At 66.8% G+C, this 57126-nt stretch carries 48 protein-coding genes (2 of these 48 only partly in view); 29 read left to right on the forward strand and 19 right to left on the reverse strand.

The features are described 5' to 3' along the window. The 3 genes in view from pgaB to QTI24_RS02760 are tightly spaced (at most 29 nt apart) and all read left to right on the forward strand, a layout consistent with a single transcriptional unit that may run on beyond the window. Positions 1 to 445: the end of a poly-beta-1,6-N-acetyl-D-glucosamine N-deacetylase PgaB gene (pgaB, locus tag QTI24_RS02750; protein ID WP_286598169.1), read on the forward strand. 1361 nt of this gene lie to the left of the window's left edge; only the last 445 of its 1806 coding nucleotides appear in the window; its start codon lies off the left edge, out of view; its stop codon occupies positions 443 to 445. Positions 446 to 474: 29 nt separating this feature from the next. Continuing rightward, the gene (gene pgaC / locus QTI24_RS02755) at positions 475 to 1728 is read left to right on the forward strand and encodes a poly-beta-1,6-N-acetyl-D-glucosamine synthase (protein ID WP_286598170.1); all 1254 of its coding nucleotides are present in this window, start codon (positions 475 to 477) and stop codon (positions 1726 to 1728) included. 16 nt (positions 1729 to 1744) lie between these two features. Next, entirely contained in the window at positions 1745 to 2257 is a 513-nt protein-coding gene (locus QTI24_RS02760) for a PgaD family protein (protein ID WP_286598171.1), read from the forward strand. Positions 2258 to 2272: 15 nt separating this feature from the next. On the opposite strand, the gene fabI is transcribed toward QTI24_RS02760, so the two are convergent. From fabI to QTI24_RS02785, 5 genes are read right to left on the reverse strand one after another with little or no spacing between them, the layout of a single operon-like run. After that, positions 2273 to 3061 (reverse strand): enoyl-ACP reductase FabI, encoded by a 789-nt coding sequence (fabI, locus tag QTI24_RS02765; protein ID WP_286598172.1) that lies wholly within the window; start codon positions 3059 to 3061, stop codon positions 2273 to 2275. After that, the gene (locus QTI24_RS02770; RefSeq protein WP_286598173.1) at positions 3058 to 4245 is read right to left on the reverse strand and encodes an acetate/propionate family kinase; all 1188 of its coding nucleotides are present in this window, start codon (positions 4243 to 4245) and stop codon (positions 3058 to 3060) included. The genes fabI and QTI24_RS02770 overlap by 4 nt, the downstream gene beginning before the upstream one ends. Before the next feature lie 58 nt (positions 4246 to 4303). After that, a complete protein-coding gene (locus QTI24_RS02775) occupies positions 4304 to 5314 on the reverse strand; it encodes a phosphate acetyltransferase (protein ID WP_286598174.1) in 1011 nt (336 codons plus the stop codon). Beyond that, the gene (locus tag QTI24_RS02780) at positions 5283 to 7502 is read right to left on the reverse strand and encodes a TerB family tellurite resistance protein (protein WP_286598175.1); all 2220 of its coding nucleotides are present in this window, start codon (positions 7500 to 7502) and stop codon (positions 5283 to 5285) included. The genes QTI24_RS02775 and QTI24_RS02780 overlap by 32 nt, the downstream gene beginning before the upstream one ends. Then, a complete protein-coding gene (locus tag QTI24_RS02785; protein ID WP_286598176.1) occupies positions 7502 to 8074 on the reverse strand; it encodes a GNAT family N-acetyltransferase in 573 nt (190 codons plus the stop codon). The genes QTI24_RS02780 and QTI24_RS02785 overlap by 1 nt, the downstream gene beginning before the upstream one ends. A 120-nt stretch (positions 8075 to 8194) precedes the next feature. Here QTI24_RS02785 and QTI24_RS02790 point away from each other — a divergent pair, with 120 nt between their 5' ends. The 11 genes from QTI24_RS02790 (at position 8195) to QTI24_RS02840 (ending at position 20388) form a co-directional block, all read left to right on the forward strand. Then, positions 8195 to 8440, forward strand: a complete 246-nt coding sequence (locus QTI24_RS02790; RefSeq protein WP_286598177.1) for an RNA-binding protein — start codon at positions 8195 to 8197, stop codon at positions 8438 to 8440. Positions 8441 to 8449: 9 nt separating this feature from the next. Further along, positions 8450 to 9496 (forward strand): hypothetical protein, encoded by a 1047-nt coding sequence (locus QTI24_RS02795; protein WP_286598178.1) that lies wholly within the window; start codon positions 8450 to 8452, stop codon positions 9494 to 9496. A gap of 25 nt (positions 9497 to 9521) precedes the next feature. After that, on the forward strand, positions 9522 to 9920 hold the full coding sequence (locus QTI24_RS02800) for a response regulator (RefSeq protein WP_286598179.1): 399 nt from the start codon (positions 9522 to 9524) through the stop codon (positions 9918 to 9920). 217 nt (positions 9921 to 10137) lie between these two features. Continuing rightward, a complete protein-coding gene (locus QTI24_RS02805; protein ID WP_286598180.1) occupies positions 10138 to 12180 on the forward strand; it encodes an ATP-binding protein in 2043 nt (680 codons plus the stop codon). A gap of 42 nt (positions 12181 to 12222) precedes the next feature. Next, the gene (pflB, locus tag QTI24_RS02810; protein ID WP_286598182.1) at positions 12223 to 14484 is read left to right on the forward strand and encodes a formate C-acetyltransferase; all 2262 of its coding nucleotides are present in this window, start codon (positions 12223 to 12225) and stop codon (positions 14482 to 14484) included. An 18-nt stretch (positions 14485 to 14502) separates the two neighbouring features. Then, the gene (gene pflA / locus QTI24_RS02815; protein WP_286598183.1) at positions 14503 to 15360 is read left to right on the forward strand and encodes a pyruvate formate-lyase-activating protein; all 858 of its coding nucleotides are present in this window, start codon (positions 14503 to 14505) and stop codon (positions 15358 to 15360) included. A 30-nt stretch (positions 15361 to 15390) separates the two neighbouring features. Next, on the forward strand, positions 15391 to 16986 hold the full coding sequence (locus QTI24_RS02820; RefSeq protein ID WP_286598185.1) for an aspartate:alanine exchanger family transporter: 1596 nt from the start codon (positions 15391 to 15393) through the stop codon (positions 16984 to 16986). 27 nt (positions 16987 to 17013) lie between these two features. Further along, complete coding sequence (locus QTI24_RS02825) at positions 17014 to 18009, forward strand: SLAC1 anion channel family protein (RefSeq protein ID WP_286598187.1); 996 nt, start codon at positions 17014 to 17016, stop codon at positions 18007 to 18009. A gap of 143 nt (positions 18010 to 18152) precedes the next feature. After that, positions 18153 to 19103, forward strand: coding sequence for an electron transfer flavoprotein subunit alpha/FixB family protein (locus QTI24_RS02830; protein ID WP_286598188.1), 951 nt, complete (start codon positions 18153 to 18155; stop codon positions 19101 to 19103). Further along, complete coding sequence (locus QTI24_RS02835; protein ID WP_286598189.1) at positions 19100 to 19771, forward strand: hypothetical protein; 672 nt, start codon at positions 19100 to 19102, stop codon at positions 19769 to 19771. Before QTI24_RS02830 ends, QTI24_RS02835 begins: the two co-directional genes overlap by 4 nt. Further along, positions 19768 to 20388 (forward strand): hypothetical protein, encoded by a 621-nt coding sequence (locus QTI24_RS02840; protein ID WP_286598190.1) that lies wholly within the window; start codon positions 19768 to 19770, stop codon positions 20386 to 20388. The genes QTI24_RS02835 and QTI24_RS02840 overlap by 4 nt, the downstream gene beginning before the upstream one ends. A gap of 17 nt (positions 20389 to 20405) precedes the next feature. On the opposite strand, the gene QTI24_RS02845 is transcribed toward QTI24_RS02840, so the two are convergent. After that, positions 20406 to 22109, reverse strand: a complete 1704-nt coding sequence (locus QTI24_RS02845; RefSeq protein WP_286598191.1) for a SulP family inorganic anion transporter — start codon at positions 22107 to 22109, stop codon at positions 20406 to 20408. A gap of 186 nt (positions 22110 to 22295) precedes the next feature. On the opposite strand from QTI24_RS02845, the gene ppk2 reads away from it, so the two are divergent. Continuing rightward, complete coding sequence (gene ppk2 / locus QTI24_RS02850) at positions 22296 to 23162, forward strand: polyphosphate kinase 2 (RefSeq protein WP_286598193.1); 867 nt, start codon at positions 22296 to 22298, stop codon at positions 23160 to 23162. Positions 23163 to 23176: 14 nt separating this feature from the next. On the opposite strand, the gene QTI24_RS02855 is transcribed toward ppk2, so the two are convergent. Both QTI24_RS02855 and QTI24_RS02860 read right to left on the reverse strand, forming a co-directional pair. Then, positions 23177 to 23638 carry a universal stress protein gene (locus tag QTI24_RS02855; RefSeq protein WP_286598194.1) on the reverse strand — a complete coding sequence of 154 codons (462 nt, stop codon included), beginning with the start codon at positions 23636 to 23638 and terminating at the stop codon, positions 23177 to 23179. Between the two features lie 143 nt (positions 23639 to 23781). Continuing rightward, positions 23782 to 24369, reverse strand: coding sequence for a BRCT domain-containing protein (locus QTI24_RS02860; RefSeq protein WP_286598195.1), 588 nt, complete (start codon positions 24367 to 24369; stop codon positions 23782 to 23784). A 248-nt stretch (positions 24370 to 24617) separates the two neighbouring features. Between QTI24_RS02860 and QTI24_RS02865 the strand changes: the two genes are divergently transcribed. Continuing rightward, positions 24618 to 25181 carry a BPSL1445 family SYLF domain-containing lipoprotein gene (locus tag QTI24_RS02865; protein WP_286598197.1) on the forward strand — a complete coding sequence of 188 codons (564 nt, stop codon included), beginning with the start codon at positions 24618 to 24620 and terminating at the stop codon, positions 25179 to 25181. Between the two features lie 69 nt (positions 25182 to 25250). Here QTI24_RS02865 and QTI24_RS02870 read toward each other — a convergent pair whose 3' ends face one another. After that, entirely contained in the window at positions 25251 to 26234 is a 984-nt protein-coding gene (locus QTI24_RS02870; RefSeq protein WP_286598198.1) for a tripartite tricarboxylate transporter substrate binding protein, read from the reverse strand. Positions 26235 to 26311: 77 nt separating this feature from the next. On the opposite strand from QTI24_RS02870, the gene QTI24_RS02875 reads away from it, so the two are divergent. Beyond that, on the forward strand, positions 26312 to 27196 hold the full coding sequence (locus QTI24_RS02875; protein WP_286598199.1) for a LysR family transcriptional regulator: 885 nt from the start codon (positions 26312 to 26314) through the stop codon (positions 27194 to 27196). Here the strand turns inward: QTI24_RS02875 and QTI24_RS02880 are convergent. From QTI24_RS02880 to QTI24_RS02900, 5 genes are read right to left on the reverse strand one after another with little or no spacing between them, the layout of a single operon-like run. Beyond that, positions 27184 to 28047 carry an amidohydrolase family protein gene (locus QTI24_RS02880; protein ID WP_286598200.1) on the reverse strand — a complete coding sequence of 288 codons (864 nt, stop codon included), beginning with the start codon at positions 28045 to 28047 and terminating at the stop codon, positions 27184 to 27186. The two genes, QTI24_RS02875 and QTI24_RS02880, sit on opposite strands and share 13 nt — an antisense overlap. Then, entirely contained in the window at positions 28044 to 29177 is a 1134-nt protein-coding gene (locus tag QTI24_RS02885) for an NAD(P)/FAD-dependent oxidoreductase (protein ID WP_286598201.1), read from the reverse strand. Before QTI24_RS02885 ends, QTI24_RS02880 begins: the two co-directional genes overlap by 4 nt. Further along, positions 29177 to 30358 carry a CoA transferase gene (locus QTI24_RS02890; RefSeq protein ID WP_286598202.1) on the reverse strand — a complete coding sequence of 394 codons (1182 nt, stop codon included), beginning with the start codon at positions 30356 to 30358 and terminating at the stop codon, positions 29177 to 29179. The genes QTI24_RS02885 and QTI24_RS02890 overlap by 1 nt, the downstream gene beginning before the upstream one ends. After that, complete coding sequence (locus QTI24_RS02895; protein WP_286598204.1) at positions 30355 to 31218, reverse strand: HpcH/HpaI aldolase/citrate lyase family protein; 864 nt, start codon at positions 31216 to 31218, stop codon at positions 30355 to 30357. The genes QTI24_RS02890 and QTI24_RS02895 overlap by 4 nt, the downstream gene beginning before the upstream one ends. Further along, a complete protein-coding gene (locus tag QTI24_RS02900) occupies positions 31215 to 32147 on the reverse strand; it encodes a dihydrodipicolinate synthase family protein (protein ID WP_286598206.1) in 933 nt (310 codons plus the stop codon). The genes QTI24_RS02895 and QTI24_RS02900 overlap by 4 nt, the downstream gene beginning before the upstream one ends. Positions 32148 to 32291: 144 nt before the next feature. On the opposite strand from QTI24_RS02900, the gene QTI24_RS02905 reads away from it, so the two are divergent. The 5 genes from QTI24_RS02905 (at position 32292) to QTI24_RS02925 (ending at position 39173) form a co-directional block, all read left to right on the forward strand. After that, on the forward strand, positions 32292 to 33287 hold the full coding sequence (locus tag QTI24_RS02905) for a tripartite tricarboxylate transporter substrate binding protein (RefSeq protein WP_286598207.1): 996 nt from the start codon (positions 32292 to 32294) through the stop codon (positions 33285 to 33287). A gap of 365 nt (positions 33288 to 33652) precedes the next feature. Next, positions 33653 to 36184 (forward strand): nitrite reductase large subunit NirB, encoded by a 2532-nt coding sequence (gene nirB, locus QTI24_RS02910; RefSeq protein WP_286598209.1) that lies wholly within the window; start codon positions 33653 to 33655, stop codon positions 36182 to 36184. A 20-nt stretch (positions 36185 to 36204) separates the two neighbouring features. Beyond that, positions 36205 to 36546 (forward strand): nitrite reductase small subunit NirD, encoded by a 342-nt coding sequence (nirD, locus tag QTI24_RS02915; protein ID WP_286598211.1) that lies wholly within the window; start codon positions 36205 to 36207, stop codon positions 36544 to 36546. A gap of 69 nt (positions 36547 to 36615) precedes the next feature. Then, a complete protein-coding gene (locus tag QTI24_RS02920) occupies positions 36616 to 37428 on the forward strand; it encodes a formate/nitrite transporter family protein (RefSeq protein ID WP_286598213.1) in 813 nt (270 codons plus the stop codon). A gap of 8 nt (positions 37429 to 37436) precedes the next feature. After that, complete coding sequence (locus tag QTI24_RS02925) at positions 37437 to 39173, forward strand: bifunctional protein-serine/threonine kinase/phosphatase (protein WP_286598214.1); 1737 nt, start codon at positions 37437 to 37439, stop codon at positions 39171 to 39173. Positions 39174 to 39246: 73 nt separating this feature from the next. Here QTI24_RS02925 and QTI24_RS02930 read toward each other — a convergent pair whose 3' ends face one another. Then, positions 39247 to 39771, reverse strand: a complete 525-nt coding sequence (locus QTI24_RS02930) for a hypothetical protein (RefSeq protein ID WP_286598215.1) — start codon at positions 39769 to 39771, stop codon at positions 39247 to 39249. A gap of 104 nt (positions 39772 to 39875) precedes the next feature. Between QTI24_RS02930 and QTI24_RS02935 the strand changes: the two genes are divergently transcribed. From QTI24_RS02935 to QTI24_RS02955, 5 genes are all read left to right on the forward strand, one after another. Further along, the gene (locus QTI24_RS02935; protein WP_286598216.1) at positions 39876 to 41789 is read left to right on the forward strand and encodes a winged helix-turn-helix domain-containing protein; all 1914 of its coding nucleotides are present in this window, start codon (positions 39876 to 39878) and stop codon (positions 41787 to 41789) included. Positions 41790 to 41887: 98 nt separating this feature from the next. Next, complete coding sequence (locus tag QTI24_RS02940; RefSeq protein WP_286598217.1) at positions 41888 to 42802, forward strand: protein NO VEIN domain-containing protein; 915 nt, start codon at positions 41888 to 41890, stop codon at positions 42800 to 42802. Positions 42803 to 42829: 27 nt separating this feature from the next. Continuing rightward, entirely contained in the window at positions 42830 to 43276 is a 447-nt protein-coding gene (locus QTI24_RS02945) for a DUF411 domain-containing protein (protein ID WP_286598218.1), read from the forward strand. 234 nt (positions 43277 to 43510) lie between these two features. Further along, entirely contained in the window at positions 43511 to 44959 is a 1449-nt protein-coding gene (locus tag QTI24_RS02950; protein ID WP_286599250.1) for an ATPase domain-containing protein, read from the forward strand. Continuing rightward, the gene (locus tag QTI24_RS02955) at positions 44956 to 46500 is read left to right on the forward strand and encodes a hybrid sensor histidine kinase/response regulator (RefSeq protein ID WP_286598219.1); all 1545 of its coding nucleotides are present in this window, start codon (positions 44956 to 44958) and stop codon (positions 46498 to 46500) included. Before QTI24_RS02950 ends, QTI24_RS02955 begins: the two co-directional genes overlap by 4 nt. A gap of 87 nt (positions 46501 to 46587) precedes the next feature. Here QTI24_RS02955 and QTI24_RS02960 read toward each other — a convergent pair whose 3' ends face one another. Further along, a complete protein-coding gene (locus QTI24_RS02960; protein ID WP_286598220.1) occupies positions 46588 to 47088 on the reverse strand; it encodes a hypothetical protein in 501 nt (166 codons plus the stop codon). Positions 47089 to 47316: 228 nt separating this feature from the next. On the opposite strand from QTI24_RS02960, the gene QTI24_RS02965 reads away from it, so the two are divergent. Beyond that, entirely contained in the window at positions 47317 to 53115 is a 5799-nt protein-coding gene (locus QTI24_RS02965; RefSeq protein ID WP_286598221.1) for a HAMP domain-containing protein, read from the forward strand. Next, complete coding sequence (locus QTI24_RS02970; RefSeq protein WP_286598222.1) at positions 53112 to 55334, forward strand: response regulator; 2223 nt, start codon at positions 53112 to 53114, stop codon at positions 55332 to 55334. The genes QTI24_RS02965 and QTI24_RS02970 overlap by 4 nt, the downstream gene beginning before the upstream one ends. Positions 55335 to 55346: 12 nt before the next feature. Here the strand turns inward: QTI24_RS02970 and QTI24_RS02975 are convergent, their stop codons facing one another. The 3 genes in view from QTI24_RS02975 to QTI24_RS02985 are tightly spaced (at most 29 nt apart) and all read right to left on the reverse strand, a layout consistent with a single transcriptional unit that may run on beyond the window. Further along, positions 55347 to 55709, reverse strand: a complete 363-nt coding sequence (locus QTI24_RS02975) for a hypothetical protein (RefSeq protein WP_286598224.1) — start codon at positions 55707 to 55709, stop codon at positions 55347 to 55349. A 26-nt stretch (positions 55710 to 55735) separates the two neighbouring features. Continuing rightward, positions 55736 to 56713, reverse strand: a complete 978-nt coding sequence (locus tag QTI24_RS02980; protein WP_286598225.1) for a tripartite tricarboxylate transporter substrate-binding protein — start codon at positions 56711 to 56713, stop codon at positions 55736 to 55738. A 29-nt stretch (positions 56714 to 56742) separates the two neighbouring features. Further along, positions 56743 to 57126 carry the 3' portion of a mandelate racemase/muconate lactonizing enzyme family protein gene (locus tag QTI24_RS02985; RefSeq protein WP_286598226.1) on the reverse strand. The gene runs 783 nt beyond the window's last position, so the window shows 384 of its 1167 coding nt (coding positions 784–1167); its start codon lies off the right edge, out of view — the gene reads right to left on this strand; its stop codon occupies positions 56743 to 56745.

Below are 57126 nucleotides of genomic sequence, written 5' to 3' on the forward strand. Positions count from 1 at the left end.
TCCCCTGAGCTGGTCCGCGTGGGTGGTGCGCGAACGGCGACGTTCGATGCTCAAGGCGCTTGGCCGCACCGACGGGCCCGACGCACTGGGGTGGAGGGCTTTCGCCGCCCTGGATGCCGCCCGACCCGGACTGGAGTTGCTGTGGCTCGCGCCGACGCGCGCCGTCGCCGCGCCGCACCCGCTGGCAGAAATCAGCCTGGTGCCAACTGGCTTCGGCGATCCGGTCGCCGACAACCGCCTCGCGCGTGTCGATCCCACGCTCTTGAGCTGGTTCACCGGCTCCGCGCCGCCCGATGCACGCCTGCTCACCCGCAAGGCCGTCGACTTCCAGCGCCACGGCGGCGTCTCGCTGGGCTGGTGCCCCGACGATCCGGTCGCCGACATTCCTGCAGCGGCCGTCGCGGCGCCCGGGGTGTCGGCGTCCATCTTCCCGCTGCGACGTTGACGCGGGAGCTCACTGCGAGAGCGAAACCAATGAGCCTTCACGACGTCATCTCCACTTTCTGCTTCGGCTATCCATTCGTGATGGCGTTGTACTGGATGAGCGGCGGCTTGCTCTACGTCTGGCTGCGCGGCCGCCATGAACCGCGGCCGGAGGACCCGCCGCCGCTTGCGGACTACCCGGGGGTGTCGGTGCTGGTGCCCTGCCATAACGAGGAGCGGCAGCTGGCCGAGACTTTCGGGGCACTGTCGCGAATCGACTACCCGAACTTCGAGGTCATCGCGATCAACGACGGTTCCACCGACCGGACCGGAGCATGGCTTGAAGCCCTGATCCCGCAGATGCCGACGCTGCGCGTCGTACACCTGGACAGCAACCAGGGCAAGTCCACTGCGCTGAACGCCGGCGCACTGGCCGCTCGGCACGAGTTGCTGGTATGCATCGACGGCGATGCGCTGCTCGAGCCGCACGCGCTGACGTGGATGGTGCGTCGCTTCCAGACCGACGCAAGCATCGGCGGGCTCACCGGCAATCCGCGCGTACGCAACCATGCAACGCTCCTGGGACGCCTGCAGGTCGGCGAGTTTTCGTCCATCGTGGGGCTCATCAAGCGAGCGCAGACCGTGTACGGATCGCTCTTCACTGTCTCCGGGGTCATCTGTGCCTTCCGCAAGCGCGCGTTGCAGGACGCCGGCTGGTGGTCGCGCGAGGCGCTGACGGACGATGTCGATGTGAGCTGGCGCATCCAGCTCGCCGGCTGGCGCCTGGCCTTCGAGCCCAAGGCGATGTGCTGGATCCTGATGCCGGAGACTCTGCGCGGACTGTGGCGCCAGCGTGTGCGATGGAGCGAGGGAGGGACGACGGTCATGATCAAGGTCCTGCCATCGCTGTTGCGCCGGCCGCGCCTGTTGCCGGTATGGGTCAACTTCGTGGTGGCGATCGCCTGGGCCTACGCGGTCGGGATCGGCTTTCTGTTCTGGGTCGCCGTTCCGCTGTTCGCACATTGGGGGCTGAGCTTCCCGGAATTCTGGCCGGCCTTCGGCCCCTACCCGCGCGACTGGGGCCAGATTCTCGCGCTGACTTTCCTCGCGCAGGCCCTGACCAGCGTGGCGATCGACGAACGCTTCGAGCGCGGGATCCACCGGTCGTTGTTTTGGCTCGTCTGGTACCCCCTGGTGTTCTGGGTTGTCCAGGCCCTGGCGTCGATCGTCGGGGCCCCGCGGGCCATCTGGCATCTGGGCCGGATGCGCGGCACCTGGGTCAGCCCGGACCGGGGCCTGCGCTGACCTTCAGGAGGATGCAATGCATCGAGAGACGCCTGTCGACACCACTCAGCGAGACGGCGAGCCCCCGGTCGGGCCGGCGCCGCCGCAGCAATGGCCGCCCCGAATCCCGCGGACTCACGCGCCGTGGTGGATGCGCATTCGAGACCTGGTGCTGACCATCGCGGTCTGGCTGGCCTACCTGTGGATCCTTCGCAAGCCGATCGTGATCGTCATTGGCTGGTTCAGCCCTGGACTGGAGGCGTTCCTCAGGAAAAAGATCGATATCGCGTTCACGGTGGACCTGCGGCCCTATGTCTGGATTGCCGCGGTCCTCGTGGCCTGGCTCGTCTTGTCAGGAGTACTCCGTCGACGAGACCTGTCACGGCAGGTGGACGCCGAGCACAACGTGCCACCGTTGCCTCCCGAGCAGCACTTCGCGATCGCGGGTGTGCTCGTGTCGAAACTTCCGGTGTGGCGCGAGTCGCGCTGCCTGCGTGTGCACTTCGATGAAGGTCGAATCACGAGCGTGACGGTGACGCCGTCTTCGTGACTCACCCGGGCACCATCACCCCATGATGTTCACGCCGCCATCGACGAACAGCGTCTGCCCGGTCAGCCGCCGCGCATACGGCGTCGCGAGGTAGGCGCAGGCAAAGCCGACATCGTCGATGTCGACCAGTTCGCCCACCGGCGCGCGGTTCGCGGCCTCGGTGAGCAGCAGGTCGAAATCCTTCAGGCCCGAGGCGGCGCGCGTCTTGAGCGGGCCGGGCGAGACCGGATGCACGCGGATGCCCTTGGGGCCGAGTTCGTAGGCGAGGTAGCGGCATGTCGCCTCCAGCGCCGCCTTCACCGGACCCATCACGTTGTAGTTGGGCACCACCTTCTGCGCGCCGAGGTAGCTCATCGCGATCATGGTGCCGCCCTCGGTCATCAGCGGCGTCGCGAGCCGCGCCATCCGTACGAAGGAGTGGCATGACACGTCCATCGCACGCCCGAAGCCCTCCGCCGAGCAGTCGAGAAGACCGCCCTGCAGGTCGGCCTTCGGCGCGAACGCGATGGAGTGCACGAGGATGTCCAGCCGCCCCCACTGGTCTTCGATGGTCTTGAACACGGCTTCGAGTTGCCCCGGTTGCTCGACGTCGAGCGGCAGCACGATGGGCGCGTCCAGCTTCTTCGCCAGGGGCTCGACATGCGGGCGCGCCTTCTCGTTGAGATAGGTGATCGCCAGTTCGGCACCGAGGCTGCGGAATGCGTTCGCACATCCGTAGGCAATGGAGTATTCGTTGGCGATGCCCACCACGAGCGCCTTCTTGCCGGCGAGGACGGGGTTGTGCTGAGGCGACATGGATCTCATCCTCGTGCGAGCAAGTCCCGCGTGTGTCGGGCGATCATCAGTTCTTCATTGGTTGGGATCACCCATGCGGCGACGCGGCTGCCCGGCTTGCTGATGCAAGGCCCCCGGCTCGCGTTGGCATCGGGGTCGAGTTCGATGCCGAGCCATGCGGCCTGCCGGCAGATCCGCTCGCGCACCACGGTGGCGTGTTCGCCGATGCCCGCGGTGAAGACGATGGCATCGAGTCCACCCAGCGCGGCCGCGAGCGATCCGAGTTCGCGGCCGATGCGGTAGATGAAAAGGTCGACCGCCACCTTCGCCTGCGGCCGGTCGGATTCGAGCAACTCGCGCATGTCGCTCGACACGCCGGAGACGCCGAGGAGGCCGGACTGGCTGTAGATCAGCTTCTCGATGGCGCGCGCATCCATCCCGCGCTCGTCCATGAGGTAGAGAATCACGCCCGGGTCCAGCGCGCCGCAGCGCGTGCCCATCGGCAGGCCATCGACGGCGGTGAAGCCCATGGTGCTGGCGACGCTGTGGCCGGCCAGCAGGGCACACATGCTCGCGCCGTTGCCGAGGTGCAGCACGACCGTCTTCCCGCTCGCGGCGCGCGCATCGAACTTCGGCAGCACCGATGCGATGTATTCGTACGAGAGCCCGTGAAAGCCATAGCGCCGCACACCTGCGTCGGAGAACTCCTTCGGCAGCGCGAACATCTGCGCCACCGGTGGGTTGGAGCGATGCGCGGCGGTGTCGAAGCAGGCGACCTGCGGCAGATCGGGGGCGCGCTGGAGCAGGGCGCGGATCGGCTCCAGGTTGTGCGGCTGGTGCAGCGGAGCGAGCGGAACCAGCTTCTCGAGCCTCGCCACCACTTCGCTGTCGACCCGCACCGGCGCCGCATAGTCCATGCCGCCGTGCACCACCCGGTGGCCGACTGCGGCCAGCCTGTGCTCATGGCCGTGCGTGGATCGCAGCCACTCGACGATGTGCACGATGGCGCCATGGTGGTCCAGCTTCGCGTCGGCATCCCAACGCTTCTCGGCGACCTGCTTGCCGGCCGCGTCCTTCCCCACGAAGCGCGGCGCGGCGGTGTACAGGCCCGAGACCTGCCCGCCCGCGACAAAGGGCAGATCGCCCATGCCCGCGAACAGCGAGAACTTGAGGCTCGACGAGCCTGCGTTGAGAACGACGATTGCATCGCTCATTCGGTAACCTCCTTGCTTCGCACTGCGGTGCGAGCGCCTTCGGGCGGCCGGGCGGCGCTCATGCAATCACTTTCGCCGAGTTCTCGCGCCGCGCATGCACGACCATCACCGCGACGGCGCACGAGGCGAGGCGGGCGGTCACTGAATCGGCGCGGCTGGTGAGAATGATCGGCACTTTCGCGCCCAGCACGATGCCGGCCGAGTCGGCATGCGCGAGAAAGCTCAGGCTCTTGGCGAGCATGTTGCCGGATTCGAGGTTGGGCACGATCAGCACGTTCGCCCGCCCGGCGACCGGCGAGACGATCTTCTTGATGCCTGCGGCCTCCAGGTCGATCGCGTTGTCGAGCGCCAGCGGCCCATCGAGGATGCCGCCCGTGATTTGCCCGCGGTCGGCCATCTTGCACAGCGCCGCGGCCTCGACCGTCGAGGGCACCTTGGGATTGACGGTCTCCATGGCCGACAGGATGGCCACGCGGACCTCGGTCTGGCGCAGCGCACGCGCCAGGTCGATCGCGTTCTGCACGATGTCGACCTTCTCTTCGAGCGTGGGCGCGATGTTCACGGCCGCGTCGGAAATGATCAGCGCGTCCTCGTGCGAGGGCACGTCCATGACGAAGCAGTGGCTGATGCGGCGCGCGGTGCGCAGGCCGGTGTCCTTGCGCACCACGGCGGCCATGAGCTCATCGGTGTGCAGGCTGCCTTTCATGAGGGCCTCGGCCTTGCCGGCCTGCACCAACTCGACCGCCTTCGTGGCGGCGGCATGGCTGTGCGGCGCGTCCACCAACTCGCAGCCTGAAAGATCGAGCTTGTTCTCCTTTGCCACGGCTTCGATCTTCGCCCGCGGCCCGACGAGGATCGGCCGGATCAGGCCCAGCCGTGCGGCATCGAGCGCGCCGGAGAGCGAACTCGCGTCGCACGGATGAGCCACCGCCGTGGCCACGGCTTCGAGCGATCTCGCGAATTCGATGAGGCGGTCGTACTTGTCGTGACTCATGGATAACCTCCGTGTTTCGGGCTTCTCACTGCGGTGCGGGCGCTCATGCGGCCCTGCGCGGCCGCACCGGCGCATCGAGGGACAGGATGCTCGCCACGCGGCGAAAACGCTCTTCCTGGTGCGCCGTGGGCTTGCCGCGCGCACTCGCCACTTTCCGCGCCGCCTCGAAGCCTTTGCGGCGCTGATGCATCTCGGGCACGAGCCCGGGCAGGGCGGCGATGGCGCGCTCCTCGTCGAGCGCGACCACGAAGGCCTGCCGTTTCATCGCGGCCTTGACCGCTGCGAGCGATGGACGGTGCTCGGGCTCCATCTCGTCGATCATTCGCCGCATCAGGTTGTAGGGACGCTCGTCGACCACGTTTTCCTCCCGGCGCACGTACAGCAACAGTCGTGCCCACGCATCCACCACGGTGCCGGTCTCGAACTGGGATTCGATCTCCTGCCGCTTGAGTCGCTTGAGTTCGTCCTGTTCCCAGGTGGCCGATTTCGGCCCGCGCCGGCCCAGCGCATCGCCGCCGAGGCCGACTGCCGCGGCCAGCCACGGCGCCTCGTAGATCGCTTTGAACATGCGCTCGGACATCTCGTCGCGCACGTCCCGCACGCGGTCGAGCGATTGCTCGATGCGGCCGGAGACTTCGCGCTCGGCCTTCGTGAAAGGGTTGTCGGGCGCGGCAGCTCGGCGGTTGGCACGCACGTTCTCGGCCATCGCCTGCACCCAGAACATCCATGGATTGAGGTTCGACAAACCCCAGCGCTCCATGCGCGAAGGGTTGGCGGCGCGAGCCGCCTCGGCGCTCGCTTCGCTCGTCATGGCCTTGACCAGCGGCGAGGCGAAGGTGTCGTAGAGCCCTTGGTTGATCTGGGCCACCCGGTCGACCACCTCGAAGGCTTGTTCGTCCTTGCGCCCGTCATCGAAGGCGAGGATGTCATCGATGGTGCGCGGCACGAACTGGATCAGGTAGCGGCCTTCGAGGTAAGCGAGCCCGGGCATGTCGGGCTGCGTGTCCTGGATCACCGCCTCGTAGAGGCCGGGCGGCAGCGTCTCGATGAGGTCGAGCGCGCTGGCCAGCTCGGAGGTCTCGCGCTTGGCCACGCCGGCTGAGACGAAGATGCCCAGGTGGCCGATCTTTTCGTGCAGGCAGTAGACGATGGTCTGCTCGTTCAGGCGGATGTCGTCCACGCTCGCATAGGCATCGGGAATCCAGTTGAGCGCCTGCTGCGGCGGCGTGATGTTGTCGCCCCAAGACGCGAACACGACGATCGGCGTGCGGATGTTGCGGATGTCCACGCGATGCTTGCCGTCGAAGGACTCGACCTCACCGGCCGAGAGCTTGTTGCCGACGAAGAGGTTCTTCGTGATCCACTCCATCTCCTCCTTGTTCATGAGGAAGAGACCGCCCCACCACTTCTCGAATTCGAGAAAGCGCTCCCGCTCGGTGTCCACCTGCGCATACAGGTTGTAGAGCTTCGACCAGTAGGTGTTCGAGGGATTCAGGCTCTCGAAGTTGTTGACCAGATAGGCGCCGTCGAACTTGCCGTGGCCCAGGTCGCCGGCGAGCGAGGCCAGCCAGGTGCCGCCCATCAGACCGCCCGAATAGCGCATCGGGTTCTTGCCCTCGACGCCGGCCCAGTACGACACGGGCGAGCCGGCCAGCAGGATCGGGCCGACCTGCTGGGGTGCCAACGCCGCGAGCATGATCAGCGCCCAGCCGCCCTGGCAATTGCCGATCACGAAGGGCTTGCCGTCTGATTCGGCATGCAACTCGTTGACCTTCTTCATGAAGGTGATTTCGGCGGCGCAGACCGATTCGATGGTCTGGCCCGGCATCGGGTACGGAAAGAACATCACGAAGTAGCAGGGGTGGCCGTGCTGCAGCGCGATGCCGATCTCGCTGTCCATCTTGAAGCCGCCGATGCCCGGCCCGTGGCCCGCGCGCGGATCGATCACCACGAAGGGCCGCTTCTTCGGGTCGGTCTTGGCGTGGCTCGCATCGGGTTTGATGCGCACCAGCGCGTAGTTGGCGGGCTTCGGAAACTCGCGCGCGTCGAGCACCATGTCGTAGTCGAAGACGAGGACCGGCGGCTTGCCGGATTTCGTGTGTTCGAGATATTGGTTGCCGCGCTCGCGCAGCACGTCCATGGTGAGGATGCTGCGCTGCCAGGCGTCGATGCCGTACTCGGCGGCGGCCTGCGCGGCCTTCATCGGCCACAGCGCGGACAGTGCGGAACGGGAGAGGTCGGGGGGAGGGGATTTGCTGGCCATCAATGCGCTCCTTGGATCGAAGGGCCATCGTCCTCGCCCTTTGTTTCAGAACCGTGGCGGCAATCCATGTGCACGTGGGTCACGCTGCCCTCGCGCTTCAGTTGCAACGGCAGGCCGCTGGCCTTGAATACTGCCAGCATCGGCGTATTGTCTGCGAGCACTTCGGCCTTCAATGTATCGAGGTGCGACGCCTTGGCGATCAAGGCCAGATGGCGCATCAGCAGCTTGCCGATGCCCAGCCCCTGGTGCGGATCGTCGACCGCGAAGGCCATCTCGGCGCATCCCGGCTCCGACACGATGTAGCGACCGCCGCCCGCGATCACCGGCTGGCCGTTTTCCTCCAGTTCGGCGGCCAAGGCAACGTGGCTGACGAAATCCACCTCCATGAAGTAGGCAATCTCGCGCTCGCTGAAGCTGTGCTTGGGCGAAAAGAAGCGGCGATAGATGGAGGCCTCGCCGATGCGGCCGACCGCCGCGAGCATGGATTCGCGGTCCGAAGGCTTCAGTGCGCGGATGCGCACGGGGCGGCCGTCGCGAAGGGTTTCGAGCGCAAGGTACTCTGCTGCGTTCATGGGTCGGTCCGGGGGGTGCGCGTCAGCTTGCGCCTTCGCCGCCGGGTGTGGGAATCCAACCAAAGTAGGATTTTCGCCCCGTCGGCCAGGGAATAGCGTTGGGGCACTGGAGGACGACACATGCAGCAAGTCCACATCGTCATAGGCAACCTCCCCGACGACGTCACCGAGGAAGGCATCCGCGAAGCGCTCAGCGCCTTCGCGCAGCCGGACAAGATCCGCCTGGCCAACGAGTCCGGCACCCCGACCGCGCTCATCGACGTCGATCTTCCGCGCGCACAGGCCGAGTCGCTGGCGCAGCGCATCAACGGCCGCTCCTACCAGGGCCGGGTGTTGCGGGCATGGGTGCCCAAGATGGACTGGTAGCGAGCCTCCATGGACCTGTCCGCGCTGTTCGACCGCGTCGCCTCGGGCCTGTTCGGGCGCGATGGCGCGAACGCCGGGGACGCGGCGGAGAAGCAGCTCGTCGCCGACATGACCGAGCTCGTGGTCGAGACGGTGGACCCGCGCATGCGCCTCCAGGCGCGGTATGCGGACAAGCTCGAAGGCTGCGTGCGCAAGACCATCGCGCATTTGCGCGCCATCGGCCGACAGCCGATGGACCCCTTGCTGCTCTCCCGCGCCGCCTGGAACGAGGACCCCCGGCTGAACGCCTTCTTCGCCTCGGCCGACGACGTGCCCGACTTTCTCGGTCGGAGCAAGGAGCTTCGCGACCACTTCGGCGTGCCGTCGCACCACGCGCTCGGCGAAGCCTATGCGCTGCTCGCGATGAAGAAGGAGGAGCGCACCGTGCTGGGGCACCAGCAGGACGGCGACCGGGTGCTGCACGACGTGCCTCAGGTCACGGTGAGCTTCTCGGGGCACCGGTTGTTCGCGCCCTCGGCCACGTTCGAAGCGACGCGGCTGGAGGTCGGGCGCCGCATCATCCGCCGTCTCGCGCAACTCGCACTCAAGCGCATCGTCGACCTGGACATGAAGGCGGCGGAGCTCGGCGAGCGAAAGGCCTGGCTCGCGGCGCGGCTGCGGCTGGTGAAGCTGGCCGTCGACGGCGCGGCCGGCCTGCTGGAGGACACGGCGGAGACGCGATCGCAGATCGCCGCGCTGGAGCGCGAGCTCAGGGAGACCGTGCATGACTTCATCGAGACGAAGGCCAGCGTCGCGACGCTCGACAGCTTCAGGAAGCACATCGAGGCCGTGTTTGGCCACCCTGAGCAGTATGTGAGCCTGCATCAGACGCCGATGCGCCTGAGCCGGATGGGCGTGCGGGTGGATGGCGACCACCCGGGGCCCGTCAACGACTTCGTGCTGTCGGAGCTTGCGATCGGCGAGGGCGTCAATGCCGTGATTGCCATCGTGCGCTGCCCGCTCGCCGAAATGCCGCCCGAAGCGGACCTGCTCGCGAACGCCGAGCGCTACATCTAGGTGCGGGACCGGGAGGTGACGCCAAATGCCGAAGCCAGCCGCCCTGCGAATCGTCTACGTGGTGGACGGCGACGCGTCGGTGCGCGAGGGGCTGTCGCGCTTGATGGACTCGGCGGGCCTGGAAGCGCGGCCCTGCGCCTCGGTGCCGGAGTTCCTGGGCCAGGCGCGCGGCATGGGCGTGGCGTGCGTGCTGCTCGACGTGTGGGGCGCGCGCGAGTGCGAAGCGACGGTCCGTACCGCGTTGCATGCGGTCGCGAAGGTGCTGCCCGTCATCGCGCTGTCATCGAGCGACGACCCGATCGCGCGCCGGCTGGCAAAGGAGATGGGCGCGCAGTCCTTCTTCCGCAAGCCGGTGGATGGAGCGGCGTTGCTCGATTCGATCGAATGGGTCATGCAGGGCGATGGCCACAGTGCGCCAATGTGAGGTCGCCATGCCCTCGAATCGCCGCTTGACAGGGGCAAATCCGCCAGACGAAGATGGGCGCGCAGGCTGGCGTGCGCGTTCTGCAGGATGCGGAAGAGCGAGGCTGGCCGGGATGCTCGTCCTTTCGCGGATCTCCTCTCCGCATGGCCATCGCGGCCCGGGATGCGCCGACAGCCAGCAATGCACAGCAACCCGCGCACAACGCGAGGAGGAATCGATGCGCCGAGCAGGGGCAAAGTCGTCTGCGTCTGCCGAGACCGCGGAAGTCGTTCTGCTGGAGCGGCTCGCCTTCGAGCGCCTGCTGGCCGACCTCACCGAGCGCATTGCCGACATCGCGAGCAACGACTTCCTCGCCCGGACCGAGGGCGCGCTGCGCCGCCTGGTTGCGTTCCTGGGCTGTGACCGCTGCACCTTCTCTGAATTCGTCGGCGGCGACTACCTGAACGTGCTGTGTTCCGTGGGCCCGGACGACTTCGAGGCGCTGCCGCGCGGCCGATTCCGGTTTCCGCTGCCGTGGTTCCTCGACGAGCTGCGCGGCGGACGCATCGTGGCGATGTCGAACCTCCCGGACGATCTTCCGCCCGACGCGGTCGAGGAGGCCCTGCATTGCCGGCGCACCGGTTTGCGCTCGCATCTCTCGATTCCACTGCGCATCGGCGGCCGCGTGACCAGCGTGCTTTCCGTCGCCGCCGTGCGCCAGGCGCGCACCTGGACACCCGAGGTGGTCTCGCGGCTCAAGATCGTCGGCGAGGTGCTCGCCACTGCGCTCGCGCTCGCCCGTTCCGAGGAAGAGGCGCGGCAGCTCCGCCGCCGCGTCTGGCATGCCGACCGTGTGCAGCGCGTGAGCGCACTCACCGCGGCCATCGCGCACGAGCTCAACCAGCCGCTGGCGGCCATCCTCAGCAATGCGCAGGCCGGGCTGAAGTACCTCGAGCGCGACGGCGCGACCCCCGGCGCGATCAAGGACATCCTCGAAGCCGTGGTGCGCGACGACAAGCGTGCGGCGGAAACCATCCGCACCATGCGTGCGCTGATCCGGCAGGACGAAACCCAACGCGAGCGCGTCGACCTGGCGTCAGCGCTCGGCGAGGCGAAGAGTCTGGTGGAAAGCGAGTTCGCCGGGCACGGCGTCCGCATCGATACGCGCCTCGACAAGGGCTGCTGGGTCGTGGCGGACAAGGTGCAGATCGAACAGGTGGGCCTCAACCTGCTGTTCAACGCGGCCGCGGCCGTGCAGGACGGCCTGCCGGCGCAGCGCCTCATCCGGATGCAGGTTTCGAAGTCCGGCGAGTCGCGCGTCACGGTGTCGGTGCGCGATGCGGGCAAGGGCATTGCGCCGAAGGACCTCGAATCGATCTTCGAGCCTTTCTGGAGCACACGGCAGGAGGGGTTGGGCCTGGGCCTCGCGATCTGCCGCTCCATCGTCGAAGCGCACGGCGGCCGGATCTGGGCCGAGTCGAACGCGGAAGGCGGAGCGACCTTCAACGTCGAGCTTCCCGCGGCGGCCGGCAAGCCAGAGGCACCGGACAGCCCGCGCGAGGCGGACGTGCCGGCCGGCACCTCGGCATGCGAGGGCCTCGGCGGGGAGGCGCTCGTCTGCGTCATCGACGACGATGCGGCGGTGCGCGGCAGCCTCCTGCGCCTGCTCGATGGCGCGGGATGGGCAGGGGCTGCCTATGCCTCGGCCGACGAGTTCCTGGGCAACCCGCCGGGCGGGGATGTGGCCTGCATCCTGCTCGACATCCAGATGCCGGGGGTTTCCGGTCTGCAGCTTCAGCAGCGCCTGCTGGAGCGCGGATGCTCGCCCTCGATCATCTTCCTCACCGGACACGGGAACGTGTCGGCCGGCGTCGATGCGATGAAGCTGGGCGCCGCGGACTTCCTGGAGAAGCCGGTTGACGGCGAAGTCCTGCTCGCTGCCGTGCGCCGGGCGGTCGAGCGCCATGCCGGCGAGCGCAGGCACGCGCTCATGCAGGAAGCGCTGAAGGAGCGGGCTGCCCGCCTCTCGCCGCGCGAGCGTGAAATCCTGGCGCATGTCGTCCGGGGCCGGCTGAACAAGCAGATCGCAGGCGACTTGCTGATCGCGGAGCAGACCGTCAAGCAGCATCGCGGACGGGTCATGGACAAGATGGGCGTGCGTTCCGTCGCCGAGCTCGTGCTGGCCTGCGAGGCTGCAGGGCTCCTTTCGGATCCGCCGTCGTCATCGGGATCGTCCGAAGGAAACATCGATTCACCGAAGCGGGCTGCAACTCCGCTCTGAAGCGGATCACGACGCCTGGAGCGTCTTAACTAGGAGACAAGCATGGAGACTCAATTCGCATTCGACCTTGCGAGCAAGAAAGTCGAGGGCGCCTGGCGCGGATTCACGCCCGGCCTGTGGCAGGACCGCGTCAACGTCCGGGAATTCATCCAGCGCAACTACACGCCCTATGAGGGGGACCACAGCTTCCTCCAGGGGCCCACCGCACGCACGGAAGCGTTGTGGGAGACATTGAAGCCCCTGCTGGCACAGGAGCGGGAGAAGGGCGTGCTCGGTGTGTCGCAGGTGCCGTCGAGCATCACGGCGCATGCGCCCGGCTACATCGACAAGGCCAACGAGATCATCGTCGGGCTGCAGACCGATGCACCACTGGTGCGCGCGATCATGCCCTTCGGCGGTTGGCGCGTGGTGGAGGACAGCCTGCGCGCCTACGGCTACGAGCCCGACCCGAAGCTGGTCGAGGTCTTCACCAAATACCGCAAGACGCACAACGTCGGCGTGTTCGACGCCTACACGCCCGAGATCCGCAAGGCGCGCTCGTCGCACGTGATCACGGGCTTGCCCGATGCCTATGGGCGCGGCCGCATCGTCGGCGACTACCGCCGGGTCGCGTTGTACGGCGTCGACTTCCTTGTCGCCGACAAGGAGCGCGAGAAGCACGAGCTGGACGAGCGGCACTCGACGGAGGACACCATCCGATTGCGCGAGGAACTGTCCGAGCAGATCCGCTCGCTCAAGGAACTGAAGGAGATGGGATCGAGCTACGGCTACGACATCTCGGTGCCGGCGGCTAACGCGCGCGAGGCCGTGCAATGGACCTACTTCGGCTACCTCGCCGCGATCAAGCAGCAGAACGGCGCGGCGATGTCGGCCGGGCGGCTCTCGACTTTCTGGGACATCTACTTCGAGCGCGACCTGCGCGAAGGCACGCTGAACGAATCTCAGGCGCAGGAGATCATCGACGACCTGGTCATCAAGTGGCGGCTCGTGCGATTCCTGCGCGCGCCGGAATACAACCAGCTTTTCTCCGGCGACCCGGTGTGGGTCACGGAGGTGGAGGGCGGCATGGGCGAGGACGGCCGAACGCTGGTCACGAAGTCGGCCTTCCGCATGCTGCACACGCTGAACAACCTCGGCCCCGCGCCGGAGCCCAACCTCACGGTGTTCTGGTCGCCGCGGCTGCCCGAGGGCTTCAAGCGCTTCGCGATCAAGATCTCGATCGACACCAGCTCGATCCAGTACGAATCCGACGACCTCATGCGACCCAAGTGGGGCGACGATTGCGCCATCGCCTGCTGCGTTTCCGCGATGCGGCTGGGCAAGCAGATGCAGTTCTTCGGCGCGCGGGTCAACCTGCCGAAGACGATGCTCTATGCCCTCAACGGCGGGCGCGACGAGCTGACCGGCGAGCAGGTCGGGCCCATGCTGGCGCCGGTCACGGGCGACCTGCTCGACTATGACCAGGTGATGGAGCGCCTGAGCCCGATGCTGGACTGGCTGGCGAAGACCTATGTCAATGCGCTCAACGTCATTCACTTCATGCACGACAAGTACTGCTACGAGGCGATCGAGATGGCGCTGCACGACCGCGACGTGCTGCGCACGCTGGCCTGCGGCATCGCCGGCCTTTCGCACGCCGCGGACAGCCTCTCGGCCATTCGCTACGCGAAGGTGCGGCCGATACGCGACGAGCGCGGGCTCATCGTCGACTACGAGACCACGGGCGAATTCCCGTGCTTCGGCAACAACGACGACCGCGTCGACGACATCGCCCGCACGCTGGTGTCGATGATGATGAACAAGATCCGCATGTACCCGAGCTACCGCAACGCGCAGCACACGCAATCGGTGCTCACGATCACGTCCAATGTGGTCTACGGCAAGGGCACGGGCAACACGCCGGACGGCCGCAAGAAGGGCGAGCCCTTCGCGCCGGGCGCCAATCCGTCCAACGGGCGTGACACGCACGGCGCGCTTGCGGCGCTGATGTCCGTGGCGAAGATCCCGTACGACGACGCGGAGGACGGCATCTCGCTGACGCTGTCGGTCGTGCCCTCGGCGCTCGGCACCGAGAGCGAGCGCATCACGCGCGGCAGCGATGCGCTCGATGCCTACTTCGTGAGCGGCGGCTTCCACGTCAACATCAACGTGCTGAACCGTGAGACGCTGCAGGATGCGATGGCGCATCCGGAGAATTACCCGCAACTCACGATCCGCGTGTCCGGCTATGCGGTGAACTTCATCAAGCTGACCAAGGAGCAACAGCTCGACGTGATCAACCGCACCTTCCATGGCGCGATGTAGGCCACCCGAGAGCGCGCCATGACCCAGTCATTGACCGGCAGCCGGTACGAGTTGCACGTCGCCAAGAAGGGGGCTGCGGAGTCGAAGTCGCAGGACTACTACACGATCCATCCGGCCGACCTGGAAGAGTCCGGCGACCCCGGCGAGGACATCGTCGGCTACGTGCACTCCTGGGAGGTCGGCAGCACGGTGGACGGGCCGGGCATCCGGTTCGTGGCCTTTCTCACCGGCTGCTTCCTGCGCTGCCAGTACTGCCACAACCCGGACACCTGGCACCGGAACAACGGGCGGCCGGTCTCGGTCGGCCGTGCGATGCAGGAGATCGGCAAGTACGCACAGGTGCTGAAGATCAGCCGTGGCGGGATCACGCTCTCGGGGGGCGAGCCGATGGTGCAGAAGGCCTTTGCCATGGAGATCTTCCGGCGCTGCAAGCAACTCGGATTGCACACCTGCATCGACACCGCCGGGCGCCTCGGCGAGCGCATGACCGATGAAGAGCTGACGCAAATCGATTTGCACCTGCTCGACATCAAGTCCGGAGACCCCGCCATCTACGAGCAGGTCACGCGCCAGCCGCTGCAACCGACGCTGGACTATGCGCGGCGCCTCTCGGCGCTCGGGCGGCCGATGTGGGTGCGCTTCGTGCTCGTGCCTGGCCTCACCGACGGCTACGACAACGTCGAGAAGGTGGCCGACGTCTGTGCAGAACTCAAGTCGCTGGAGCGGGTGGAGATCCTGCGCTTCCACCAGATGGGGCGCGACAAGTGGCAGCAGCTCGGGCTCGAGTACCCGCTGCGCGAGGTCGAGCCGCCTTCGGCGGAACTGTCCGAGCGCGTGCGCGGGCAGTTCCGAAGCCGTGGCCTGACGGTGTACTGAACGCTGACAACAAGAAGAAGGAGAAGAATCATGGAGACCTTGAGCAACGTTCTGGCGCAGCAGCCGATGATGGCGCTGTTCCTGACCATCGCCATCGGCTACCTGCTGGGAGAGGTCAACATCAAGGGCTTCTCGCTCGGTGTGGGAGCCGTGCTTTTCGTGGCGCTCTTCATGGGCTGGCTGTCGCCCAAGTCGGCGCCGGCGCCCATGGTGGGCACGCTGGGGCTGGCGCTCTTCCTGTACGCCGTGGGCGTGCAGTACGGCAAGCAGTTCTTCATTGGCCTCACGAGTTCGTACGGGCAGAGGGCGAACCTGATCGCACTGTCCGGCGTGCTCCTGGCCGGCGTGGTGAGCATGCTGTTCATGAAGATGTCGAACCTCCCGCTCGGGCACGCGCTGGGGCTGTTCGCGGGCGCCGGCACCAGCACGCCGACCCTGCAGGCTGCCATCGTGACGCTGGGCAACGACGACCCGGCGGTCGGCTACTCGGTGGCCTATCCGCTGGGCGTGGCCGGGCCGATCCTGTTTCTCTACGTGACCTTCATGCTGCTCAAGCCGAAGATCCAGGCGCCCACGGGGGGCGCGATCGAGATGCTGGAGATTGCGCCGGAGGAGTCCGCGCTGAAGGGCAAGACCATCGGCGACCTGCTCTCCGGATTGCCCGCGGGCATCGAGATCGCCGCGCTGCGGCGGGCGCATCACAACCTGCCGGCCTCGCACACCATGGCGCTGGCTGCGAACGACGTCCTGCTGGTCACGGGACCGAGCCGCGACGTGCTCGAGCAGGCGGCGCGGCAACTCGGCGAGGTCCATGCCGGCCGGATGATGGGGGATCGCCGCGACCTGGATTACGTCCGTATCTTCGCTTCACGAGCGGCCGTGGTCGGCCGCTCGCTCGGCGACCTGAAGCTGCCGGAAGGCAGGCCCAACGTGGTCGTGCAGGTGCGCCGCGGGGACGCCGATATCCTGCCGCGGCCCGACCTGGTGCTGGAGTTCGGCGATCGCGTCGGCCTGCTCGCGCATCGCGATGACTTCGCCACGCTCCGCAAGTTCTTCGGCGATTCGATCAAGGGCACGGCGGAGTTCAGCTACATCTCCATCGGGTTCGGCATGGCGTTGGGCTTCCTGCTCGGCGCGATCAACTTTCCCCTGCCCGGCGTCGGCAAGCTCGCCCTGGGCCTTTCGGGCGTGCTGATCGTTGCGCTGGTGCTCGGCAGGCTGCGCCGCACCGGTGGTCTGAACTGGACCATACCGCTGTCGGCGAACCTGGTGCTGCGAAATCTGGGTCTGACGCTGTTCCTGGCGCAGGTCGGCATGGCGTCGGGACCGAAGTTCGCGGCCACGGTCTCGCAGACGGGCTTCCTGATGCTCGGGCTGGCGGCCATCGTCGTGGTGGCGCTCGTGCTGCCGATCCTGGTGCTGGGGCTGGGCGTGTTCAAGATGCCTTTCGACGAGGTGGCCGGCATCGTGGCGGGCGCGTGCGGCAACCCGGCCATCCTGGCGTATTCGAACAAGCTGGCGCCGACGGACAAGCCGGACATCGGCTACGCGATGATCTTTCCGGGGATGACGATCATCAAGATCCTCTTCGTGGACATCGTGCCGGCGCTGGTCGGCGGCGGGTGAGCGCCGCAGCGTCATGACGACGTGCCCATGAATGAACCACTTGAGACGAACAACGCCGGCAATATGGCAGGACTGGCCTACCTGCCGGTCAGCCTATTCGGCTCAGTCATGGGCTTGTGCGGTCTGGCGCTGGCGTGGCGGCTCGCGGCGATCGAGTTCGGCCTGCCCAGGTGGGTGGGCGAGGTGCTTGGCTATGCGGCGGCCGTCGTCTTCGTCGCCCTGGTTCTCGCCTATGCGATCAAGTTCCTCAAATCACCCAACGCAGTGCGCACCGAATTCGCGCATCCCGTCGCGGCGAACTTTTTTGCGACTCCGATCATTTCGCTGTTGCTCCTGCCGGCAGTTGTTGCGCCCTATGCGCTCGCGTTGGCCAAGGTCCTTTGGGTCGCCGGCACCATGGCGATGCTGGGATTCGCTTGGTTGATCGTGAGCCGATGGATGAGCGTTCGGCAACAAATCGCGCATGCCACGCCCGCCTGGATTGTCCCGGTCGTCGGAACGCTCAATATTTCGATCGCCGGCGTTCCTTTGAACCTGCCCGGCTCGCATGCTGTGTGCGTATTCGCACTGGCGGTGGGCCTGTTCTTCGCGGTGCCGCTCTTCACGCTGATCCTCTCCAGGGTGATCTTCGAGGAGCCAATGCCCCAGCCGCTACAGCCTTCATTGATGATCCTGGTCGCACCTTTCGCCGTTGGCTTCTCGGCTTATCTCAATGTTGCGGGACAGCTCGATCTTTTCGCGGAGTTGCTCTTCTACCTTGCAGTCTTCATGCTCGCGGTTCTGCTGCCCAAGCTGGTGCGCCTGCGCAGTTGCTCGCCCTTCCATACTTCGTGGTGGGCCGTGAGCTTTCCATTGGCGGCAATGACGCTCGCTGCGCTGAAGTTCAGCATTGAACAGCCGTCATGGCTGGCACAAGCGTTCGCACTTGCAATGCTCGCTTTCACGACTCTCGTGATTCTGTCGCTGGGCTTTCGTACGAGCATGGGCATGGCTCAGGGCGAACTGCGCGCGTTGACGCTCTGACCATGCCTTGAGCGTCCTGCAAGCGGAAAGGAGACAAGCATGGAAACTCAATTCGCGTTCGATCTGGCGAGCGAGAGAACCGAGGGCGCTTGGCGCGGATTCACGCCGGCGCTGGTCGGAGGGCGAGACAGGGAGAAGACTGAATGACCGCACTGGTGATCGCCGAGCACGACCATGCCGCTGTCAGGTCGGCGACCCTGAATACCGTCACCGCCGCGTTGGCATGCATGGCCGGTGACGTCCATGTGCTTGTCGTCGGTTCGAACGTGGGAGATGCGGTCAAGGCGGCAGCCGGGATCGCGGGTGTGAGCCGGATCATCGCCGTCGACAGCCCATTCCTCGCCGACAACCTGGCCGAGAACCTGGCCGCCCAGATCGTGTCGATGTCGCAGGGCTACAGCCACATCCTTTTCGCGGCAAGCGCCAACGGCAAGAGCGTTGCCCCTCGCGTGGCTGCATTGCTGGACGTGGCCGCGATCAGCGAGATCACCAAGGTCATCGCACCTGACACCTTCGAGCGGCCCATCTATGCGGGCAACGTGATTGCCACGGTGCGCAGCAGCGACGCCATCAAGGTGATGACGGTGCGCACGACCAGCTTCGATGCGGCTGCCGCAACCGGCGGCAGTGCCACGGTGCAGAACGCCGAAGGGGTGGCCGACTCCGGCAAGAGCAGATTCGTCGGCCGGGAGATCCACCGGAGCGAGCGCCCGGAGCTGACGACGGCGCAGGTCATCGTCGCCGGGGGGCGCGGCCTGGGCAGCGCCGACAAGTTCAAGGAAGTACTGGCGCCGCTGGCGGACCGATTGAACGCGGGCCTCGGTGCGAGCCTGTCCGCCGTCGATGAAGGTTACGCGCCCAACGACTGGCAGGTGGGTCAGACCGGCAAGATCGTGGCGCCGCAGCTGTACATCGCCTGCGGGATTTCAGGCGCGGTCCAGCATCTGGCCGGCATCCAGGATTCCAAGGTGATCGTGGCGATCAATGCGGACGAGGAGGCCCCGATCTTTTCGGTTGCGGACTACGGGCTGGTGGCCGATCTGTTCATTGCGGTGCCGGAACTGGTCGCCGCGCTGGGGCCGGGGCCGCGATGACCGGAACGACGTTTGCCGCCGAACCTGCGCGCGAGCCGCTGCTGAGTCCGGTAGACCGGATCTCGGAGATGCTCTTCGGCCTGCTCATGGCGCTCAGCTTCACCGGTGCCGTGTCGGTGACGGAGGCCGGGCGCGAGGAAATCCGCGTGATGTTCGTCGCCGCGCTGGGCTGCAACCTGGCATGGGGGCTCGTCGACGCCGTCATGTACCTGGTGCGCACGGTCGCGGACCGTGGCAGATGGCTCACGCTCGTGCACTCCGTGCGGGGCGCCCCGGATGCGCAGGTGGGCCGCGCGGTGCTCGGTCGCTCGCTGTCGCGCGACATGGCCGGCCTGGTCTCCCCGGCGGAGATCGAAGCCATCCGCGGCCGGATGCTTGCGCTGCCTTCCGTGCCGGCGCAGCCCACGCTGGGCTGGAATGACCTGCGCGCGGCGTTGGCGGTGTTCGTCTTCGTGGTGGTGGCGACCTTTCCGGTGGTGCTGCCTTTCGCGCTGATGCAGGACGTAGCGACGGCAAAGAACGTGTCGCGCGCCATCGCGCTGGCCATGCTGTTCCTTGGCGGGCTGGGTCTTGGGCGCTATGCAGGTTACGGCAGCTGGAAGGTTGGCATCCTGATGGCAGGGCTGGGCACGGTGCTCGTGGGCGCCATCAAGGCGCTCGGCGGATGACAGCCGGATCGCGGGCACTCGCCGCGCTCGGGGCTTTCATCGCCACGGCCGTGCACGCCGGCGAGGGCGAAGCCACGCCGGCCTGGGAGTTCGCGGCCACGGCGTACCCCACGATCGTTCGCGGCGGAGGCAACTACACGTCGGCGGTCATGGTGGCCCAGCGCGCAGCGCTGCATCTCGAGGCGAGGGTCAACTACGAATCGGTCGGCGCCCGTTCGGCCTTCATCGGCTGGACCTTCGCCGGCGGGGAGGAACTCACCTGGGAACTGACGCCCCTGCTCGGAAGCGCCTGGGGCACCACCAAGGCTTTCGTGCCCGGCATGGAAGCGAGCCTGGGCTGGCGGCGGTTCGACTTCTACGTCGAGGCCGAATACGTGCGCTTCCGCGAAGAGAGCAGCCGCTATCTCTATGCCTGGAGCGAACTTGGCTACCGGCCGGTGGAGTGGCTTCGCGTGGGGCTCGCCGCCCAGCGGACCCGGGCCTATGGCGGAGATCGCGACGTCCTGCGCGGACCGTTCGCGCAGGTGACCTGGCGCCAGGTCACCGTCGGCGGCTTCTGGTTCAACCCGGGGTCGAAGGACCAGGTCTTCGTCGCGTCGATCAGCGCCGTGTTCTGAAGTGTCGGCGCGATGGTTCATCCGCCCGGCGCGATGCCTTCGAACTCGTCCAGCACGTCCATCGGCGTGCTCCGCCGGCCGAAGTAGCCGACGCGCTCTTCCAGGCCTTCGCCGCGCAGGATGTCACGCGCGAGGGCGTGCGCCGAGGCCATCCGCATGGCGATGCCGGCCGCCTGCAACTGCGCGTGCAGCCGGCCGAGCATGCGGGCGCCCGCCAGGTCGATGTTGGCCGAGGTCGACAGGTCGCACACCACCAGCCGTATCGGCTCCGCCGACGCGCGGACCTTGGCGAGCACCACGTCCTGCACGTGTTCGACATTGAAGTAGAGGAGGGCGGCCTCCACGCGGAACACCAGCGCACCGGGGATCGGTTCGTTGTCCGGATGGCGCTCCATGTCCGAGAGGCCGCGCGTGCCGGGAATACGCCCGAGGAAGGCGACGTGAGGCTGCGCCACGCGCCGGATGAGCAGCAGCAGGGACGCGATGGCGGCAAGCATCACGCCCTTGAGGATGCCCAGCACCAGCACACCGGCAAAGGCGATCATCGCCACGCCGAACTCGTAGCGGCTCGAGCGCCACAGCGCGCGCAACTGAGGAATGTCGACGAGGCCCTTGACCGCCACCAGCACGATGGTCGCCAGCACCACGTTGGGCAGGTTGTGCAGCAAGGGCGCGAGGTAGACGAGGCAGATGGCAATGGTGATGGAGGCGAAGACGAGCGCCAGTGGCGTCTGCGCGCCCGCCTTGTCATTGACGGAAGACTGCGACAGCCCGCCTGCCACCGGATAGCCCTGGGCGAAGGCCACGGCCACGTTCGCGGCGCCGAGCCCGAGCAGTTCCTGCCGCGCATCGATGGCGAAGCCGTGTCGCTCGGCCAGTGTGCGCGCTGCGGACACGCCTTCGACGTAGGCCAACAGCAGGCAGGCAAAGGCCAGGGGAAGCACGTCGTCCACGTCGCGCAGTCGCAAGTTCGGTGTACGGATGTCCGGCAGTCCCGTGGGCACCTCCCCCAGCACCGGCAGGCCGAGCCCGGCCAACGGCGTCGCGGACAGCACGACGATCGAGAGCGCCACCACGGCCAGCGCGACCGGCCGGCCTGGCAGAAGCTTCTCGCCGGCCAGCAGCAAGGCGAGCGAAGCCAGTCCGAAGCCGAGGACCGCGAGGTTCGTGCCCGGGAGTTGGCCCACGAGCACCACGACCCGCTCGAAGAAGTGTTCCCCGCCGCCCTTGACGCCGAACAGTTTCGGCAACTGGGTCATGGCGATCGTGAGTGCAGCGCCGGCCTTGAAGCCGAGAAGAATCGTCTCGCTCACGAAGTTCATGAGCGAACTCAGGCGCAGGATCCACGCGATGATGCTCAGCCCCGCCATGACCAGCGCCGTGAGTGCCGCGAGGTCCATGGCGCGCGCCGCATCGCCACCGGCCATGGCGGCCGCCATCGTCGGCGCAATGAGGATGGAGATCGCCGATGTGGGGCCCACCGCGAGTTGGCGCGACGAGCCGAACAGCGCATAGAACAGGCCACCGGCGAGATAGCCGTACACGCCGCAGTGCGGCGGCAACCCGGCCAGCATGGCGTAGGCAAGCGAAACGGGAATCGCATAGGCAGCGAGCGTGACGCCCGCCACGGCATCGCGCCGCAGCCATGCGGCGCGGTAAGCGGGCAGCCATTGGGAAGGCGGAAACGCCGCGCGCCATCCGCCGACAGGCGCGGGGGGCATGGACGCGTCTGCCGGGACATTGGCGGTTTTCTCGGTGAGGTGCGACATGCGGCCAGCGTGAACGACCCTGGGGCATGAGCTTGCCCCGTGGGACAGAGGCGTGGAAATCCGACCAAAGTAGGATTTGCGCCCTCGGAGCGCTGCGTTACCTTGATGGGCACAACATAGAAGAGCGAGGTGGATGCCATGCAGCTGAAGCACCGATCGACGGACAAGCAGGAGAACGGGGCGGTCGCCGTCCGCGATGAACCGAAAGCCAAGGAGGCCGAGCCGTCCAAGGGCAGGCTCAAGCGCAGTCAGTACGACAAGGAACTCGAGCGCCTGCATGTCGAACTCGTCAAGCTGCAGCAGTGGGTGGTGCACAAGGGGCTCAAAGTCTGCATCGTGTTCGAAGGGCGCGACGGCGCGGGCAAGGGCGGCACCATCAAGGCGATCACCGAGCGCGTGAGCCCGCGGGTGTTCCGGGTGGTCGCGCTGCCGGCGCCGACCGAGCGCGAGAAAAGCCAGATGTACGTGCAGCGCTACCTGCCGCACCTGCCGGCCGCAGGCGAGGTCGTGATCTTCGATCGCAGCTGGTACAACCGCGCCGGCGTGGAGCGGGTGATGGGCTTCTGCACGGAGGAGATGGCCCAGGAGTTCCTGCGCGCGGTGCCGCTGGTGGAGCGGGCCATCCTGGATTCAGGCGTCATCCTGCTCAAGTACTGGCTCGAAGTCAGCCCCGAGGAGCAGACGCATCGCCTCGAGGCCCGCATCCATGACCCGCGCAAGATCTGGAAGCTTTCGCCGATGGACATCAAATCCTACGGCCGGTGGAATGACTACTCACGTGCGCGCGACGACATGTTCGCGGCGACTGACACCGAGTTCGCCCCTTGGCACGTCGCGAGGTCGGACGACAAGCGCCGCGCGCGCCTCAACATCATTTCCCATTTCCTGAGCCATGTTCCTTATCGCGAGGTGCCGCGCGAGAAGGTGAAGCTGCCCAAGCGAAACAAGATCAACGGCCGTCGCGAGTCCACCCATCCGGTGAGGTACATCGAGGAAAGGTACTGAAGGGAAGGCGGCCCCTAGCCATTCGTGCTGGTTTCGGGGGCCTGGACCAGCAGGACTGGCATGGTCGCCATGCGCGTGACGTGCTGCGCCTCGCTTCCCCACAGGATGCGCTCGATGCCCTTGCGGCCGCGCGTTCCAGCCACGATGAGTTCGGCCTTCCAGGCCTGCGCGTCGTCCGCGACCAGTTCCGACAAGCTCATGGTCAGCGACGTGAGCAGCCTCGTCTCCACCTTGGCGCCGCTGCGCTCGGCGCGTTCGCGGCCTTGCTGCAGAAGCCGCTCTCCTTCCGCCTTCATTTGGGGCAGCAGAGAGGCGTAGGAGGCGTGCGATGCATGGCCCGGCCTGAGCTTGAACGTGTTGAGCGCATGCACGAGCCGCAGCGTGGCGCCGTGCAGCAGGGCCAGGCGCACCGCCTCGTCGAGACCGGCCAGCGAGGTGTCGCTGCCGTCGAGGGGGACAAGGATTCGCTGGTACATGGTTGGCCGTCCTCGACAATGACTGTGTTCAGGCATTGACCTTCGTCAACTGCATCCATCGTGACGCTTCGGGCATTGGCTTGCAAGCCAGGGCGTTCCGGTGGTCAGTCGGCGTCGTGCGTTGGAGCGCGATGCGCGCCCGGTCAGGGCATCGCTCTTCCTGCGACGCATTCGAGCCAGCGTCGCTCCGAGATGATCGCGATAGCATGTCCAGCCTGCTGCAAAGCCAGGGCGTCCTTGATCGTCTGTGCGAGCGGCGTCTCAGTCCAGTTCGGCGGCACCTTGGACCCGATGACGAGGTAGCGCACGTTCCGGCTGACTGCAGCTGCCGGCCACCCGCCGGCCCGTTCCAGCAGTCGCTCGCATGCTGCCCTCGTTCCATGGAGGAACTCGCCCGCCAGACAGACCAGCGAGTCGCGCAGGGTGATCTCGATCGCGTTGTCCATCGGAAGCGCGAAATCGGCCGCGCCGTCCGTATCGTTCCACACGAAATCGCCAGCCGCCAGTTGCTTGAGTGTGGTCATCAGGTAGGCGCGCTCGTCTTCACTGACGTGTCCGTCGGCCAGGACAGTTTCGATCGCGCGGCTGACGGCATGGCCAGGCCACACCCGCGCGACGTCGGAGTTCTCGGCAAGCCACACCTTGAGGAACTCGATCTCCAGATCGTGAAGATCACCATCCGCGACCATGGTCTCCACAATGCCCAAAAGCTGTTCGATGGCTTGACGCATGGCTGGCTTTCCTGTCAGGGATGGGCTCAGAGGGCATTGCACCTCCGAGGATGAAAGGCAATGTAGCCCTGCGAAGGATTGCCGGGGACCTGTGGCCAGAGCACATTTTCGCCCACTTCAAAGGGGAGGCCCAAGTGATTGCCATCATCCGGCCGCACCGTGACCGATGGGCAACTCGACACCGCCGCGGCTTGACCATCTCCATCAGCGGCGCACAATGGTCTGCCAACGACTGCAGGAGAGTTGTCATGGATAAGCGAACTTTCTTGGCAGGTGGGCTCGTCGCCGTCCTCGCCGCGGCATGCACCACCACCTCCACCTCGAGCGGCGATCCAGTGGCCAAGCGCGCCAGCATCAATGCATCGGTCGATAGCGCACTGTCCAAGCTCTACGCCCAGGCGCCGGGGTCGCGCGAGATGACGGGCAAGGCCAAGGGGGTGCTGGTGTTCCCTGATGTGGTCTCGGCCGGGCTGGGCGTTGGCGGCTCCTACGGGCAGGGTGCGCTGCGCGTCGGCGGCAAGACCGATGGCTACTACAGCACCACTGCGGCATCGGTCGGGCTTCTGGCCGGCGCCGACTCCAAGGCTGTTTTCGTGCTCTTCATGACGCAGGAATCGCTGGACAAGTTCCGCGCGAGCAAGGGGTGGACCGCCGGCGCCGATGCCTCGGTCACCATGCTCAAGGTCGGCGCCTCGGCAGCCGTCGATACGCAGACCATGCAGCAACCCGTCGTGGGATATGCCCTGAGCAATGCCGGGCTGATGGCCAACCTCAGCCTCGACGGGACCAAGGTCAGCAAGCTCGATCTTTGATCCGGGCCGGGCGGCGGGCGGCGGGCGGCGGACGTCGATCATGTGTTCCGCCGCGAAGCGCGGCCCGCTTCAGTCCACCGTGATGCCGTTGGTCTTGACCAGCGCGGCCCAGCGTGCAATCTGCGACTGCAGGAAGGCGCCGAATTCTTTCGGCGTGTTGCCGACGGGCTCGATGCCCATGGACAGCAGCCGGCGACGGGTCTCCGGCTGATGGGTGGCGTCCCGCACTGCGGCGGACAGGCGCTCGATCACTGCCGGTGGCGTGGCCGCGGGCACGAAGAAGCCGTTCCACTCGACCACCTCGAAGTTCTTGAAGCCGCTCTCCATCACGGTGGGTACGTCGGGCAGCGCTTCCATGCGCTGCGCGCCGGTGGTTGCGAGCGCGCGCAGCCGGCCCGACTGCACGTAGCTCAGGCCTGACACCGGGTTGGCGAAGTAGGCCGAGACCTGGCCCGCCAGCAGATCGGTGATGGCCGGCGCGCCACCCTTGTAGGGCACGTGCAACCAGTCGATGCCGGCGTCGCGCTTGAGCATCTCGGCTGCGAGGTGCGCCGAGCCGCCGGCCCCGTAGGACGCATAGCTGAGCTTGCCCGGGTTTGCACGCGCGTAGGCGATAAATTCCTTGAAGGTCTTGTAGGGCGCCGAGCTGGGCACCACGAGGATGTTGGGCATGTTGATCGCCTGCGACACCGGCACGAGGTCCTTGACCGGGTCGAAGGGCAGCTTGCGCAGCACGGCGTTCACCGCGTAGGGGAAGGTGTCGAAGAGCACGGTGTAGCCGTCGGCGGGCGACTGCAGCACGGCCGTGGCGGCGATGATGCCGCTGGCGCCAGGCCGGTTCTCCACCACGATCGGCTGACCCAGCAGCGTGGACATCGGCTGCGCCAGCAGACGGGCATTGCCGTCGGCGCCACCGCCCGCTGCGTAGGGAACGATCAGGCGGATCGGCTTGGATGGAAAGGCCGGCGCTTGCGCCGCGGCGGGCAGCGCGGCAAGTGCCACTCCGCCCAGCAGCAACTGCCGGCGAGCGGGCGAAAAAACTCTCACGGTCATGCTCGTCTCCTCTGGTTTCTGAGCCAATAAAAACTTCTGCAGAATGCAAGACTTGCCCCCGAGACCAAGAAAAACTCATGAAGCTTCAGTTTCTCCAGACCCTGGTCGCGGTGCTGCGGCACGGCTCCTTCGCGGCAGCGGCGAAGGAAGTGAACCTCACGGCCAGCGCCGTGAGCCTGCAGATGCAGCAACTCGAGGCCTACTTCGGCCAGCCGCTCTTCGACCGCTCGGCACGGCAGGTACGGCCCACGGCTTTCGCGGCCGAGGTCGCGGGCACGATGCAGCAGACCCTCGATGCGCTCAAGGCGCTGCGGCTGCGCGAGGACTCGGTGGTCTCGGGCCGCATTCGCCTGGGCACCATCGAGTCGGCGCAGGTCAGCCTGCTGCCGACGGCGATGCAGGTGCTGCACGACCGGGCGCCCGCGCTGGAATTCGAGATCACCCGCGGGGTTTCTGCCGCGCTGCTGGACGACGTGAAGGCGGGCCGACTCGACACGGCGGTTCTGGTGCGGCCGAAGTCCGGCGGCTCGAGCCGGCTGAAATGGTTTCCGCTGGCGACCGAAACCTTCGTGATGATCGCGCCGCCGCATGCACGGCGCGGCTCGCCGGTCGAGATGCTCCGGCGACACAACTGGATCCGGCTCGACCGCGTCACCACCGGCGGCCACATCGCGGCGCAGTACGTCAACCGCATCGCGCCGCGCACGCGCTGCACCTTCGACCTGCCCGGCACCGACGCGGTGGCGGCGATGGTGTCTGCCGGGCTCGGCGTCTCGGTCGTGCCGGCCCTGCGCCAGGAAGTGCTGCAGGCCTATCCGATGCTGCAGATCCCGCTCGGCAAGGACGCACCGGTGCGCCACATCGCGATGGTGTGCCGCCCCGCCGATGCGGAAAGCAGGCGCGTGCAGGCCGTGCTGGAAGCCTTCGAGATCGCAGTGCGCCGGCGCCATCAGAAGCCGTAGAGCGCCTGCGGGTTGTCGACCAGCACGCGTTGCCGCAACGCGGCGTCGCGCACCCAGCCGCCGATGCGGTCGAGCAGTGCGGCGTCGTCCGGCTTCACGGTCTTCTCGGTGGGATGGGGCCAGTCGCTGCCCCACAGCAGCCGCTCAGGCGCGTGCGCGAGCAGGGCCTCGGCCACGCGTGCGCGGCTGTCCTCGGTGCCCGACACGTCGTCGAGATAGGGCGCCGAGAGCTTCACCCATGCGCGGCCACGATCGAGCAGGCGGCGCACCACGGCGAAGGCAGGGTGCGCGGGTCCTTCGGGATGCGGCATCCGCGCCAGATGGTCGAACACGATCGAGCAGGGAATTCGATCGAGCAGGTCGGTGTGCGCCGCGATCTGGTCCGCGCGCCAGTGCAGTTGCACGTGCCAGCCCAGAGGCTCGATGCGGCGGGCGAGTGGCTCCACCATGTCGAAGCCCGTGACCGCGGTCGCCGGGTCGAAGAGCGTGAAGCGGATGCCGCGAACGCCGCCTTCGTCCAGCGTGCGCAAGGTGGCGTCGTCCACGTCCGGATGCAGCACGCCAACGCCGCGCGCGTCGGCCGCGCCGAGTTGCCGGATTGCATCGAGCGTGACGCTGTTGTCGGTGCCGTAGACCGTCGGCGTCACCACCACGGTGCGTGTCGTGCCGAGGCGGGCCTGCACGCGCCGGTAGTCGCTTGCGCAGGCCTGCGCGAGCACGCGTCCCGGGTCGCCGATCGACGGAAATCGCCCGTCGTAGATGTGGATGTGCGAGTCGCAGGCCAGCGCTGGCACCGCCAGCGCCGGTGGCGCGGTGCCGGTGGTGTGGGGAATCGTTTCGTCCTGCGTCATCGCTTCGCTTCGGCTTGTTGTTCGACGATCTGGCGCACATGCTCGCCGATCGCGAGGGAAGCGGTCAGCCCCGGAGACTCGATGCCGAACAGGTTGACCAAACCTGCGACGCCGTGCTGACTCCCGCCCTGGATCACGAAGTCGGTCGCCGTGTTGTGCATCGATGATCCCGGTCCCGCGAGGCGAGGGCGGATGCCGGTGTAGCCGGGCTGCAGGTCGTCGTCGCGCAGGCCGGGGTAGTAGCGGCGGATCGCGTCACGGAAGGCCGGTGCGCGTGATGCGTCGAATCGATAGTCCACGCCGTCGCGCCATCCGAGGTCGGGACCGAACTTGCATTGCCCGCCCAGGTCGATCGTGACGTGCGCGCGCAGGGCGCCTTCGCGGCCGGTCGGGTAGACGAGACGGTTGAAGGGCGACTTGCGACCCAGCGTGAAGTAGTGGCCGACGGCGAAATGCAGCGGCGGAATCAATGTGGCCGGCATGCCCGCGATGGCGCCCGCAACGCGCTGCGCGCCGAGGCCGGCAGCGTTGATCACGTTCCTGCAGCGCAGGCGCGTGTCTGCCGATGCGCCGACCTGCAGCACGATGCCGTCGGCGGTGGCTTCACCCGCCACGACGGGGCTGCGCAGCGCCAGGGTCGCGCCATGCCGCTCGGCATCGCCGAGGTAGCCGAGCATCAGGCCGTGGCTGTCGACGATGCCGGTGGAGGGCGAATGCAGCGCACCGACGCAGCGCACCTCGGGCTCCATGGCGTGGGCTTCTGCCGCATCGATGAGTCGCAGGTCCGTCACGCCGTGCGCCGAACCTAACTCGATGTAGCGGCCCAGTTCGGGCAGCTCGGATTCATGCGTCGCCACGATGAGCTTGCCGATGCGCCGGTGGCCGATGCCGCGCTCGGCGCAATAGGCGTAGAGCTCTGCTTTGCCCTCAACGCACAAGCGTCCCTTGAGCGAACCCGGCGCATAGGAAATGCCGGCGTGGATCACCTCGGAATTGCGCGCGCTGGTGTGCGTGCCGATGGCGCCCTCGGCTTCGAGGATGACCACCTCGCGGCCGGCCATCGCGAGTGCGCGTGCGATGGCGAGCCCCACGACGCCTGCGCCGATCACCGCGCAATCGATCTCGTCCATCAGGCCGGACCCTTGGCACTTGCGTTGGCGCCCGGATCACCGAGCGCCAGTCTTTCGTTGTGCTGGCCCAGCGTCGGCGCCGCGAACGGCTCGGGGCCGGGCGTGCGGCTGAAGGCGACGGCGCGCGTGAAGCCGCGGTAGCTGCCCAGCGTCGGATGCGCGAAGTTCGCGACCATGTCCTCGGCCTCCACCTGCGGGAAGTCGAACATGTCCTCCACCGTGCGCGCCGCGGCGCACGGCACTTCCTCCCCGAAGATGCGCTCCCATTCGATCGCGCTGTGCGCGGACAGCGCGGCGTGCAGCAGGGGCACGATCTCCTCGTGGTGCTGCGCGCGCTTGCGCACGCTGTCATAGCGTTCCGAGAGCAGCGACTGCAGGCCCGTTTTCTCGCACAGTGCGCGCCAGAAGTGCGGCGTGTTCGCCGAGATGTAAAGATGGCCTTCGCGCGTGGGATGGATGCCGGTGATGCCGCCCGAGCGCATGTCGCGCCCGACCTCGCGCGGCTCGCCCTCGGCCCAGACCAGGCGCGCGGACTGCATCGCGAGCGCGGAGCGCAGCAGCGAGACGCCGACCTGCTGGCCGACGCCGCTCTTCTCGCGCTCGTAGAGCGCCGACGCGACGCCGGCCGCCACCAGCGCCGCGGCGTAGTAGTCGACGACCGAGCCGTAGAGGATCTGCGGTGGCTGGCCCGGCTGTGCCTGCATCGCGCACATGCCGGTCATGGTCTGCAGCACCTGGTCGTAGCCCGCCTTGTCCTTCAGTGGCCCGGACTCCCCGTAGCCGGTGACGGTGCAATAGATGAGTCGTGGATTGATCGCCTTCAGCGTCTCGTAGTCGATGCCCAGGCGCGCGGGCACGCTGGGCCTGAAGTTGTGGACCAGCACGTCGGCGTCGCGCACGAGCGCGCGCAAGGCATCGAGGTCCGCGGGCTGCTTGAGGTCGAGCACCACGCCGAGCTTGCTGCGGTTCACGCCCAGGAAGGCGCGGCTCTCGGCCTCCAGCGTGGAGGGGTACTTGCGCAGGTTGTCGCCCGCGGGCGGCTCGATCTTGATGACTTCGGCGCCCTGATCCGCCAACAGAGAGCAGCCGTAGGGTCCGGCGATGTAGGCGCTCAGGTCGAGCACGCGCAGGCCGGTGAGCGGGCCCGCAGCCATGGCGTGGCCGGTTGTCGAATCGTTCATGGCACCAGTCCCAGCCGCCGCGCGCTCGCCACGATGGCCCGGGCGCGCGCCTCGAAAGGTGCGTCGATCATGCGGCCGTCCACGACATAGGCGCCGACGCCGCCGGCCGTCGCCGCGTCGGCCGCCTCCACCACTTTCAGCGAATGCGCGATTTCGGCATCGGTCGGCCGGAAGGCCTCGTTCGCGAGCGCGACCTGGCTCGGATGGATGCAGCTCTTGCCGAGGAAGCCCATGCGCCGCGAGAGCGCGGCTTCCTCGCGAAATCCGTCGACGTCGCGCACGTTCGCGAAGGCGCTGTCGTAGGCATAGACGCCCGCCTCGCCGGCCGCCATGCGCACGGCGAACATGGCCTGCCGCACGGCGGAGGCTTCGCGCCGGTCGATGCCGAGCGGCTCGAAGAGGTCGCCCAGGCCCATCTGCAGGCCCACCACGCGCGGATGCGCGGCGGCGAGCGCGGCGGCCGCGCGCAGCGCCTTCGGTGTCTCGATGTTGAGCAGCAGGCCGATCGGCGTGACGACGCCGTTGTCGCGCTCGGCGCGGTCGAGGGCTTCGGCGGCGGCCTGCACGTCGGCCGGGCTTTCGGGCTTGGGCAGGTTGATCACGTGCACGCCGGGTTGCGCGACGGCGGCGACGTCGGCGGCGAAGTGCGGCGTGTCGAGGCCGTTCACGCGAACGATCCAGGTCTTGCCGCCCGTGGCGCCGCCGCCCTGGAGAAAGCCGCGCACCGCATCGCGTGCCTCGGCCTTGCGGGCCTCGACCACGGCGTCTTCCAGGTCCAGGCAGATTCCGTCCGCATCGCTCGCAGCGGCCTTGGCGAAAAGCTCGGGGCGCGACCCCGGCACGAAGAGCTTGCTTCTCATGCCAGCTTCGCCCGTGGATCGTGGCGCGCCAGGCGGCCGAGCAGGTGATCGACTTCGGCGCGCGCGGCCGGCGTCAGGACGGCTGCGGGCTTGCGCTGCGCAGCCGAGGTGAGAAGTCCCCGGCGCTGCAGCACGTACTTGCGCACGGCCAGCCCGACGCCCGGCTGCTGTTCGTAGCGCAGGAGCGGAAGATGGGCGTCGAAGAGGTCGTGCGCCTCCTCGCGCTGGCCGGCGGCCGAGAGCCGAACGACGTCGCACAGCATGTCGGGGAAGGCGTAGCCGGTGTTGGCGCCGTCCGCGCCACGCTCCATCTCGTAGTCGAGGAAGAGGCCGTTGTTGCCGCACAGGATCGGCAGGCGCCGCATCGAGCCATCCTTCTCGAAGGCCCGCAGCGCCGAGATCTTCTCGAGGCCCGGCCAGTCCTCGTGCTTCAGCATCGCGCACGAGGGAATGTCGGAGACGATGCGGCGGATCACCCCGGGCGTCATCTGGACCGAGAAGGTGAGTGGGTAGTCCTGCAGCACGAAGGGCACGTCGGCGCCGATGGCGTCGGCCGCCTGTTTGAAGTAGCCGACGATCTGGTCGTCGGTGCGCAAGGTGTTGGGCGGCGCGATCATCACGCCGGCCGCGCCGTGTTCCATCACCTCGTGCGTCAGCGCCCGCATGGCCGCGAAGCCGGGCGCCGAGACGCCAACGACCACCGGCAGGTTCGGCGCGCGGCGGATCATCTGCCGCGCGACTTCGACGCTTTCCTGGTGCTCCAGCTTGGGCGCCTCGCCGAGTTGGCCGAGAACGGTGATGCCCGTGGCGCCGCACTGCAGGTAGAAGTCCGTCAGGCGGTCGATGGATGCGGTGTCGATGCGGCCGTCGTCGAAGAACGGCGTGGGGGCGATGGGGTAGACGCCGCGGGCGTCGCTGGGCAGTCGCATGGTGGCTCTCCTGTGAGAGCGCAGTGTGCCCCCGCGTGAGGGAGTCGAGCACAAGAAAAACTTGGGAATCGAATAACAAAACTTCGTCAAAGAGGCCGACAGTTGTTCTTAGGATCGTCCGCAACACCGAATATGGAGACAAGCATGCCCGTTTCATTCCTCACCTCCCGGCGCCACGCGATCTCGGTTATCGCCGCGATCGCCGCCCTCGCGCTGCAACCTGCCGCCTTCGCGCAGGGCGATGCCTTCCCCGGCAAGCCGATCACGATCGTGGTGGGCAGCGCAGCGGGCGGCTCGAACGACGTGTTCGCACGCGCCATCGGCAAGCGCCTGTCGGATTCGCTCGGCCAGCCGGTCGTGATCGACAACAAGCCGGCCGGCGGCGGCGTGATCGCCAACGCTACGGTGGCGCGCGCGCCGGCCGATGGCTACACGCTGGTGGTGCTTTCTTCCACCTTCACCACCGGCGCCGCCATCCGCACCAACCTCAACTACGACGCCGTCAAGGACTTCAAGCCGGTCGCGATGCTGGCCAAGGGGCCGCTGCTGGTCACGGTGAACAAGGACTCGCCCTACAAGACCATCCAGGATCTGGTGGCCGCGGCCAAGGCGAACCCTGGCAAGCTGAACTACGGCACCTCGGGCGCGGGCAGCATCAACCACTTCGCGACCGAGTTGTTCGCGGGCGCGGCGGGCATCAAGATGACCCACGTCCCCTACAAGGGCATGGGCCCGGCGACCACCGACCTGCTGGGCGGTCAGATCGACGTGCTGGTGGCGAGCGCGCCCTCGATCCTCACGCAGGTGCGCGGCGGCAAGGCGCGCGCGCTGGCGGTCACAACTGCGGCGCGTTCGCCGGTCGCGCCGGAACTCGTGTCGCTCGAGGAGTCGGGCTACAGGGGCAGCGCGCTCGACCTCTGGTGGGGTGTGCTGGCGCCGGCGGGCACGCCGCAAGCGGTGGTGGACAAGCTCAATGCCGAGATCAACAAGCACATCCAGTCGAGCGAGATGAAGGCCTTCTTCATCAAGGAAGGCGCGGAGCCGGCACCGATGAAGCCCGACGAGTTCGCGAAGTTCATCGCGGTCGAGATCGAGCGCTGGAAGGGCGTGGCCAAGGCCGCCGACATCCGGCCGGAGTGAGCCGCTCCGGGCGTTGGTGCGCCGCACCAAACCGGAGACTCGTGCGCCAGAACGGCGCACGCCTTTCGTTCTGACAGTCGGACGGGGACTGATTTCGGTGCCGAGCCGGGCCAAAGAGCCCCGGATCTGCATGGCACGGAGATTGCGTTATCTCCGTCACTGCTCCGTGGCGCTGATGCCGCGGGGCGGTGCCTCCGCTAATGACGGCGGGAGTCGAGCGAACCGAAAGCAATGACGCTGGCGGTTCGCCTGTTCCAACCCGATTCGCATCCGTTCCACGCGGGGGCACCACTGCAACAGGCTGATTGGCAGCCTGTCCGGTGGCCTGTACCCCGTCACGAGACCGGGTGTGTGCAGGACCCGAAATGAAGATTGCAGTGATTGGCCACGGTATGGTGGGCCACAAGTTCCTCGAGCAACTCCACGAGCTCGGCGTCGTGGATGCGGAAGTCACGGTGCTGTGCGAGGAGCCTCGGCCCGCGTACGACCGCGTTCATCTGTCCGAATTCTTCTCCGGCAAGACCGCCGAAGACCTCTCGCTCGTCGAGCCAGGTTTCTTCGAGCGCACCGGCTACACGCTGAGGCTGGCTGCCAAGGCGGTCGCCATCGAGCGGCGCGACAACACCATCACCACCGCCGACGGCGAAGTGTTGCACTACGACAAGCTGGTGTTGGCCACGGGCTCCTTCCCCTTCGTGCCGGCGGTGCCGGGCCGCGACCGGCCCCACTGCTTTGTCTATCGGACCATCGAAGATCTGGAAGCCATGAAGGCCTGCGGCGCCCGCTCCAAGACGGGCGTGGTCGTCGGCGGTGGCCTCCTGGGCCTTGAATGCGCCAAGGCGCTGCGCGACATGGGTCTGGAAACCCATGTCGTCGAATTCGCGCCGCGGCTGATGGCCGTGCAGGTGGACGAGGGCGGCGGGCGGGCGCTGCGCAACAGCATCGAGGCCCTGGGCGTGCACGTGCACACCGGCCGCAACACGGTGGAAATCGTCGATGGCGCGACGGCACGGCACCGCATGGTCTTCACCGACGGCACCCACCTGGAGACCGACATGATCGTGTTCTCCGCCGGCATCCGCCCCCGCGACGAACTGGCGCGCCAATGCGTGCTCGCGGTCGGGCCGCGCGGTGGCGTGGCGGTGGACAGCCACTGCCGCACGAGCGACCACGACGTCTATGCGATCGGCGAATGCGCCTCGTGGAACGAGCAGACCTTCGGTCTCGTCGCGCCGGGCTACGACATGGCCCGCGTGGCCGCGAAGCACATCGCCGGGCAGGGCGACGCGGCCTTCACCGGCGCCGACATGAGCACCAAGCTCAAGCTCATGGGCGTGGACGTGGCGAGCATCGGCGACGCGCACGGCAAGACCCCGAAGTCGCGCTCCTACCAGTACATCAACGAGCACAAGCAGATCTACAAGAAGATCGTCGTCAGCGAAGACGGCAAGCAACTGCTTGGCGCGGTGCTGGTCGGCGATGCCGCCGAGTACGGCACCCTGCTGCAGATGGCCCTCAATGGCATCACGCTGCCGGCCGATCCGGAGTTCCTGATCCTGCCGTCGAGCGACGGCAAGGCGAAGCCAGGCCTCGGCGTGGACTCGCTGCCCGACAGCGCGCAGATCTGTTCGTGCAACAGCGTCACCAAGGGCCAGATCTGCGCGGCGGTCGGGGAGGGCGCATGCACCGTCGCCGAGCTCAAGGCCTGCACCAAGGCCGGCGCCACCTGCGGCGGCTGCGTTCCGCTGGTCGGCCAGGTGATGAAGGCGGAAATGGCCAAGCGCGGGCTGGCGGTCAACAACCATCTCTGTGAGCACTTCGCATACTCGCGCCAGGAGCTGTACCACCTGGTTCGCGTCGGCGAGATCAGGAGCTTCGACGACCTGCTGGCCAAGCACGGCAAGGGCCTGGGCTGCGACATCTGCAAGCCCACGGCTGCGAGCATCTTCGCGTCGTGCTGGAACGAATTCGTCCTCAAGAAGGGCCTGGCGGGGCTGCAGGACAGCAACGACTACTTCCTCGGCAACATCCAGAAGGACGGCAGCTACTCGGTCGTGCCGCGCATGCCCGGCGGCGAGGTCACTCCCGAAGGGCTGATCGCCGTGGGACAGGTGGCGAAGAAGTACGGTCTCTACACCAAGATCACTGGCGGCCAGCGCGTGGACCTCTTCGGCGCACGCGTGGAGCAACTGCCGTCGATCTGGGAAGAGCTGATCGCCGCCGGCTTCGAATCCGGCCATGCCTACGGCAAGTCGCTGCGCACGGTGAAGAGCTGTGTCGGTTCGACCTGGTGTCGCTACGGCGTGGACGACAGCGTGGGCCTCGCCGTCGAACTGGAGAACCGCTACAAGGGCTTGCGCGCACCGCACAAGATCAAGTTCGGCGTGTCGGGCTGCACCCGCGAATGCGCGGAAGCGCAAGGCAAGGACGTCGGCATCATCGCCACCGACAAGGGCTGGAATCTCTACGTGTGCGGCAACGGCGGCATGAAGCCGCGCCACGCCGAGTTGATCGCCACGGACCTCGACAAGGCCGGGTTGATTCGCCTGATCGACCGCTTCCTGATGTTCTATGTGCGCACGGCGGACCGCCTGCAGCGCACCAGCACGTGGCGCGAGAGCCTCGAAGGCGGGCTGGACTACCTGAAGGGCGTGCTCATCCAGGACACCCTCGGACTGGGCGCTGAACTCGAAGCCCAGATGCAGCACGTGGTCGACACCTACCAGTGCGAGTGGAAGACCGCGGTGACCGACCCGGCCACGCGACAGCGCTTCCGCTCCTTCGTCAACAGCGAGAAGCCGGACGAGCACATCGTGTTCGTGGAGGAGCGCGGCCAGCGTCGGCCCGCCCGCGTGGAAGAACGCGCCGAAGCTGCCACCGACGTGGCCAGCGTCTGAACGCCCCGAGGACATTCCAGATGACCACAGAAACTCTCCATTGGACGGCGGTCTGCGCCGCCAGCGACATCCTGCCGAACACCGGCGTGTGCGCCCTCGTCGACGGCGTGCATGTCGCCATCTTCCGCGTCGGCCAGGATCAGGAGCTCTACGCCATCGACAACGTGGACCCCAGGGCGCAGGCCAGCGTGCTCTCGCGCGGACTGGTCGGCAGCATGGGCGACCGGATCGTCGTCGCCTCGCCGCTCTACAAGAACCACTTCGACCTGCGCAACGGCGAATGCCTGGAAGCGCCCGAGCACTCCGTGCGGGCGCATGCCGTGCGATTGCACGAGGGCCGCGTGCTCGTCGCGCTCGCCTGATCCTCGCCAGGCCTTCGACGGCTTCACTGCTTCTCCTTCTTCTTCTCTTTCAAGTCCCCAAGGAATCCCATGGCCTACCTAGCTCCCGCCGAGTTCGTCACCAAGATGGTCGACGCCGGCGAATCCAAGCTCCTGATGTCCACCCGCGACACGCTGATTCGCTCCTACATGGCCGGTGCCATCCTGGCGCTGGCGGCGGCCTTCGCCGTCACCGTCAGCGTCAACACGGGCAATGCGCTGGTCGGCGCGATGCTCTTCCCGGTGGGCTTCATCATGCTGTACCTGATGGGCTTCGACCTGCTGACCGGCGTCTTCACGCTCGTGCCGCTGGCCGTGCTGGACAAGCGCCCCGGCGCCACCTGGCGCGGCTGCTTCCGCAACTGGGGGCTGGTGTTCGTCGGCAACTTCGCGGGCGCGCTGACGGTCGCGGTGTTCATGGCGGTCATCTTCACCTTCGGGTTCAGCGAGGCTCCCAATGCGGTCGGCGAGAAGCTCGGTCATATCGGCGAAGGCCGGACGCTGGGCTATGCCGCTCACGGCGCCGCCGGCATGCTGACGCTGTTCATCCGTGGCGTGATGTGCAACTGGATGGTGTCCACCGGCGTGGTCGCCGCGATGATGTCCACCACGGTGTCAGGCAAGGCCATCGGCATGTGGATGCCCGTGATGATCTTCTTCTACATGGGCTTCGAGCATTCGATCGTCAACATGTTCCTGTTCCCCACCGGCTTGCTGCTGGGCGGCAAGTTCACCCTGATGGACTACTTGATCTGGAACGAGATCCCGACGGTGCTGGGGAACCTGGTCGGCGGCTTGACCTTCGTCGGCTTGACGCTGTACTCGACCCACTACAAGACGGCGCCCAAGCGCGCCCTGAGCTGAGCGGCAGCTTGCAAAAAGCCTTGCGCGTGACCCTCGGCCAGCATTCGCTGGCCGGGCCCGGTTCGGTCAACCAGGACTTCCACGGCGCCATGCTGCCGGAGGGGTCGCTGCGAAACTCCAAGGGCATCGCGGTCGCGCTCGCCGACGGGATCGGCTCCAGCCGCGTGAGCCAGGTGGCGAGCGCCGCGGCGGTGCGCGGCTTTCTCGACGACTATTACGCAACCTCCGATGCCTGGTCGGTGCGCCGCTCGGCCCGGCGGGTGCTGAGCGCCACGAACTCGTGGCTGCACGCCCAGACGATGCGCAGCGACGCGCGCTTCGACAAGGACAGCGGCTACGTGTGCACCTTCAGCGCGCTGATCCTCAAGGGTCGGGACGTGCATCTGCTGCATGTCGGCGATGCGCGAATCCTTCGCCTGCACCCCAACGCCCTGGAACAACTGACGGAAGACCACCGCATTCACCTCTCGTCGGCCGAGTCGTACCTGGGGCGCGCGCTGGGAGCGGGCCCCCATGTGGAGATCGACTACCGCTGCTGGGAGGCGGAAGTCGGCGAGGTCTACGTGCTGGCCACCGACGGCGCCTACGCGCATCTCGACGCCGAAGCGGTGCACCATGCGCTTGCCCGATGCGGCGATGACTTCGATGAGGCCGCCCGCCTGCTGGCGGCTGCAGCGCATGCGAAGGGCGGCGACGACGACAGCACCGTCCAGCTCCTGCGCATCGATCAACTCCCGGCGGCGGACGTGGCGCAATTGCAGCTGCAGCGCGAGGGCCTGGCAATTCCCCCACCGCTGGCGCCGCGGGCCAGCTTCGAGGGCTTCGCGCTCGTCCGCGAACTGCACGTCAGCTCGCGCAGCCATGTGCACCTGGCCGTCGACGAGGCGACCGGGCAGCAGGTGGTGCTGAAGCTGCCTTCGGTCGACTTGCGCGACGACCCGGACTACCTGGACCGCTTCGTTCTCGAAGAATGGGTGGCGCGGCGCATCGACAGCATCCACGTGCTCAAGGCCAGCCCGATCGACCGGGCGCGCGGCCACCTGTACGTCGCGATGGAATACATCGACGGCCAGACGCTGGCGCAATGGATGGTCGACCATCCCGCGCCTGCGCTGGACAGCGTGCGCAGCATCGTCGAGCAGTTGGCCAAGGGGCTGCAGGCGCTTCACGGCAAGGAGATGCTGCACCAGGACATCCGCCCCGAGAACGTGATGATCGACCGCACCGGCACCGTCAAGATCATCGATCTCGCATCGACGCATGTGGCGGGTCTGGTCGACGGCGCGCGCGAGAGCCGTGCACTCGCCATCGAGGGCACCTTGCAGTACACCGCGCCGGAGTACTTCGCCGGTCATGGTGGCAGCGCACGATCGGATCTGTTCTCGCTGGCGGTCATGGCCTACCAGATGCTCACGAAGCAGTTGCCGTACGGCCTGCATGTCTCGCGGGTCCGGTCCAGCGCAGACACGCATCGCCTGCGCTACGTGCCGGTGCGCCACTTCCGGCCCGACCTGCCCGAGTGGGTCGATGCCGTGCTGCAGAAGGCGTTGCACCCGGACCCGGTCAAGCGGCAGGAAGCGGTGTCCGAGTTCGTGCACGACCTCCGAGTACCGGGGCAGGAGTTCCTTCGTCCGAGGCTGCCGCCCCTGATCGAACGGCATCCTGTGCTCTTCTGGCAGTGCACGACCGTGCTGCTGGCCGCGGCCGTGCTGTTGCTGCTGGGGCTGCGCTTCGCCGGGCAGTGACCCGGCAGGCCCGGGCGGTCAGCTCGGATGCAACTCAGCGTCACGAGGAACGAGGCCGTCTCGAGCGCGGGTTCTACCAGGTCACGCGCGAACCCGAATCCGTTGCGCAGTACGACGCGGTCACGTTGCCGGCTGCGTCGATGATCTGTCCCGCGATCGTGCCCGTGTAGCTGTTGCCGTCCGCGGACAAGGTTCGGGTGACCTTGGCCTTCTGCGTGCCGGCGAGCGTGCCGTCCGGGTTGAACCGCATGAACACAAGCGTCAAGGTGTAGTCGCTTCCGGACTCGCGCTTCCAGGTTCCGAATGCAGAGCCCTGCGAGGTCGGAGGGCGGGAGTTGTCGAACGAGGCCGTGCCGCCTGCGTTGAACATGCCGAATCCCTTGAAGCTGGCCAACGCTGCGCCGGTGTTGCAGTCCTTGCCGGTCGCCGTCGAGTCCCACACGCCGACGATCGGGTCTGGCGCGACGATCGTTTCGCCCGCTGCAAAGGCGTTGCCGAAGCCACCTCCGCCGCCGCCGCAGGCCTGGATCATCAGCATGGTTGTCGCGACCGATGCGCTGACAAGCGTGAATGTGTAGAGCGCTTGAGACTTGGCCATGAGGGACTCCAGGAGTTGGATGGGGTGCCTTCACCATGGCGGCATTCGGCGCGACCGTCATTCAGCAAGCTTGAAAGATTCCTGAAAAAGCCTGAAATTCGGCCATGACCGACCCAGACGCCTACGAGTTCGGCGGGTTCGTACTGCAGCCGGCTCAGCGGCGGGTGCTGCGCGGCGATGGCACGTCGGTCGAACTCACGCCGCGCCTGTTCAGTGCGCTCCTCTTCTTTGTGGAGCATCCGGGCGACCTGCTCTCCAAGGAAGTCCTGTTGCAGTCGCTCTGGCCAGGACTGGTCGTCGAGGAGAACAATCTCAGCCAGGTGGTGGCGGGCTTGCGGCGGGCCTTGGGTGACGACGCTCAAGGCCGCCGCTTCATCCAGACCGTGCCGCGGCACGGATTCCGTTTCGTTGCACCTGTGACGAGGCCCGTCGCGCTGCCAAGGAAGATCGCTCCGAACGAGAGTACCGCGGCGTCTCCCGATCCGGCGCCTGCGGATACGTGGCACCGCCGCCCATTGCTCCTTACTCTCGGCGCGGGTGCGGCCGTTGCACTCGGCGGAGCGGGCTGGTGGGCCTCGCGCCATCCGCTGCGGGTTGCCCGCTCGACCGCCACGCTCGCGGTGCTGCCTTTCAAGCCGCTCGCGGCAGAAGGCCGGGATGAGTTGCTTGAACTCGGCATGGCCGACAGCTTGATCTCCAGGCTTTCCACTGTGCCGGGCCTGGTCGTGCGGTCGACCGGTTCGGTGCGGCAGTATGCAGGTCCCATGCAAGACCCGGTGCGCGCCGCAAGGGAGCTCGAGGTGAGCTGGATCGTCGACGGCTCGCTGCAGCGGCGCGGCGAGTGGTTGCGCACCACGGCCCGGCTGCTGCATGCGTTCGACGGCGTGGCCGCATGGAGCGGGAGCTTCGACGAGAAGTTCACCAACGTCTTCGACGTTCAGGACCAAATCTCGAACAGGGTGATGCAGGCTCTGTTGCCCGTGCTGCATGCGGGACTGGGTACCCCTCCGAGACCTCTCGACATCGGCGGCACGCGCGACAAGGATGCCTATCAACTCTACCTGGCGGCCCGATGGCGGGCGCAGGGAGGACGGGCTCGAGAGGTCGAGAAGGGCCTGGCGCTGCTCAACCAGGCCATCAGCATCGATCCCTCCTATGCGATGGCCTGGGTGGAGCTGTCCCAGGTCCATCGGCGCAAGTTGTGGAACTCCGATGGTTTGGCCTCCGAGGTGTTCGAGCCCGCCGATGCTGCGTTGCGGCGAGCGCTGCAGTTGGTCCCGAATTTGGCGGAGGGCCATGCCGGCCTGGGCTTCAGCCGCTTCTGGTTCGACTTCGATTGGCCCGGCGCCGAACAGGCATTTCGGCGCGCGCTGACCCTCAATCCCAATACTGCGACCGCGCATTGGGGTCTGGCACTGCTGCTCCTGAGCCAAGGCCGCCTCGCCGACGGATTCGTCCACTTGCGAGCAGCGCGCTCGCTCGACCCGATGTCCCCGGTCTACAACACGCTGGAGGCGGGCCTTCTCTGCGCCGACGGGCAGTTGGAAGCAGCGCGCATGCGCCTGAACCGTTCGCTGGACATTTCGCCCGATCTTTGGCTGACCCATCTCGCTGCGGGCTTGCTACACCTGGCTGCACAGCGCCCGGAACAAGGCATCGCCGCCATCCGACGCGCCGTGGCGTTGGCCGACGGCACGACCCGGCCCCGGTCAGTGCTCGGAGTGCAACTGGCGCGCCTCGGAGAGATCGAAGAGGTTCGATCGATACAGCGGCAGCTGTTGACCGAATCCAGAGAGCGCCACGTCGCCCCGACCACCATTGCATCGTTGCATGCGGCATTGGGTGAAGTGGAGCCGGCCCTCGCGGCACTGGAGCAGGGCTTCAGGTTGCGGGAGACACGGATGGTGTTTCTCAAGGACGATCCGCATTGGACGAGCCTGCGCGCCGAGCCGCGCTTCGTGGCGCTGATGAAAGCCCTCAAGCTGGATCGCTACGGACCCGGCCTGTCGCCGATCTGAGCTTGCCCGCCAAGAACATTGTTGCGATTCCGCCGAAGGCCCCGATGCGCTTCGCGGCATACTCGAAGTGGTCACAACTCACCCCTGAATCCTTCCGAATGGACAAAGAAGTCGTCCCCGCAGTCCTTGCGGTCATCAATGAAAAGCGCCTGCTCGGCGAGAAGCGCACCCCCGTCGAGATCATTGCCAAGATGGGCGTGTTCGAGGCCCGCGAAAAAGCGTCCGAGCAAGCCTGGCTGGCCACGGGCGACAACATCATCGCCACCATCTGGGCGGAGTTCGTCAGCATCGGAGCCGGCGGGCGCTGGTTCTGTCTCGAATCCCTGGATACGCATCACCGCATCGGCGGCGGCGACCGGAGCGCCCTTCAAATCCAGCGTGCCAAGGATCGACTCCAACTGCTCAAGCGGGCGCTGGACGCGGGGCAGGGGGTGAGGGCCGTACTGCAGACGAACCGCGTTGCCATTGCCGACATGGAGACCGACAGGGCTGCCAGGGTGTCGACGCGAGTGCCGGACGACGAGGAATGGCACATTGCCACATGGGATGCCGATCAGAAGATGGCGATCCTGGTTCGCGGTCCCCGCGGCTGGCTGCCGACGGAAGAAGAGATCAAAGCCGCACGGGCGCGGGGCAATATTCCCGTTGTGGCACAAGCGGGCCCATCCGGCCAACTGTCCCCGGAAGACGTGCAGGCGGCCGCGATGGACTACGTCACGCGTCACTTCGCGGGCTACGGATACAAGGCCGAGAACGTCGCGAATCAGAAGCTCGGCTATGACATCGAGGTGTCGGACAAGAAGGGCAACACCTTGCTCAAGCTCGCGGTGAAGGGAACCGCTCCTGGAATGGCCAGTTTTCAGCTCACAAGCGACGAGCGCTCTTGTGCCAAGCGGGGAGATCCGTGGCGGCTTGCGGTGGTCACCGACGCCGTCGGCCCTGCGGCGCAGCACAAGCTCTACAAGCCTGCCGAGATCGACCAGGCGCCCGGGCTCGAACCGCTCCTTCAATAGCACCGCGATCTCACCACAGGACGGCCCATGAAACGACGCTCCCTCCTTGGCTTGCTGGCCGCGGTGCCGCTGGCCCAGTCCCTGACGGCTCGCGCGGCGACGCAGGTTCAGGTCTACAAGAATCCCAGTTGCGGGTGCTGCACGGCGTGGGTCGACCACCTCAAGGCGGCTGGCTTCGCGGTGTCGGTGACCGAAACCGACGACACCGGACCCCTGCGCAAGCGCCTGGGCGTGCCGAACCGCCTGGCCGGCTGCCACACGGGCGTCGTCGAGGGCTACGCGCTCGAAGGACACGTGCCTGCGGCGGAGGTTAAGCGCCTGCTGGCATTGAAGCCGAATGCCGTGGGGCTGGCTGTCCCGGGCATGCCGGTCGGTTCGCCCGGCATGGAATACGGCGACCGCAAGGAGTCGTACCAGGTCATCCTCATAGGGCGCAACGCCCGCGACACGGTGTTTGCCAGCTATCCCCAGTGACCTGACCCGGAATCCTGGGGCTGAGACGCCCCCCTTCCGACACGGCTGGAACCTACAGCCGGATGGGCACCAGACCGACCGAGCCGACGGAATAGCCGTCTATCCTCGGGGCAGCTTTTGTTCGCCGTCCATGAGGTATCCATGCCCCCCAATGCTCAAGTCGTCGCAAAGGTCGAACAACGCGCCGGGGACGGGTCGACGACCGGCAACGCAGAGTCGCACGCCTTGTTGAAGATGGGCGTTCCCGGTCTGGACGACATCCTCGGCGGCGGGTTGACGCCGCACCGTCTCTATCTGCTGGAAGGTGCGCCCGGCGCGGGCAAGACCACCGTCGCGATTCAGTTCCTGCGCGAAGGCGCCGCGCGCGGCGAGGCGGTGCTGTACGTCACGCTGTCGGAGACCAAGGCCGAGCTCGACGGCGTGGCCCGCTCGCATGGCTGGGACATGCGGGGCATCGAGGTGCGCGAGATGCTGCCGCCGCAGGACGCGCTCGAGCCGGACGAGCAGTACACGATGTTCCACCCCTCCGAAGTCGAACTGAGCGAGACCACGCTGCGCATCCTCGCGGACGTCGACGTCATCAAGCCAACGAGAGTGGTGTTCGACTCGCTGTCGGAACTGCGACTGCTGGCGGCCGGCTCCTTGCGCTACCGGCGGCAGATCCTCGCGCTCAAGCAGTTTTTCACCGGTCGTCTGTGCACGGTGTTGCTGCTCGACGACCTCACCGCGACGGAGCAGGATCTTCAGGTGCAGAGCATCGCGCACGCCGTCATCCGGCTGGAGCAGCTGAACCCCGACTATGGCGCGGCGCGGCGGCGGCTCGTGGTCACCAAGTACCGCGGGAAGGAATTTCGTGGCGGGTTCCACGACTACAAGATCGCTCGTGGTGGCCTGCAGGTGTTTCCCCGGCTCGTCGCGGCGGAGCACACCACAACATTGCTGCAGACGCGCATTCCCAGTGACCTGCCTGCGCTCGACGAACTTCTCGGCGGCGGTCTGGAAAAGGGCACCAGCACGCTTTTCGTGGGTGCGCCCGGCACCGGCAAGTCCAGTGTCTCGGTGCAATTCGCCATCGCGGCCGCCCGGCGCGGCGAATGCGCGGCCCTGTTCATCTTCGACGAGAGCATCAACACGCTGCGCACGCGTTGCGAAGGGATGGGGATGGACATCGGGCCGCACATGGATTCGGGGCACATCCGTGTGCGTCAGGTCGATCCTGCGGAGCTGTCGCCGGGCGAGTTCGTCCACGAGATACGCTCCGCCGTCGAGGAGCACGGCGCGACGGTGATCGTGATCGACAGCCTCAACGGCTATCTCAACGCCATGCCGGACGAGCGCTTTCTCATCGCGCAGCTGCATGAGCTGCTGACCTATCTCGGGCAGAACGGAGTCGCCACCATGCTGGTCGGAGCGCAGCACGGGCTGATCGGCATGCAGATGCAGACGCCGGTCGATGCGAGCTACCTGGCCGATGCGGTGGTGCTGCTGCGCTACTACGAGTTCGAAGGCGAGGTGCGGCAGGCGATCTCGGTGCTCAAGAAGCGCGGGGGCGCACATGAGCGCACGATCCGCGCGTTTTCGCTGACCTCCGAGGGCGTGAAGGTCGGGGCGCCGCTGCGCAATTTCCGCGGCATTCTCACGGGGATCCCGGTACCGATCGACGGGGTTCGTTCGCCATCGTGAGCGAGGTGCCTTCCGAGCTGGAGTACCGCATCCTGCTGCGGACGGCGACTTCGAGGGACGCCATGATGGCGAGCGCCGTGCTGCAGCGCGCACAGTTCGACCCGGCCATCTGCGCCGACATGGCTGACCTGTTGCGCGAGATGTCTGTCGGTGCCGGTGCCGTCATGCTGGCTGAGGAAGTGATCGCCGGGCCGGCCATGGCGGAGCTGAAAGTCGCGCTGGCTTCGCAGGGGCCATGGTCCGACTTGCCCGTGATCGTGCTGGCGCGACAGGGGGCGGACTCGCGGGCCATCGCGGACGTGATGGACGAGTTCGCGAACGTCACCGTCATCGAGCGACCGATGCGTGTGGCGTCCCTGGTGAGCGCGGTGCGCACCGCCTTGCGCTCGCGCCGCCGGCAGTATGAGTTGCGCAGGCTGCTGGACAGCTTGCGCGACGCTGACCAGCGCAAGACCGAGTTTCTAGCCACGCTGGCGCACGAGCTTCGCAACCCGCTGGCGCCTTTGAGCACTGCCTTGTCGCTTCTGGCGCGCAAGAAGCCGTCGGCGGAGGAGTCCGTCAAGTACTACGAGTTGATGGGCCGCCAGGTCGAGCACATGGTCCGCCTGGTGAACGACCTGATGGAGGTTTCGCGCATCACGCGCGGAAAGATCGAGCTGCAGATGCGCCCCGTGCTGCTCGACGCGGTGATCGACGACGCGATCGAGCTGAGCCGGCCGCTGGTCGAACGGGCCGGCCACACGCTGTCCGTCGAGCTGGGCGCCGAACCGCTCGTCATGCGCGGCGACGCGGTGCGCCTGACCCAGGTGTTTTCGAATCTGCTGAACAACGCGGCCAAGTACACGCCATCGGGCGGGCGCATCACGGTCGTCGCGCGCCAGCTCGACCGGCATGCGGTGGTCGAGGTGGGCGACACGGGCACGGGCCTGTCGCCGGACATGCTCAAGTCCATCTTCGACATGTTCGTGCAGGTGAGCGGAACGTCGAAGGCGGCGCAGGGCGGGCTTGGCATCGGCCTCACCCTGGTGAAGAGCCTGGTCGAGCTGCACGGCGGCAGCGTGGAGGCGGCGAGCGAGGGCCTGGGCCAGGGCGCGACCTTCACTGTGCGCCTCCCCTTGGCGAAGACCACTTCGCCGGCCAGGCCGCGCGCGATCGCGTCGCAGGACGGGTGGGCGCCTTCGATCGAAGGCGTGGTCCTCGTCGTCGACGACAACCGCGACGCAGCCGATAGCCTGGCCGAACTGCTGGGAACGATGGGCGCCGCCACCCTGGTCGCGTATGGAGGGGAGGAAGCGCTGCAACTCGCGAGGTCGAACGACATCGACATCGCCGTGCTCGACATCGGCATGCCCGGCATGGACGGCTGCGACCTGGCAGGGCATCTTCGAGCCGAACCCGGCGGCGCGCAGATGATGCTCATCGCGCTGACGGGTTGGGGCCAGCAGGGCTACAAGGAACGGATCGCGTCGGCGGGTTTCGACCACCATCTGCTGAAGCCCCTGAGCCTGCCGGAGTTGATGGCGGCGCTCAGAGGCGGGTGAACCGCAGTCTCGCGCCCCCGGCGAGCCGATCAATTGAGCCGCTGCCCGCCGGCCGCATCGAAGAGGTGCGCCTCGCCGTGGCTCCCGCTACTTCAGCTTGGCGTCTTCCTGCTTGGCTTCGGCCATGGCCTCGGGCTCCAGTTCTTCCGCGTAGCGGTTGAGCCGCACGAAGATGCCCCATCCGGCCAGGATCACCCCGACGGAGCACAACGTCGCGGCCGCGTAGAGGAGGAGCGAAGGCGCTTCACGCGCCTTGAACGTCGCAACCAGCGCTTCGACCGCGACCGCCACGACGATCACGACCATGAAGCGCGAGAGGAATCTGCGCACGCGAGTGGGGGCGCTGATGTGCGCATCGCGGATGACCTCCTCTTCCGCGATGGTCTGGGAGATCTGCAAGGCGACTACCGCCGCCGCCAGCAGCCCCATGGCCTCGATGATGGATTCGGCCGCCGAGGCGTCGAGCCCGCCGGCGAACGCCGTCCAGGCCACGCGCGCGGCGATCACGATCAGCATGAGCGCCGCCATGGCGAAAAGGGCCGCCATGAACGCATGGACCGCCGAATAGAGGCCGAGGAGCAGTTTCATGGTCGCAGATGGTAGGGGGCAGAGCGCTCTTTAGGCCCTTTGTTTTCAATCTGTAGTCCCCCGCCTACGCATCAAAGTGCCGGGCTCCGACAAGTCGCCTGGGGGTGAACTCCCTAGGCCGGAATACGATCTTTCGCCGCAGGGGGCTCGGACTGCGAAGGAGGGGGCGCGTAACCCCGCAAAGGCCTCATTGCGTTCCATTCAACGCGCGTTTCCATCGAGGCATTCATGAACGTCATCGACCAGGTTTCCCCCTCGGACACCGTGCAGCACATGGTGGTTTTGCTCGATGCGATGACCCGGCTGCGCAAGGGAGATTCCAAGGTTCGGCTTCCTGCGCATTGGGACGGCCTTTCCGGGAAAGTCGCGGACACCTTCAACGGCCTGGTCGAGCAGAACGCCATGCTGGCTTCGGAGCTGACGCGTCTGCGGCAAGTCGTCGGCAAGGAGGGCAAGCTCAAGCAGCGGGCGGTGATGCACGAGGCGCGTGGTTTCTGGGGTGAGTCGATCGCCTGCGTCAATTCCCTCATCGACGACCTGGTGCATCCGACCAGCGAGGTCGCGCGGGTCATCGGCGCCGTAGCGCAGGGCGACCTGTCCAAGAGCATGGCGCTCGAGGTCGAAGGCCGCGAACTCGAAGGCGAGTTCCTGCGCACCGCCAGGACGATCAACAAGATGGTCGAGCAACTCGGCAACTTCTCGGCCGAAGTCACGCGTGTGGCGCGCGAGGTGGGCACGGAGGGCAAGCTGGGCGGGCAGGCCAAGGTCAAGGGCGTGGCCGGCACCTGGAAGGACCTGACGGACTCGGTGAATTCCATGGCCGGCAACCTGACCGACCAGGTGCGCAACATCGCCGACGTCACGACAGCCGTCGCCAAGGGCGACCTCTCCAAAAAGATCGACGTCGACGTGAAGGGCGAGTTCCTGACGCTGAAGAACACCATCAACACGATGGTCGACCAGTTGCGTTCGTTCGCCTCCGAGGTCACTCGCGTGGCGCGTGAAGTTGGCACCGAAGGTTCGCTCGGCGGGCAGGCGCGTGTAGAGGGCGTGTCGGGCACCTGGAAGGACCTCACGGATTCCGTGAACTCCATGGCGGGCAATCTCACCAGCCAGGTGCGCAACATCGCCGACGTGACCAAGGCGGTGGCCGCCGGCGACCTGTCCAAGAAGATCACGGTGGACGGCAAGGGTGAAATCCTGGAGTTGAAGAACACCGTCAACACGCTGGTCGACCAGTTGCGCTCGTTCGCGGCCGAAGTCACGCGGGTGGCGCGAGAGGTCGGCACAGAGGGCAAGCTGGGTGGGCAGGCCGACGTGCAAGGCGTGGCGGGCACCTGGAAGGATCTGACGGATTCGGTGAATTCCATGGCTGGCAACCTGACCAGCCAGGTCCGCAACATCGCCGACGTGACCAAGGCCGTGGCGGCGGGTGATCTCTCGAAGAAGATCACCGTCGACGTGAAGGGCGAGATCCTCGAACTCAAGGCCACCATCAACACGATGGTGGACCAGCTGCGCTCCTTCGCGGCCGAAGTCACGCGCGTGGCCCGCGAGGTGGGCACCGAAGGCAAGCTCGGCGGGCAGGCCGACGTGCAGGGCGTGGCCGGCACCTGGAAGGACCTCACGGAATCCGTCAACTTCATGGCGGGCAACCTCACCAGCCAGGTGCGCAACATCGCGGACGTGACCAAGGCCGTGGCGGCGGGTGACCTTTCCAAGAAGATCTCGGTCGACACCAAGGGCGAGATCCTGGAGCTCACCAACACGATCAACACCATGGTGGACCAGCTGTCGTCCTTCGCTGCCGAAGTGACGCGCGTCGCGCGCGAGGTGGGCACGGAGGGCAAGCTCGGCGGCCAGGCCGATGTGCAAGGCGTGGCCGGGACCTGGAAAGACCTCACCGAATCGGTGAACTCGATGGCGTCCAACCTGACCTCGCAGGTGCGCAACATCGCCGACGTGACCAAGGCCGTCGCGGCAGGTGACCTTTCCAAGAAGATCACGGTCGACGTGAAGGGCGAGATCCTCGAACTGAAGAACACCGTGAACACCATGGTGGACCAGTTGCGTTCGTTCGCCGCAGAGGTGACGCGGGTCGCGCGCGAGGTGGGGACCGAAGGCATCCTGGGCGGGCAGGCCGACGTGCAAGGCGTCGCCGGCACGTGGAAGGACCTCACGGAGTCGGTCAACTTCATGGCGGGCAATCTGACCTCGCAGGTGCGCAATATCGCGGAGGTGACCACTGCCGTGGCCGCGGGCGACCTGTCGAAGAAGATCACCGTGGACGTGAAAGGCGAGATATCGGAGCTCAAGAACACCGTCAACACGATGGTGGATCAGTTGCGGTCCTTCGCTGCCGAAGTGACCCGCGTCGCGCTGGAGGTGGGCACCGAGGGCATCCTGGGCGGGCAGGCCGATGTGCAGGGCGTTGCCGGCACGTGGAAGGACCTCACGGACTCCGTCAACCTGATGGCCTCCAATCTCACCTCGCAGGTGCGCAACATCGCGGACGTGACCAAGGCGGTAGCGGCCGGGGACCTCTCAAAGAAGATCACGGTGGACGTGAAGGGAGAGATCCTGGAGCTGAAGGCCACCATCAACACCATGGTGGACCAGCTGTCGTCCTTCGCCGCGGAGGTGACCCGCGTCGCGCGCGAGGTGGGCACCGAAGGGCGGCTGGGTGGACAGGCCCAGGTGCGCGATGTGTCCGGCACCTGGAAGGACCTCACCGAAAACGTCAACTTCATGGCCGGCAACCTGACGAGCCAGGTGCGGGGCATCGCCAAAGTGGTGACGGCGGTGGCCGACGGCGACCTGAAGCAGAAGCTGACCGTGGAAGCCAAGGGTGAGATCGCTGCGCTGGCAGAGACGATCAACAGCATGACGGACACGCTCGCCACCTTTGCCGATCAGGTCACGACGGTGGCGCGCGAGGTGGGTGTCGAAGGCAAGCTCGGCGGGCAGGCGAAGGTGCCCGGCGCGTCCGGCACCTGGAAGGGCCTGACCGAGAACGTCAACCAGCTCGCCGCCAATCTCACGACCCAGGTGCGCGCCATCGCCGAGGTCGCGACGGCTGTGACGCAGGGCGACCTGACGCGGTCCATCACGGTCGAGGCGCAAGGGGAAGTCGCTGCGCTGAAGGACACGATCAACGAGATGATCCGCAACCTGAAGGACACGACCCAGAAGAACACCGAACAGGACTGGCTCAAGACCAACCTCGCCAAGTTCAGCCGGATGCTGCAGGGGCAGAAGGATCTACTGACGGTGGGGCAGCTGATCCTTTCGGAACTGGCGCCGGTGGTCGGCGCGCAGCAGGCGGAGTTCTATGTGCTCACGAACAGCGGCGGCTCCGCCAAGCTGAAGCTCTTCGCGAGCTATGCGTCTGGCGGCCAGAGCTCGCACGGCAAGGAGATCGACATCGGGCAGGGACTGGTCGGCCAGTGCGCGATCGAGAAGTCGAAGATCCTGCTGACGAACGTGCCGAGCACCGCCTTCAAGGTGGCGACTGGGCTGAGCGAAGGCGCGGCGATGGATGTGATCGTGCTGCCGGTAGTGTTCGAGGACGAAGTGCGCGGCGTGCTGGAGCTGGCATCGCTCGAACGATTCAATCCGGCGCACCAGGCCTTCCTCGACCAGCTGACCGAGTCGATCGGCATCGTCATCAACACCATCTCCGCGAACATGCGAACGGAGGACCTGTTGACGCAGTCGCAGTCGCTCGCGGAAGAACTCCAGAGCCGGCAGCAGGAGCTGCAGCAGACCAACGAGGCGCTGCAGGAGAAGGCCCGCCTGCTGGTGCACCAGAACCAGGAGGTCGAGCGCAAGAACCAGGAGGTCGAGCAGGCCCGCCAGGCGCTGGAAGAGAAGGCCGAACAACTCGCGTTGACCTCCAAGTACAAGTCCGAATTTCTGGCCAACATGTCGCACGAGTTGCGCACGCCGCTCAACAGCCTGCTGATCCTGTCGGACCAGCTGTGCAAGAACGGCGATGGCAACCTCACGCCGCGCCAGGTCGAGTTCGCGAAGACGATTCATCTTTCCGGCAACGACCTGCTGATGCTGATCAACGACATCCTGGACCTGTCGAAGATCGAGTCGGGCACGGTGGCCGTGGAGGTGAGCGAAGTGCGGCTGGAGGAACTGCGCCGCTCCGTCGAGCGCAGCTTCCGCCACGTGGCCGAGTCCAAGCACGTGGACTTCGAGATCAACGTGGTGGAGCCGTTGCCGGAGACGATCGTGACCGACGTCAAGCGGCTGCAGCAGATCATCAAGAATCTGCTGTCGAACGCGTTCAAGTTCACGCATCGCGGGTCGGTTTCGCTGTCCGTCAGGCGGGTCGAATCCGGCTGGTCGCGCGACGCCGAGGAACTCGGCCGGGCCAGCCATGTGCTGGCGTTCGCGGTCTCGGACACGGGCATCGGCATTTCCGCCGACAAGCAGCAGATCGTGTTCGAGGCGTTCCAGCAAGCCGACGGATCCACCTCCCGCAAGTACGGCGGCACCGGGCTGGGTCTGGCGATCAGCCGCGAGCTCGCACGCCTGCTGGGTGGCGAGATCCGATTGATCAGCACGCCGGCGCAGGGGAGCACCTTCACGCTCTACCTGCCCCAGAGCTACAGCCCTTCGCGCAGCGCGCGTTCGGTGCGAACGGGCGTCATCGACGCCGAAGTCGTGAGCAGGCCGGTGCGCAACCGCCTTGTCGATGCGCGGCCCGTCGCCTCGCCGGACATCGCGACCGTTGCAGGGACTGCCGACACTCCTCCAGCGGAAGTCGACCTGGCCTCTCTGAACGTCGCAGGCGACGATCGTGACACGACGCTGGCTGGCGACGACGTCGCCCTGATCGTCGAGAACGATCTGGCCTTCGCCGAGGTCCTCATGCAGGCGGCGCGTGCCAGCGGCTTCAAGGCCCTGGTCAGCCCCAGCGGCGCGGGTGCGCTGACACTGGCGCGTGACTATCGCCCGAGCCTTATCACGCTGGACATCCACCTGCCGGACATGGACGGATGGCGCATCCTGGAGCGGCTCAAGAGCGATCTCGCGACGCGGCATGTGCCGGTGTGCGTGGTCTCCACGGACGACTCGCGTGCCCGGGCACTGCGTTCGGGTGCGCTGGGATTCCTTTCCAAGCCCCTGCAGTCGATCGATGAGGTCGAAGCGGCAATGGACCGCTTGCACCGCTATGTGCATAGCGCATCGCGCAAGTTGCTGGTGGCCGTATCCGGGGATTCGGCGGTACGCGAAGCCTGCCGCATGGCGTTCGACAGCGGTGCCGTCGACGTGGTGTGCGCGGACGGCGCCGACGAGGTGCGGCGAGAACTCGCCAGGGGCGACGTGGATTGCCTGATCACCGACGGCGGTGTGGCTGGCTTCACCCGACTGGATCTCGTCGATCCTCTGGAGCAGAGGTCGCCTGTCCAGCAACTCCCCGTGATCGTCTACGACCCGCAGGTGCCCGCGCATTCGCGGGCCGACGGAATTCCCGGGCTGGATTGGCGGCACGGGCAGGGCGAGGGCGCGTGGCGGAACGTGGAGACGCTGGATGAGCTCATCGAGGCTGGCACCTTCTTCCTGCACCGTCCGACCGCCGCCATGTCGGAGACTGAGCGCCGCGCGGTGGAGGCGGTGAACGATGTCTCGGGCAGCCTGGCCGGCAAGAAGGTGCTGATCGTCGACGACGACATCCGGAACATCTTCGCTCTGGCGACCGTGCTGGACCAGCAGGGCATGGTGATCGTTTCGGCCGAGAACGGCCGCGATGCGATCCGCCTCGTTCAGGAAGATGCCGAGATCGACATCGTCCTCATGGACATCATGATGCCGGAGATGGACGGCATGGAAACCATGCGGGAGCTGCGGCGCCTGCCGCGGGGCAAGCAGTTGCCGCTGGTGGCGGTCACCGCCAAGGCCATGAAGGGCGATCGCGAGAAGTGCATCGAAGCCGGCGCCTGGGACTACCTCTCCAAGCCGGTGGATACCGCCTATCTTCTCGTGGTGTTGCGAGGCTGGCTATGCCAGTGAGCCTTCCCGGCACGGCGATCCCGGCCCCGCTCGGGCCGACCGACCGCGCCAACATCCTGATCGTGGACGACCTGCCCGAGAAGTTGCTCGTGTTCCAGACCGTCCTCGAGGATCTCGGGCAGAACCTCGTGCTGGTCCGCTCGGGCGAGGAAGCGCTCAGGGAACTGCTGCAGCGGGAGTTTGCGGTCATCCTGCTCGACGTGAACATGCCGGGCATGGACGGCTTCGAGACCGCGGCGCTGATTCGCCAGCATCGCCGCAGCGCCCACACGCCCATCATCTTCATCACCTCCTACGCCGACGAGATGCAGACCGCGCGCGGCTATTCGCTGGGCGCAGTCGACTACATGTTGTCACCGCTGGTGCCGGAGATCCTGCGCAGCAAGGTCGGCGTGTTCGTGTCGCTCTACCTGATGCAGCGCGAGGTCCAGCTCCAGGCCGATGCGCGCGCGGCCATGATGGCCGCCGATGCCGCGCGGCGGGTCGCAGAGGAGAGTGACAGGCGCTCGGCGTACCTCGCTCATGCGAGCCGGGCGCTGAGCGTGTCGCTGGAGATCGACGTCGCGGCGGCCCAGTTGGCCGAAATGCTGGTGCCCGCGGTTGGCGCAGCCTCCGTCGTGCTGCCTTCGGACCCGGACTTCTCGCCGTGCAAGGCGGTGGTGGCCGCGCGAGCGCGATCGGGCGGTCGGCCGATCGTTTCGAGGATCGACGGGGCACTCGACGGGCTGCTGGCTGCGGCGCTCGGCAACGCCATCGAACAGCGATCCTTCGTCGCCTTGGCCCCGGGGGGGCTGGGTGCATTGGATGCCGGCTCGCTCGGCCTCGCCGGCAGTGCGGCATCGCTGCCGCCGATCCGTTGGGCGGGCGCGATGCCCTTGATCTTCGGCGGCAGGGTGTTGGGTGCGTTGCTGGTCCTGTCGGGAAATGATCCGGTCGAGCAGGCCGGCGCCGACAAGGCATTGCTCGAAGAGCTTGCGGTGCGTGCGGCGGCGGCGTTCGAGAACGCGAGGCTCTACGGGGTGCTGCAGCGCGAGATCGCCGAGCGGAAGGCCGCGCAGGAGGAACTGCAGCAAGCCGACCAGCGCAAGGACGAGTTCCTTGCCATGATGTCCCACGAACTGCGCAACCCTCTGGCGCCCATCCACACGGCGGTCGAAGTGATCCGGAGAGTCGCGGCACCGAACCCCAAGGTGTCGTGGGCACTGGACATCGCGAACCGGCAACTCCAGCAGATGACCCGTCTCATCGAGGAACTGCTGGACGTCACACGCATCAGCCAGGGCAAGATCACCTTGAAGCGCGAGTCGATGGACCTCAACAAGGTCATCGCGCACAGCGTGGAGACGATCCAGCCGGCGATCAAGAGCCGCCACCAGACCCTGAGCGTGAACATCCCGGAACGACCCGCCTGGCTGCACGGCGATGCGGCAAGGCTCACCCAGGTGATTGCCAACCTGCTTCACAACGCATCGAAGTACAGCCCGGAAGGCACGCACATCGCCCTGACGTCGACGATCGAGGATCGCGAGGTGGTGGTGACGGTCAGCGACCAGGGCATTGGCATCGATGACGAACTGCTCCCTCGCATCTTCGATCTGTTCGCACAGGGGAAGCGTGGACTCGATCGCTCACAGGGCGGTCTGGGCGTCGGGCTGACGTTGGCGCGGAGGTTGACCGAGATGCATGGCGGGCGCATCGAGGCCATCAGCTTCGGCAAGGACAAGGGCTCGGAATTCAGGGTGCGCTTGCCCTGCATCACCCTGGTCCGCCAGGAGGCCAAGGCGGCGCAACCTGCGCAGGCCGTCGGCGAAGGGCCGGCTCAGCTGATCCTCGTCGTGGACGACAACCATGACGCCGCGCATGCGATGGCGACGGTCCTGGAAACGGACGGACATACCGTGCTGACCGCCTCGGATGGCGAGGAGGCCTTGGAGGCAGCCTCAGTGCACTGCCCGACAGTCGTGGTCCTCGATATCGGACTGCCCTTGCTGAATGGCTACGAGGTGGCCCGGCGACTGCGCCAGATGCAACAGACGGAGAACGTGTTGCTCATTGCCCTGACCGGCTATGGGCAGAAAGAGGACCGGCAGACTGCATTCGAGGCCGGCTTCAATCATCACTTCGTCAAACCCGCGGATGCGACTGCCTTGCTGAACTGCATCAGGACGTGGCGCCATTCGCGGCCTGACGACAGCGCCGACGTGCAAGCCGGCGTGTAGGCCATTGCGAGGCTAGACGGGGTCTTTCAAGGCCTTCTTGGCCTTGTCAGCCGAGTTCTGCGACCGGTTCTTGTGATAGCCCGACTTGACGTTGTTGACCGCCTTCCCGACCGGTCCGCTCTTCTTGGCTTCACTGTCCGCTCGCTTTTCGTCGATCTTGTGCTTGGCCGCGTCGGTGGCCTCGGAGGCGGCCTTGCCCACTTGGGCTGTGGCGGCGAGGACGGTGAGGGAGGCGGCGAGAGCGAACAAGATCTTCTTCATTGGGTTTTCCGGATATTGATTGGACGACCCGGATGGTTGCAGCGCTTGGCGAGCCGCCTTGTCAGCCGCGACCGCGCGCGGCTCGGTCACAACATCGACAAGCGGTGTCAGCATCTCTCGTCTCGCCGCAGCAAACGCCCTCAATCCGCGTACTCGCCCGCGTCCTTGATCACCTTCGACCACCGCGCCTTTTCGGCTTCGACGAACTTCCTGTGACCGGCAGGGTCGACCCGGTCGTCACTTGCCACGGTGAGGCCAAGCGCCTCCTCGCGCTTGATCAGTTCGGGATCCTTCAACGCGGCACGCAGGGCAGTATTGAGTTTGGCGATCACATCCGGCGGCGTGCCGCGGGGGGCGTACAAGCCGTGCCAGACCTGGACATTGAAGTCCTTCAGTCCGGATTCCGACAGCGTCGGCGTGTCCTTGAGCGCTGCAAGCGGGAGCTTCTGCAAACTGGTGACGCCATAGACCTTGACTTTCTTGCCCTCGATCTGCGGCACCGCGTTGGTGGCTTGCTCGCACATCAAGTCCACCTGCCCGCCGATGAGGTCGGTCATCGCCGGGGCTGTGCCCTTGTACGGGACTGGCGTCATGTCGGTCTTCAACGCGCTTTGGAACATCAGGCCGCACAGGTGCGATGCGGAGCCGATTCCCGCGTTGGCGAGGTTCACCTTGCCGCCGTTCGACGCGATCCACTGGCGCAGCTCCGCGAAGTTGCCGGCCGCCAGACCTGGTTTGCCAATCAGGACGGAGGGCGCTTCATTGATCAGACCCAGTGTCTCGAAGTCGTCCGGCACCTTGTAGCTCAGCTTGCGGTACAGCGCTGGTGCGGTTGCCATGCCGATGTGATGCACCAGCAATGTGTAGCCGTCCGGTGTGGCCCTTGCAACGCGGGCCGAGCCGATCGTGCCGCCCGCGCCGACGGTGTTGTCTACGATCACCGTCTGGCCGAGAGGCTTCCGGAGCGCCTCGGCCAGGTCCCGGGCGATCTTGTCGCTGGGGCCACCGGCGGCGAACGGCACGACGAGCGTGACCGGCTTGTCGGGGAAGTCTGCGCAAGCCAGGGCGGCAGATCCGGCCAGGGCCAGGCCGGCGACGCAGCGCCAAAGTCTGTTCATGTCTTGTCTCCGTTGTGGTTGGTGCTGCGTCAGGCCGACAGGGCCTGCATCTCGCGGTACAGGTCCGCTTTGCCCTCGAAGCCGATACCGGGCAGGTCAGGCAGCGTTACGAAGCTGTTCTCGACCTTCACGCCATCCGGAAAGCCGCCGAAGGGCTGGAACAGATCCGGGTAGGACTCGTTTCCGCCGAGCCCGAGTCCCGCTGCGATGTTCAGCGACATCTGGTGACCGCCGTGCGGGATGCAGCGGCTGGCCGACCAGCCATGCTCCTTGAGCATGTCGAGCGTGCGCAGGTACTCCACCAGGCCGTAGCTCAAGGCGCAGTCGAACTGCAGCCAGTCGCGATCCGGGCGCATGCCGCCGTAGCGGATGAGGTTGCGTGCGTCCTGCATCGAGAAGAGATCCTCGCCCGT

Source organism: Variovorax sp. J22P240, assembly GCF_030316855.1.
GTDB lineage: Bacteria > Pseudomonadota > Gammaproteobacteria > Burkholderiales > Burkholderiaceae_C > Variovorax.

Excerpts from the sequence above, each read along its gene's own strand:
- QTI24_RS02945 (WP_286598218.1), top strand. The coding sequence starts at position 42,830 with ATGAAACGACGCTCCCTCCTTGGCTTGCTGGCCGCGGTGCCGCTGGCC.
- QTI24_RS02895 (WP_286598204.1), bottom strand. The coding sequence starts at position 31,218 with ATGAGAAGCAAGCTCTTCGTGCCGGGGTCGCGCCCCGAGCTTTTCGCC.
- QTI24_RS02920 (WP_286598213.1), top strand. The coding sequence starts at position 36,616 with ATGGCCTACCTAGCTCCCGCCGAGTTCGTCACCAAGATGGTCGACGCC.
- QTI24_RS02820 (WP_286598185.1), top strand. The coding sequence starts at position 15,391 with ATGGAGACCTTGAGCAACGTTCTGGCGCAGCAGCCGATGATGGCGCTG.
- QTI24_RS02940 (WP_286598217.1), top strand. The coding sequence starts at position 41,888 with ATGGACAAAGAAGTCGTCCCCGCAGTCCTTGCGGTCATCAATGAAAAG.
- nirB (WP_286598209.1), top strand. The coding sequence starts at position 33,653 with ATGAAGATTGCAGTGATTGGCCACGGTATGGTGGGCCACAAGTTCCTC.
- QTI24_RS02785 (WP_286598176.1), bottom strand. The coding sequence starts at position 8,074 with ATGAACGCAGCAGAGTACCTTGCGCTCGAAACCCTTCGCGACGGCCGC.
- QTI24_RS02825 (WP_286598187.1), top strand. The coding sequence starts at position 17,014 with ATGAATGAACCACTTGAGACGAACAACGCCGGCAATATGGCAGGACTG.
- QTI24_RS02935 (WP_286598216.1), top strand. The coding sequence starts at position 39,876 with ATGACCGACCCAGACGCCTACGAGTTCGGCGGGTTCGTACTGCAGCCG.
- QTI24_RS02805 (WP_286598180.1), top strand. The coding sequence starts at position 10,138 with ATGCGCCGAGCAGGGGCAAAGTCGTCTGCGTCTGCCGAGACCGCGGAA.
- QTI24_RS02960 (WP_286598220.1), bottom strand. The coding sequence starts at position 47,088 with ATGAAACTGCTCCTCGGCCTCTATTCGGCGGTCCATGCGTTCATGGCG.
- QTI24_RS02875 (WP_286598199.1), top strand. The coding sequence starts at position 26,312 with ATGAAGCTTCAGTTTCTCCAGACCCTGGTCGCGGTGCTGCGGCACGGC.
- QTI24_RS02795 (WP_286598178.1), top strand. The coding sequence starts at position 8,450 with ATGGACCTGTCCGCGCTGTTCGACCGCGTCGCCTCGGGCCTGTTCGGG.
- fabI (WP_286598172.1), bottom strand. The coding sequence starts at position 3,061 with ATGAGATCCATGTCGCCTCAGCACAACCCCGTCCTCGCCGGCAAGAAG.
- QTI24_RS02880 (WP_286598200.1), bottom strand. The coding sequence starts at position 28,047 with ATGACGCAGGACGAAACGATTCCCCACACCACCGGCACCGCGCCACCG.
- QTI24_RS02885 (WP_286598201.1), bottom strand. The coding sequence starts at position 29,177 with ATGGACGAGATCGATTGCGCGGTGATCGGCGCAGGCGTCGTGGGGCTC.
- QTI24_RS02965 (WP_286598221.1), top strand. The coding sequence starts at position 47,317 with ATGAACGTCATCGACCAGGTTTCCCCCTCGGACACCGTGCAGCACATG.
- nirD (WP_286598211.1), top strand. The coding sequence starts at position 36,205 with ATGACCACAGAAACTCTCCATTGGACGGCGGTCTGCGCCGCCAGCGAC.
- QTI24_RS02770 (WP_286598173.1), bottom strand. The coding sequence starts at position 4,245 with ATGAGCGATGCAATCGTCGTTCTCAACGCAGGCTCGTCGAGCCTCAAG.
- QTI24_RS02975 (WP_286598224.1), bottom strand. The coding sequence starts at position 55,709 with ATGCTGACACCGCTTGTCGATGTTGTGACCGAGCCGCGCGCGGTCGCG.
- QTI24_RS02855 (WP_286598194.1), bottom strand. The coding sequence starts at position 23,638 with ATGTACCAGCGAATCCTTGTCCCCCTCGACGGCAGCGACACCTCGCTG.
- QTI24_RS02870 (WP_286598198.1), bottom strand. The coding sequence starts at position 26,234 with ATGACCGTGAGAGTTTTTTCGCCCGCTCGCCGGCAGTTGCTGCTGGGC.
- QTI24_RS02830 (WP_286598188.1), top strand. The coding sequence starts at position 18,153 with ATGACCGCACTGGTGATCGCCGAGCACGACCATGCCGCTGTCAGGTCG.
- QTI24_RS02860 (WP_286598195.1), bottom strand. The coding sequence starts at position 24,369 with ATGCGTCAAGCCATCGAACAGCTTTTGGGCATTGTGGAGACCATGGTC.
- QTI24_RS02835 (WP_286598189.1), top strand. The coding sequence starts at position 19,100 with ATGACCGGAACGACGTTTGCCGCCGAACCTGCGCGCGAGCCGCTGCTG.
- QTI24_RS02890 (WP_286598202.1), bottom strand. The coding sequence starts at position 30,358 with ATGAACGATTCGACAACCGGCCACGCCATGGCTGCGGGCCCGCTCACC.
- ppk2 (WP_286598193.1), top strand. The coding sequence starts at position 22,296 with ATGCAGCTGAAGCACCGATCGACGGACAAGCAGGAGAACGGGGCGGTC.
- QTI24_RS02790 (WP_286598177.1), top strand. The coding sequence starts at position 8,195 with ATGCAGCAAGTCCACATCGTCATAGGCAACCTCCCCGACGACGTCACC.
- QTI24_RS02760 (WP_286598171.1), top strand. The coding sequence starts at position 1,745 with ATGCATCGAGAGACGCCTGTCGACACCACTCAGCGAGACGGCGAGCCC.
- QTI24_RS02780 (WP_286598175.1), bottom strand. The coding sequence starts at position 7,502 with ATGGCCAGCAAATCCCCTCCCCCCGACCTCTCCCGTTCCGCACTGTCC.
- QTI24_RS02930 (WP_286598215.1), bottom strand. The coding sequence starts at position 39,771 with ATGGCCAAGTCTCAAGCGCTCTACACATTCACGCTTGTCAGCGCATCG.
- QTI24_RS02980 (WP_286598225.1), bottom strand. The coding sequence starts at position 56,713 with ATGAACAGACTTTGGCGCTGCGTCGCCGGCCTGGCCCTGGCCGGATCT.
- QTI24_RS02775 (WP_286598174.1), bottom strand. The coding sequence starts at position 5,314 with ATGCGCCGGTGCGGCCGCGCAGGGCCGCATGAGCGCCCGCACCGCAGT.
- pflB (WP_286598182.1), top strand. The coding sequence starts at position 12,223 with ATGGAGACTCAATTCGCATTCGACCTTGCGAGCAAGAAAGTCGAGGGC.
- pgaC (WP_286598170.1), top strand. The coding sequence starts at position 475 with ATGAGCCTTCACGACGTCATCTCCACTTTCTGCTTCGGCTATCCATTC.
- QTI24_RS02800 (WP_286598179.1), top strand. The coding sequence starts at position 9,522 with ATGCCGAAGCCAGCCGCCCTGCGAATCGTCTACGTGGTGGACGGCGAC.
- QTI24_RS02865 (WP_286598197.1), top strand. The coding sequence starts at position 24,618 with ATGGATAAGCGAACTTTCTTGGCAGGTGGGCTCGTCGCCGTCCTCGCC.
- pflA (WP_286598183.1), top strand. The coding sequence starts at position 14,503 with ATGACCCAGTCATTGACCGGCAGCCGGTACGAGTTGCACGTCGCCAAG.
- QTI24_RS02845 (WP_286598191.1), bottom strand. The coding sequence starts at position 22,109 with ATGCCCCCCGCGCCTGTCGGCGGATGGCGCGCGGCGTTTCCGCCTTCC.
- QTI24_RS02840 (WP_286598190.1), top strand. The coding sequence starts at position 19,768 with ATGACAGCCGGATCGCGGGCACTCGCCGCGCTCGGGGCTTTCATCGCC.
- QTI24_RS02905 (WP_286598207.1), top strand. The coding sequence starts at position 32,292 with ATGCCCGTTTCATTCCTCACCTCCCGGCGCCACGCGATCTCGGTTATC.
- QTI24_RS02950 (WP_286599250.1), top strand. The coding sequence starts at position 43,511 with ATGGGCGTTCCCGGTCTGGACGACATCCTCGGCGGCGGGTTGACGCCG.
- QTI24_RS02900 (WP_286598206.1), bottom strand. The coding sequence starts at position 32,147 with ATGCGACTGCCCAGCGACGCCCGCGGCGTCTACCCCATCGCCCCCACG.